This is a genomic window from Neoaquamicrobium sediminum (genome assembly GCF_040970315.1).
In the GTDB taxonomy this organism is placed as follows: Bacteria; Pseudomonadota; Alphaproteobacteria; order Rhizobiales; family Rhizobiaceae; genus Aerobium; species Aerobium sediminum.
Map to the genome: position 1 here is coordinate 1 of NZ_JAZHFV010000002.1, position 57671 is coordinate 57671.

The 57671-nt window shown below is 62.6% G+C and carries 50 protein-coding genes and 1 tRNA gene (1 of these 51 running past the window's edge); 38 read left to right on the top strand and 13 right to left on the bottom strand.

Annotated elements, in window-relative coordinates; genetic code table 11:
• Together dctP (V1479_RS05315) and ilvD are read right to left on the bottom strand one after the other, a co-directional pair.
• A partial coding sequence (gene dctP, locus V1479_RS05315; protein WP_368802006.1) for a TRAP transporter substrate-binding protein DctP occupies positions 1 to 409 on the bottom strand: 409 nt, incomplete at its 3' end.
• Between the two features lie 34 nt (positions 410 to 443).
• Positions 444 to 2117 carry a dihydroxy-acid dehydratase gene (ilvD, locus tag V1479_RS05320; RefSeq protein WP_368802007.1) on the bottom strand — a complete coding sequence of 558 codons (1674 nt, stop codon included), beginning with the start codon at positions 2115 to 2117 and terminating at the stop codon, positions 444 to 446.
• 115 nt (positions 2118 to 2232) lie between these two features.
• Between ilvD and V1479_RS05325 the strand changes: the two genes are divergently transcribed.
• The 3 genes from V1479_RS05325 to V1479_RS05335 all read left to right on the top strand — a co-directional run bounded on the left by V1479_RS05325 (position 2233) and on the right by V1479_RS05335 (position 5118).
• Positions 2233 to 3171: a LysR family transcriptional regulator gene (locus V1479_RS05325; protein ID WP_368802008.1), complete on the top strand. Its 939-nt coding sequence runs from the start codon at positions 2233 to 2235 to the stop codon at positions 3169 to 3171.
• Positions 3172 to 3200: 29 nt separating this feature from the next.
• Positions 3201 to 3812, top strand: a complete 612-nt coding sequence (locus tag V1479_RS05330; protein WP_368802009.1) for a TetR/AcrR family transcriptional regulator — start codon at positions 3201 to 3203, stop codon at positions 3810 to 3812.
• Between the two features lie 85 nt (positions 3813 to 3897).
• On the top strand, positions 3898 to 5118 hold the full coding sequence (locus V1479_RS05335; RefSeq protein ID WP_368802010.1) for an MFS transporter: 1221 nt from the start codon (positions 3898 to 3900) through the stop codon (positions 5116 to 5118).
• 12 nt (positions 5119 to 5130) lie between these two features.
• On the opposite strand, the gene V1479_RS05340 is transcribed toward V1479_RS05335, so the two are convergent.
• From V1479_RS05340 to V1479_RS05350, 3 genes are read right to left on the bottom strand one after another with little or no spacing between them, the layout of a single operon-like run.
• Positions 5131 to 5757 (bottom strand): SCO family protein, encoded by a 627-nt coding sequence (locus V1479_RS05340; RefSeq protein WP_368802011.1) that lies wholly within the window; start codon positions 5755 to 5757, stop codon positions 5131 to 5133.
• Positions 5754 to 6245, bottom strand: a complete 492-nt coding sequence (locus tag V1479_RS05345; RefSeq protein WP_368802012.1) for a copper chaperone PCu(A)C — start codon at positions 6243 to 6245, stop codon at positions 5754 to 5756. The genes V1479_RS05340 and V1479_RS05345 overlap by 4 nt, the downstream gene beginning before the upstream one ends.
• A gap of 58 nt (positions 6246 to 6303) precedes the next feature.
• The gene (locus V1479_RS05350) at positions 6304 to 8589 is read right to left on the bottom strand and encodes a heavy metal translocating P-type ATPase (protein WP_368802013.1); all 2286 of its coding nucleotides are present in this window, start codon (positions 8587 to 8589) and stop codon (positions 6304 to 6306) included.
• 168 nt (positions 8590 to 8757) lie between these two features.
• Between V1479_RS05350 and V1479_RS05355 the strand changes: the two genes are divergently transcribed.
• Both V1479_RS05355 and V1479_RS05360 read left to right on the top strand, forming a co-directional pair.
• Positions 8758 to 9738, top strand: coding sequence for an endonuclease/exonuclease/phosphatase family protein (locus V1479_RS05355; RefSeq protein WP_368802014.1), 981 nt, complete (start codon positions 8758 to 8760; stop codon positions 9736 to 9738).
• Between the two features lie 58 nt (positions 9739 to 9796).
• Positions 9797 to 10294, top strand: a complete 498-nt coding sequence (locus V1479_RS05360) for a hypothetical protein (protein WP_368802015.1) — start codon at positions 9797 to 9799, stop codon at positions 10292 to 10294.
• A gap of 2 nt (positions 10295 to 10296) precedes the next feature.
• Here the strand turns inward: V1479_RS05360 and V1479_RS05365 are convergent, their stop codons facing one another.
• Entirely contained in the window at positions 10297 to 11643 is a 1347-nt protein-coding gene (locus tag V1479_RS05365) for an Nramp family divalent metal transporter (RefSeq protein WP_368802016.1), read from the bottom strand.
• Between the two features lie 139 nt (positions 11644 to 11782).
• Positions 11783 to 12199 (bottom strand): MerR family transcriptional regulator, encoded by a 417-nt coding sequence (locus V1479_RS05370; protein ID WP_368802017.1) that lies wholly within the window; start codon positions 12197 to 12199, stop codon positions 11783 to 11785.
• Between the two features lie 210 nt (positions 12200 to 12409).
• On the opposite strand from V1479_RS05370, the gene V1479_RS05375 reads away from it, so the two are divergent.
• From V1479_RS05375 to V1479_RS05390, 4 genes are all read left to right on the top strand, one after another.
• Positions 12410 to 13066, top strand: a complete 657-nt coding sequence (locus tag V1479_RS05375) for a transglutaminase-like cysteine peptidase (protein WP_368802018.1) — start codon at positions 12410 to 12412, stop codon at positions 13064 to 13066.
• Positions 13067 to 13423: 357 nt separating this feature from the next.
• A complete protein-coding gene (locus V1479_RS05380; protein ID WP_173187566.1) occupies positions 13424 to 14431 on the top strand; it encodes a L,D-transpeptidase family protein in 1008 nt (335 codons plus the stop codon).
• Positions 14432 to 14870: 439 nt separating this feature from the next.
• Positions 14871 to 15581, top strand: coding sequence for a L,D-transpeptidase (locus V1479_RS05385; protein WP_368802822.1), 711 nt, complete (start codon positions 14871 to 14873; stop codon positions 15579 to 15581).
• A gap of 123 nt (positions 15582 to 15704) precedes the next feature.
• On the top strand, positions 15705 to 16778 hold the full coding sequence (locus V1479_RS05390) for a flavin-containing monooxygenase (RefSeq protein ID WP_368802019.1): 1074 nt from the start codon (positions 15705 to 15707) through the stop codon (positions 16776 to 16778).
• 38 nt (positions 16779 to 16816) lie between these two features.
• Here V1479_RS05390 and V1479_RS05395 read toward each other — a convergent pair whose 3' ends face one another.
• The gene (locus tag V1479_RS05395; protein WP_368802020.1) at positions 16817 to 18541 is read right to left on the bottom strand and encodes a M28 family peptidase; all 1725 of its coding nucleotides are present in this window, start codon (positions 18539 to 18541) and stop codon (positions 16817 to 16819) included.
• A 149-nt stretch (positions 18542 to 18690) separates the two neighbouring features.
• On the bottom strand, positions 18691 to 19503 hold the full coding sequence (locus V1479_RS05400; RefSeq protein ID WP_368802021.1) for an IclR family transcriptional regulator: 813 nt from the start codon (positions 19501 to 19503) through the stop codon (positions 18691 to 18693).
• Between the two features lie 120 nt (positions 19504 to 19623).
• Between V1479_RS05400 and V1479_RS05405 the strand changes: the two genes are divergently transcribed.
• From V1479_RS05405 to V1479_RS05465, 13 genes are all read left to right on the top strand, one after another.
• Positions 19624 to 20379, top strand: coding sequence for an aspartate/glutamate racemase family protein (locus V1479_RS05405; protein ID WP_368802022.1), 756 nt, complete (start codon positions 19624 to 19626; stop codon positions 20377 to 20379).
• A gap of 49 nt (positions 20380 to 20428) precedes the next feature.
• Complete coding sequence (locus V1479_RS05410) at positions 20429 to 22084, top strand: ABC transporter substrate-binding protein (protein ID WP_368802023.1); 1656 nt, start codon at positions 20429 to 20431, stop codon at positions 22082 to 22084.
• A gap of 92 nt (positions 22085 to 22176) precedes the next feature.
• Complete coding sequence (locus tag V1479_RS05415) at positions 22177 to 23154, top strand: ABC transporter permease (RefSeq protein WP_173187552.1); 978 nt, start codon at positions 22177 to 22179, stop codon at positions 23152 to 23154.
• The gene (locus V1479_RS05420; protein ID WP_368802024.1) at positions 23147 to 24046 is read left to right on the top strand and encodes an ABC transporter permease; all 900 of its coding nucleotides are present in this window, start codon (positions 23147 to 23149) and stop codon (positions 24044 to 24046) included. The genes V1479_RS05415 and V1479_RS05420 overlap by 8 nt, the downstream gene beginning before the upstream one ends.
• The gene (locus V1479_RS05425) at positions 24043 to 25068 is read left to right on the top strand and encodes an ABC transporter ATP-binding protein (RefSeq protein WP_368802025.1); all 1026 of its coding nucleotides are present in this window, start codon (positions 24043 to 24045) and stop codon (positions 25066 to 25068) included. Before V1479_RS05420 ends, V1479_RS05425 begins: the two co-directional genes overlap by 4 nt.
• Complete coding sequence (locus tag V1479_RS05430; RefSeq protein WP_368802026.1) at positions 25065 to 26060, top strand: ABC transporter ATP-binding protein; 996 nt, start codon at positions 25065 to 25067, stop codon at positions 26058 to 26060. Before V1479_RS05425 ends, V1479_RS05430 begins: the two co-directional genes overlap by 4 nt.
• Positions 26060 to 27058 carry an NADPH:quinone reductase gene (locus V1479_RS05435; protein ID WP_368802027.1) on the top strand — a complete coding sequence of 333 codons (999 nt, stop codon included), beginning with the start codon at positions 26060 to 26062 and terminating at the stop codon, positions 27056 to 27058. The genes V1479_RS05430 and V1479_RS05435 overlap by 1 nt, the downstream gene beginning before the upstream one ends.
• 24 nt (positions 27059 to 27082) lie before the next feature.
• The gene (locus tag V1479_RS05440) at positions 27083 to 28918 is read left to right on the top strand and encodes a hydantoinase B/oxoprolinase family protein (protein ID WP_368802028.1); all 1836 of its coding nucleotides are present in this window, start codon (positions 27083 to 27085) and stop codon (positions 28916 to 28918) included.
• Positions 28905 to 30944 (top strand): hydantoinase/oxoprolinase family protein, encoded by a 2040-nt coding sequence (locus V1479_RS05445; protein ID WP_368802029.1) that lies wholly within the window; start codon positions 28905 to 28907, stop codon positions 30942 to 30944. Before V1479_RS05440 ends, V1479_RS05445 begins: the two co-directional genes overlap by 14 nt.
• Positions 30941 to 32305, top strand: a complete 1365-nt coding sequence (locus V1479_RS05450) for a M20/M25/M40 family metallo-hydrolase (protein ID WP_368802030.1) — start codon at positions 30941 to 30943, stop codon at positions 32303 to 32305. The genes V1479_RS05445 and V1479_RS05450 overlap by 4 nt, the downstream gene beginning before the upstream one ends.
• 297 nt (positions 32306 to 32602) lie before the next feature.
• Positions 32603 to 33652, top strand: coding sequence for a TRAP transporter substrate-binding protein DctP (gene dctP / locus V1479_RS05455; RefSeq protein WP_368802031.1), 1050 nt, complete (start codon positions 32603 to 32605; stop codon positions 33650 to 33652).
• Between the two features lie 62 nt (positions 33653 to 33714).
• Positions 33715 to 34227 carry a TRAP transporter small permease subunit gene (locus V1479_RS05460; RefSeq protein WP_173187538.1) on the top strand — a complete coding sequence of 171 codons (513 nt, stop codon included), beginning with the start codon at positions 33715 to 33717 and terminating at the stop codon, positions 34225 to 34227.
• Positions 34224 to 35540, top strand: a complete 1317-nt coding sequence (locus V1479_RS05465) for a TRAP transporter large permease (protein WP_368802032.1) — start codon at positions 34224 to 34226, stop codon at positions 35538 to 35540. The genes V1479_RS05460 and V1479_RS05465 overlap by 4 nt, the downstream gene beginning before the upstream one ends.
• Positions 35541 to 35553: 13 nt before the next feature.
• On the opposite strand, the gene V1479_RS05470 is transcribed toward V1479_RS05465, so the two are convergent.
• Positions 35554 to 36324 carry an IclR family transcriptional regulator gene (locus V1479_RS05470; protein WP_173187534.1) on the bottom strand — a complete coding sequence of 257 codons (771 nt, stop codon included), beginning with the start codon at positions 36322 to 36324 and terminating at the stop codon, positions 35554 to 35556.
• A 144-nt stretch (positions 36325 to 36468) separates the two neighbouring features.
• Here V1479_RS05470 and V1479_RS05475 point away from each other — a divergent pair, with 144 nt between their 5' ends.
• The 13 genes from V1479_RS05475 to V1479_RS05535 all read left to right on the top strand — a co-directional run bounded on the left by V1479_RS05475 (position 36469) and on the right by V1479_RS05535 (position 52975).
• Complete coding sequence (locus V1479_RS05475; protein WP_368802033.1) at positions 36469 to 38514, top strand: hydantoinase/oxoprolinase family protein; 2046 nt, start codon at positions 36469 to 36471, stop codon at positions 38512 to 38514.
• Between the two features lie 12 nt (positions 38515 to 38526).
• Positions 38527 to 40212: a hydantoinase B/oxoprolinase family protein gene (locus V1479_RS05480; protein WP_368802034.1), complete on the top strand. Its 1686-nt coding sequence runs from the start codon at positions 38527 to 38529 to the stop codon at positions 40210 to 40212.
• Positions 40209 to 41543 carry an aspartate aminotransferase family protein gene (locus tag V1479_RS05485; RefSeq protein WP_368802035.1) on the top strand — a complete coding sequence of 445 codons (1335 nt, stop codon included), beginning with the start codon at positions 40209 to 40211 and terminating at the stop codon, positions 41541 to 41543. Before V1479_RS05480 ends, V1479_RS05485 begins: the two co-directional genes overlap by 4 nt.
• Positions 41540 to 42832 carry an aspartate aminotransferase family protein gene (locus V1479_RS05490; protein ID WP_368802036.1) on the top strand — a complete coding sequence of 431 codons (1293 nt, stop codon included), beginning with the start codon at positions 41540 to 41542 and terminating at the stop codon, positions 42830 to 42832. Before V1479_RS05485 ends, V1479_RS05490 begins: the two co-directional genes overlap by 4 nt.
• Positions 42833 to 43247: 415 nt before the next feature.
• Positions 43248 to 44549, top strand: coding sequence for a tyrosine-type recombinase/integrase (locus tag V1479_RS05495; protein WP_368802037.1), 1302 nt, complete (start codon positions 43248 to 43250; stop codon positions 44547 to 44549).
• On the top strand, positions 44524 to 45288 hold the full coding sequence (locus V1479_RS05500; RefSeq protein WP_368802038.1) for a hypothetical protein: 765 nt from the start codon (positions 44524 to 44526) through the stop codon (positions 45286 to 45288). Before V1479_RS05495 ends, V1479_RS05500 begins: the two co-directional genes overlap by 26 nt.
• Before the next feature lie 51 nt (positions 45289 to 45339).
• On the top strand, positions 45340 to 45555 hold the full coding sequence (locus tag V1479_RS05505; RefSeq protein WP_368802039.1) for a helix-turn-helix transcriptional regulator: 216 nt from the start codon (positions 45340 to 45342) through the stop codon (positions 45553 to 45555).
• 11 nt (positions 45556 to 45566) lie between these two features.
• A complete protein-coding gene (locus V1479_RS05510; protein ID WP_368802040.1) occupies positions 45567 to 46043 on the top strand; it encodes a helix-turn-helix domain-containing protein in 477 nt (158 codons plus the stop codon).
• A 3-nt stretch (positions 46044 to 46046) separates the two neighbouring features.
• Entirely contained in the window at positions 46047 to 47159 is a 1113-nt protein-coding gene (locus tag V1479_RS05515) for a tyrosine-type recombinase/integrase (RefSeq protein WP_368802041.1), read from the top strand.
• Positions 47160 to 47188: 29 nt separating this feature from the next.
• Positions 47189 to 47716, top strand: coding sequence for a hypothetical protein (locus V1479_RS05520; protein ID WP_368802042.1), 528 nt, complete (start codon positions 47189 to 47191; stop codon positions 47714 to 47716).
• A 74-nt stretch (positions 47717 to 47790) separates the two neighbouring features.
• Complete coding sequence (locus tag V1479_RS05525) at positions 47791 to 49587, top strand: site-specific DNA-methyltransferase (protein WP_368802043.1); 1797 nt, start codon at positions 47791 to 47793, stop codon at positions 49585 to 49587.
• On the top strand, positions 49587 to 52187 hold the full coding sequence (locus V1479_RS05530; RefSeq protein WP_368802044.1) for a DEAD/DEAH box helicase: 2601 nt from the start codon (positions 49587 to 49589) through the stop codon (positions 52185 to 52187). The genes V1479_RS05525 and V1479_RS05530 overlap by 1 nt, the downstream gene beginning before the upstream one ends.
• Positions 52188 to 52198: 11 nt before the next feature.
• Positions 52199 to 52975, top strand: a complete 777-nt coding sequence (locus V1479_RS05535) for an RES family NAD+ phosphorylase (protein WP_368802045.1) — start codon at positions 52199 to 52201, stop codon at positions 52973 to 52975.
• Positions 52976 to 53095: 120 nt separating this feature from the next.
• On the opposite strand, the gene V1479_RS05540 is transcribed toward V1479_RS05535, so the two are convergent.
• From V1479_RS05540 to V1479_RS05550, 3 genes are all read right to left on the bottom strand, one after another.
• Positions 53096 to 53172: transfer RNA gene (locus V1479_RS05540), tRNA-Arg, on the bottom strand.
• Between the two features lie 121 nt (positions 53173 to 53293).
• Positions 53294 to 54781 carry a sensor histidine kinase gene (locus V1479_RS05545; RefSeq protein WP_368802046.1) on the bottom strand — a complete coding sequence of 496 codons (1488 nt, stop codon included), beginning with the start codon at positions 54779 to 54781 and terminating at the stop codon, positions 53294 to 53296.
• Positions 54782 to 54798: 17 nt separating this feature from the next.
• Positions 54799 to 56229 carry a dihydrolipoyl dehydrogenase family protein gene (locus tag V1479_RS05550; RefSeq protein WP_368802047.1) on the bottom strand — a complete coding sequence of 477 codons (1431 nt, stop codon included), beginning with the start codon at positions 56227 to 56229 and terminating at the stop codon, positions 54799 to 54801.
• A 304-nt stretch (positions 56230 to 56533) separates the two neighbouring features.
• Here V1479_RS05550 and rpmH point away from each other — a divergent pair, with 304 nt between their 5' ends.
• The 3 genes in view from rpmH to yidC are tightly spaced (at most 56 nt apart) and all read left to right on the top strand, a layout consistent with a single transcriptional unit that may run on beyond the window.
• Positions 56534 to 56668, top strand: coding sequence for a 50S ribosomal protein L34 (rpmH, locus tag V1479_RS05555; protein WP_011579721.1), 135 nt, complete (start codon positions 56534 to 56536; stop codon positions 56666 to 56668).
• A 56-nt stretch (positions 56669 to 56724) separates the two neighbouring features.
• The gene (rnpA, locus tag V1479_RS05560; protein WP_421928671.1) at positions 56725 to 57036 is read left to right on the top strand and encodes a ribonuclease P protein component; all 312 of its coding nucleotides are present in this window, start codon (positions 56725 to 56727) and stop codon (positions 57034 to 57036) included.
• Between the two features lie 9 nt (positions 57037 to 57045).
• Positions 57046 to 57671, top strand: the beginning of a protein-coding gene (yidC, locus tag V1479_RS05565) for a membrane protein insertase YidC (RefSeq protein WP_368802048.1). Its footprint extends 1210 nt past the window's final position; the window shows 626 of its 1836 coding nt (coding positions 1-626); its start codon is at positions 57046 to 57048; its stop codon lies off the right edge, out of view.

The following is a 57671-nucleotide window of genomic DNA, read 5'->3' on the forward strand; positions in this document are numbered from 1 at the left end:
CGTCGAACTTGGCCAGGATTTCCTGGCCGATCGGGCCGTCGAGCACGGCGCGGGCGTGGGCAAGGTCACGGAACAGGAACGGGATGTCGAAGACGCCGGTCTCCGGCACGAAGTTCGACAGCGTGCCGGACGAGACGATGGTCGCCTCGACGGTGCCGAGCTGCACGCCCTCGATGACCTCGCGCTCGCCGCCGAGACCGGAGGAGGGGAAGTGGCGGAACACGTAGCGGCCGTCGGTCTCGGCCTCGACGACTTCCTGCCACTTCTCGGCAGCCACGCCGTAATGCGACGTCGTCGCCAGAGCGTAGCCGAGCTTTACCTCCTGCTGCGCGTAGGCGGAGACCGACAAGGCCAAGGTCGTTGCAGCGGCGACTACCGCGCCGGCGATGTGTTTAACGTAGTGGTTCATGTTTCTTCCTCCCTGTTGAAGATTGTGACGCCACCTAGCCTGTGACGGCTCCCTTGCTGGCGGGGCTGGCGAGCGCTGCGAATTTGGCGAGTACGCCACGCGTGTAGCGGGGCTTCGGCTGGGTCCAGTTGCGCCGTCTGCGCTCAATCTCGTCGTCATCGACGTCGAGCTGGATCAGGCGCGAGGGTGCGTCGATGGTAATCATGTCACCTTCCTCGACCAGCGCAATTGTGCCGCCCTCGAAGGCTTCCGGCGTGACGTGGCCGACGAGCAGTCCCCACGATCCGCCAGAAAACCGCCCGTCGGTGATGAGGCCGACCTTGTCGCCGAGCCCGCGCCCCACGATGGCTGACGTCGGCGCCAGCATTTCAGGCATGCCCGGCCCGCCCTTGGGGCCGAGATAGCGCAGCACCAGCACGTCGCCGGGACGGATCGCATCCGACAGGATGGCGTGCATGGCGCTCTCCTCATCCTCGAACACGCGTGCCGGCCCGGTAATCGATGTCGATTTCAACCCGGTGATCTTCGCGACAGCGCCGTCTTCGGCGAGATTGCCGCGCAGGATCGCCAGATGGCCCTCCTTGTAGAGTGCATTCTCGACGGGACGCACAACGTCCTGATCGGCAGGGGGGCTGGCCGGCACCTGCGCCAGCTCTTCAGCGATGGTCCTGCCGGTAATGGTCAGGCAGTCGCCGTTGAGCATCCCGGCTTCGAGCAACAGCTTCAGCACCTGCGGCACGCCGCCCTGCCGGTGCAGGTCGACGGCCATGTATTGACCCGATGGCTTCAGGTCGCAGATGACCGGCACCTTGCGCCGCATCCGTTCGAAGTCCTCCAGCGTCCATTCGACTTCAGCCGCATGGCAGATGGCGAGGTAGTGGAGGACGGCATTGGTGGAGCCGCCAGTCGCCATGACCAGCGCGATGGCGTTTTCGACGCTCTGCCTGGTGATGATGTCGCGCGGCTTTATCCCCTTCTTCACCGCCTCGACGAGCACGCGCGCCGACTCCGCCGTGGACTCCAGCTTTTCGCCGTCGACGTTCGCCATGGTCGAAGACCCCAGCAGCGACATGCCGAGGGCCTCGAAGGAGGAACTCATCGTGTTGGCCGTGTACATGCCGCCGCAGGCGCCGGTGGTGGGGCAGGCATTGTGTTCTATGCCTTCGAAATCCTCCCGGCTCATCGTGCCGGCATTGAATGCTCCGACGGCCTCGAATGCGGAGATGACGGAAAGGTCCTGCCCCTTCCAGCGGCCGGGCTTGATCGTGCCGCCATAAACGTAGATCGCCGGAACGTTTGCCCTCGCGATACCCATCATTCCGCCGGGCTTGTTCTTGTCGCAGCCGCCGATGACCAGCACCCCGTCCATCCACTGGCCCTGCACGGTGGTTTCAACGCAATCCGCTATGACCTCGCGGGAGACCAGAGAATATTTCATGCCTTCCGTGCCCATGGACATGCCGTCGGAAATCGTGGGCACACCGAACATCTGGGCATTCGCGCCCGCCGCCTTGATCGCCGCAGCGGCGGCGTCGGCCAGCGGTTGGAGACCCGCATTGCAGGGGGTGATGGTGGAGTGACCGTTGGCAATGCCGATCATCGGCTTGTCGAAATCGTCGCTGGTGTAGCCGAGGGCGCGAAACATGGCGCGATTGGGTGCGCGCTCATTGCCCTGCGAGATCGTTTTCGATCGCTCGTTATGTGGCACTGGCTGACTCCTCCGGCTGGCTTAGGCAGAGCCAAGCATAAACCCGAGCGAATTAATCCAGGAAATCTATTTATTATATGGTATTAGGTCGACAGAAATATTAGTGAGGTGCAACATGGAACTGCGCCAGCTTCGTCATTTCGTCGCCGTTGCGGAAGAACTGCATTTCGGCCGCGCCGCCGAACGGCTGGGCATCACCCAACCACCGCTCAGCCAGAGTATCCAGGCGCTCGAAGCCGAACTCGGCCTATCGCTGTTTTTTCGGACCAAGCGGAGTGTGCGGCTGAGCCCCGTGGGGCAGGAATGGCTGCCCTATGCGCGGCGGATCCTCGACGAGGCCGCGGTGCTGCCGGACCTCGCGCGCCGTCTGTCGCGTGGCGAAGTCGGCACGGTGCGTTTGGCGTTTGTCAGCTTCGTTAGCTACAGCTTCCTGCCGCCGCTGGTACGTCGCTTCAAGCAGTCATTCCCGGAGGTGGAACTGGTGATGAGCGAGGCGACGAGCGATGTGCAGATCGAGGCGCTTCTCGGCGGCGAGCTGGATGCCGGATTGATTATCCCTCCGCCAAACCGCGCAGTGCCCGTCCCGCTTCGCTATGTGCCTGTCGTGTCCGAGGAGCTTGTGGTCGCGGTGCCGTCAGCGTGGATCGAGGCCGGGCAGATTGCGCCTGTCGGCGGAGCGGTATCGTTCGACCATCTGCGCGACAAGCCGCTCATCCTCTTTCCAAGGCAGGGTGCGCCCGCGCTTCACGATGTTGTCACCCGCTATTACGCGGATCAGGGCGCGCGTCCGTTCATCGCGCAACATGCGATGCAGATGCAGACGATCGTCAACCTGGTCGCGGAAGGCATGGGGATCGCCTTCGTGCCGGGCTGCATGCGCAGTCTCGCGCCGCCGGGGGTCACATATCTGAAGCTCGGCGGAACGGCTCCGGTGACGGAGGTGGGCGTGGCCTGGAGACCCGACAGCGCGTCGGAAGCACTCAGGCAACTGGTCGATATGGCAACGAGCGCTCGGGAAGGCCCGTTGCGGAATGATGCCGCTCGAGCAAACTGATTGCGCCAGCCAGAGAGGGGATAGCGCCAATGTCGGAAACCACGCGATCCAGGATCGTCGATGCCGCGGAAACCCTTTTCTATGCGCATGGCCTGCGCAGCGTCAGTGTCGACGCGGTCGCGGCGCAGGCCGGCGTGACCAAGCGGACGCTATATTATCACTTCGAAAGCAAGGATGCGTTGATCGCCGCCTATCTGGAGGCGCGCGAAAAGTCGACGCGCAGCCGGTATCGCGATTGGCTGGGTGATGACGACCGGCCGTTGCCCGACAGGATCGGGCGTATGTTTGTGGCGCTGGCTTCGCATGCGGCGCAGCCGAAGTGGCGCGGCTGCGGGTTTACCCGCGCGGCCGTCGAACTGGCTGGACAGCCGGGCCATCCGGCCGTGTTGATGGCGGCGGACCACAAGCGGCGTTTCGAGGCGTGGCTGGCCGAAGAATTGCGGAGCAGCGGCGCCGGGGACCCGGAAACGCTTGCACAGCAGGTCATGCTGCTGCTCGAAGGCGCTATCGCCCTGATGCTCGTCCACCGCGACGTGACATACGCGCGGGTGGCCGGCGAGGCTGCCGCCACGCTTGTTTCCAGCCGGATTGCCAACCGGCTCGGCTCAGGCCGGAACGTGGAGGTTCGCGCCGTCGGCTGAAACCAATCGGCATGTATACCGACTAGTGAGTTTCGCCTTTCCGGTGCGGGCTTATCGTCGGGGGAACTCGTCGAGGAGGATTCCCGTGCCGCAGCCGATTGCCAGACAATGGACGCCAGCCCTGATCGTATGCCTTGTGGCCGCCGGCACCATCCTTTCGCTTTCGATGGGGCTGCGGCAGAGCCTGGGCCTGTTCATGGAGCCGATGGTGCGCGCGACCGGCATAACGGTGGCAACGTTCGGCTTTGCTATGGCGCTTCAAAACCTTGCCTGGGGTATCGGGCAGCCGTTTATGGGCGCCGTGTGCGACCGCTTCGGCGGGCGTCTGGTCGTCGTGATCGCTGCCGCGCTGTATTGCGCCGGCCTCTACATGACCGCCTCGGGCGGGCATCTCGGTCTCTACATTGGCGGTGGGCTGCTGATCGGCCTGGCGGTGGCGGCAACCTCGCACGGCGTGCTGGTCGGTATCGTTTCACGCCTTGCAGCACCTGCCGTGCGTGCAACGGCGGTTTCGATCCTGGCGGCCGTCGGTTCGCTTGGCACCTTCGTCGTTGCACCTGCCGCGCAGGTAATGATCGACGCCTGGTCCTGGCAGGGCGCGCTCGGCGGTCTCGCCTTGCTGGCAGCGTCGATGGCGGCTGGGGCGTTGCTGTTTCGGCGAGGGGGTGTCGATCCGGTCGCTTCAAGTCCGGCGCACCGCGTCGATGCACGCAGTGCGATTGCCGAGGCCCTCGCCAACCGCACATTCGTCATCACGACCTTTGCCTTCTTCGCCTGTGGTTTCCAGTTGATATTCATCGCGACGCATTTGCCGAACTTCATCGCCATATGCGGCCTGCCGCCTTCCGTCGGCGCCGAGGCGATTGCGCTCATCGGCATATGCAATGCAGTGGGAACGCTGGTTGCAGGCTATCTGTGCCAGCGCTGGGGCAACCGGAACGTGCTGGCGCTGATCTACCTGTTGCGGACCGCGTCGGTTGCCATCTTCTTCGCGCTGCCCGTCAGCGTCGAGACGACGCTGGTCTTTGCAGCGGCCATGGGCTTCCTGTGGCTGAGTGTCGTTCCTCCGGTCAGCGGCCTCATCAACGGATTGTTCGGCCCGGCGAATTTCGGCGCCCTGTTCGGTGTCATGTTCATGAGCCACCAGGTCGGCGCTTTCCTCGGCGCCTGGCTTGGCGGCCTGAGCTACCAGTGGAGCGGCAGCTATTCGATTGGCTGGGTGTCCCTGATCGTTGTCGGCGTTCTGGCGGCAATGCTGCAACTGACCGCCTCAGACGACAAGGCACGTAGCCTGCGCCAGCAGTGAACGAAGTCGCTGTTAGCCTTGTCCGGTGTTCGCCATCCGGGCGAGCCGCCGCAGCTTCTCCAGTTTCGTTTCGCGCGGCTCGTGCATGTCCATCATGCCAGTGAATCCGCCGTCGGGCCGCATGAGGAAGACACCGGCTGTGTGGTCCATCGTGTATCCGCCCGTCTCGAGCGGCACCTTTTTCGCGTAGGCGGAAAAGGACTTCAGCGTGTTCTCTGTTTCCGTCGCCGACCCACGAAGCGCGGTTATGCGGCTGTCGAACGACGTCATGTAGCTCGAAAGCGCGGCCGGCGTATCCCGGTCCGGATCGACGGTGACGAATAGGACCTCGACGCTGTCTGCGTCCGGACCGAGGTCGGCCATCAGGTCCGTGAGTTCGAAGAGCGTCGTGGGACAGATGTCCGGGCAATAGGTGAAGCCGAAAAACACGATGTACGGGCGACCGGCAAGCGACTGGTTGTCGATGCGTTCGCCTGCGGGCGTCAGAAGCGAGAACGGGCCGCCGACCTTTGCCGTTCCGCTGGCTATTGTCTGCCGGCCAACCTGGCTTTCGGGAAACTGCGTCGAGATCAGCAGAAAGCCACCAAGCATGAAGACAGCCGCCCACACGGCCAGCCGGAATAGCCGGAGGCCCTTCATGGCTTGTGACCTGCATGCTCGCCATCCCCTGTTGCTCCGCCCAGGGCTGTGCGCTGGATCACGAACTCGATGTCGATCGTTCCCGACCGCGCGAACTCGAGCGTTGCCTTGAAGCTGTCTCCTTCGATCAGTTGCCGGTCCGGGCCTATGAGCATCAGATGCATGCCTCCGGGTGCAAGCTCGATGGTTGCGCCGGGCGCAATCTCAGCGCCGTCGGGAAGGGCGCGCATGCGCGCGACACCGTCGTCCATCGTCATCTGGTGGATTTCGATTCGCGACGCGATCGGTGTGGAGCCGCCAAGCAGCCTGTCAGGTTCCGATCCTGTGTTTGTGACTGTCAGATAGGCCCCCGCTACCGGGGCGGACGCCGCCGTAACCCGCGCCCAGGGGTGGTCGATCACGACAGCGCCGGAAGAAAATTCATGCGCTGACGCGGCTGTGGAACAGAGCGTCCCGGCCAGCAGGACGACTTTGAATGGCAATGACAAGAAACGGCTCCCTTGATGAACGGTTTTTCGAATGCGGCAATTGGCGAACGAGCCTCGATCAACTTGCCGAGATGCCTTTCCAGCCAAGCAGGCGCATGGCGTTCGCCGTGACAAGCACCGTGGCGCCCGTGTCGGCCAGAATGGCGGGCCACAACCCGGTCACTCCGAGAACCGTCGTCACCAGGAAAACGGCTTTGAGGCCGAGCGAGATGGTTATGTTCTGGAAGATGTTGCGCATCGTCAGGCGCGATAGCGTGACCATGTTGGCGACATCGATGACACGACCATGCAGAACCGCAGCGTCCGCGGTCTCGAGCGCCACGTCGGTTCCGCCGCCCATGGCGATTCCGATGTCGGCTGCCGCAAGCGCGGGAGCGTCGTTGATGCCGTCTCCAACCTTGGCGACAAACCTGCCTGCCTTGCGCAGTTCGCCGACGATCTTCTGCTTGTCCTGCGGCATCAGTTCCGCCCGGGCTTCCATGCCCAGAGCGCTTGCGATTGCCTTCGCCGTGCGCCGGTTGTCGCCGGTGAGCATGATCGTTTCAGCACCGAGATCGCGCAGCGCAGCGATGCCCGCCTTGGCATCCTCGCGCGGCTCGTCGCGCATCGCGATGAGGCCGGCGACGGTGTCTGCGACAAGCAGGACAGAGACCGTCTTGCCCTCGTCGTTCAGTGCGGCGATGCGCGCTGACAGTGTCTCGTCGAGCACGACCTTTTCGGACGCCGCGCGCGGGGAGGCCAGAAATAGCTTCACACCGTCGACAGTGCCCACGACTCCCTTGCCGCCTACGGCACCGGCATCCGATGCCGCTGTCACGGCCACCTTCTCGTCGTCGGCCTTTGCCAGTATGGCGGTTGCCAGCGGATGGCTCGATCCCGCTTCAAGGGCGGCTGCCAGCCGCAGAACCTCGTGCTTCGTGCGGTCGATCGCGAGTATGTCGGTAACCTTGGGCTTACCTTCCGTGAGCGTTCCGGTCTTGTCGAATGCCACGCTGTCGACCTTGCCGAGATTCTCCAGAATGGCCCCGCCCTTCATAAGCAGACCACGCCGGGCGCCGGCCGAAAGGGCAGCGGCAATTGCCGCCGGCGTTGAAATCACGAGGGCGCAAGGGCAGCCGATCAAAAGTGCGGCGAGCCCGCGATAGATCCATGTCTCCCAGTCTGCGCCGGTAAGCAGCGGCGGCAGGATGGCGATCAGTGCCGCCACGACCATCACGCCAGGCGTGTAATATTTTGCGAACCGGTCAATGAAGCGCTCGGTCGGTGCCTTGGTCTCCTGTGCTTCCTCGACGAGCGCGATAATGCGGGAGATGGTGTTGTCGGCGGCGGCAGCAGTGACCCGAACCCGCAACACGCCTTCCTGATTTATGGTGCCTGCAAAGACGACGTCGCCGGGCTCCTTGCGCTTTGGCACGGATTCGCCGGTGATCGGCGCTTCGTCGACCGCGCTTTCGCCACTGACCACTACGCCGTCCGCAGGGATCCTGTCGCCCGGCCGTGTGAGCACGACCATATCGACCCCGAGGCTTTCCGCCGCCACCGTTTCCGTTGCGCCGTCGCGCTCGACAAGCGCGGTCTTCGGCATCAACGTTGCAAGTGCGCGTATCGAGGCGCGGGCGCGGCCCGTCGCGATCCCCTCGAGCAATTCGCCGACGAGGAAGAGCACCACGACGACGGCTGCCTCTTCCGCCGCATCGATGACAACCGCACCCACCGCTGCGATCGTCATCAACGTCTCAATGGTGAACGGGCTGCCGTTCGTGGCCCCGGCAAGCGCGCGGCGCGCAATGGGAATCAGTCCGATGGCCATGGCGATGATGAAACCCCATGGCTGCGTCTGCGGGAAAAGCTTGGCGGCCACGAAAGCTATGGCAAGCGCTGCGCCGCAGGCGATGGTCAGCCGCGCCTTCGATGTCGCCCACCAAGAGCCGTCCTGCGGGGCGTGGTCGTGTCCGTGCAGACCCTCCAGCCCGTCAGACTTTTCAGCGCGCGAGCTGTTCCTGGACGAACCCGAATGGCTGGTCGGTTCGCCCGTTCCATGTCGGGCGCCATGCTCGTGCGCGTGGTCGCCGGTGCAGCCCTGCGCTGCCTTGGCCTTTGCGTCCGCCGGGCTCTGCGCGTTCCCCGCAGGGACTGTCTTGTAGCCCAGCCCGCTTACCTTCCGCGATACCGCGGCGACATCGAGGCTGTCGTCGTGCTCGACAGTCATGGTGCCGGCGACAACCGAGACTTTGACATCGGCAACGGACGGCATGCGGCGTACCGCGGTATCGATTTTCGCCGCGCAACTCGCGCAATCCATGCCTTCGACCCTGAAGCGGGTCTGGCGGCTCGAAACGGTCATTGTAGACACTCCTGACTCACAGGAGTGTCGGTATAAGACCTCTAGTGGCTAGAGAGACAAGGGGTGGCGCAGGAAATCTTAACCTGCGCCGTGCGTCAGATTGACTTCTTGGCGCGGTGCGTGCCTCTGCGTCACTTTAGAAATGGGTGTTATATGAGGGGGCGGCATTTGGGTGCTTTTGGGAAATACGCCCGCATTGTGCGGCTGCTGGTTGTGCTGACGGTGGCGACGCAAGTCGTCTTCGCCGCGGCGGCTCTCGTGTCCCTGTTCCTTTCACGCCATGTGTGGGCTGCGGACATGGCCAACTTCCTGCGCCCGCACCTGTTCCTTGCTGGCGCGGGCCTTTTCGTGTTCGGCTTTGCCCTGCCGTCCCGATGGGCCAGGACATGCGGCGTTCTCGCGCTCGTTGCCGCCGCCGTTCCCTTTTTTCTCCTGCCGGCTCCCGCGCGATCGACGCCCGGAACGGCGATCTCCGTGGTGAGCGCCAACATCTATGTCGACAACCCGGACCCCTCGGATTTTCTTGCGATACCGGAAGTCGCCAGCGCCGACATCGTGGTTCTGCAGGAGATGACGCCGTTGTGGCAGGATGCGCTGGTGGCCAGCGGCCTGTGGCCCCACGAGAGCAGCCGCGACCTCGACGCCAACACGGATATGAAGCTGTTCAGCCGGTTTCCCATCTTGGACGAGAGGACGGTTTCGCCACAAAGCACGGATACCGGCGGGCGCTTCGCGGTCCGTTATGAAGTGCTCGTTGGCGACCGAACGGTGGTTGTCTACGCAGTGCACCCGCAGACGCCAAGAACCCCGCCGATGTGGCGCGAGCGCAGCGCCTATCTCCGCGACCTTGCCGAGGCTCTCAAATCCGAACCGCCGGAGACACCGGTTATCGTGGCGGGCGACTGGAATACACCGTCCTGGTCTCCCTTCTTCCAGGACCTGCTGTCGTCGACCGGCTACCGCACGACCGAGTCGCGCTGGTGGCCGGCCCCGACACGCTTCAGCACCAGATACGGATCGGTGACGCAGTTAGGCACGCCGATCGATCGCATTATCGTCTCGCCGTCGGTCGGCCTCGAAGATCTGTCGATGGGCCCTACATTTGGATCGAACCATCTTCCGGTCATCGCGAGGCTGAGCATTCCGTAGTGCGTTCAAGCGGCCGGGTTCACGGGCCGCTCGGCCTACAGGCGGGGAGACAAGACGCATGCGATTGACATCACTTTTTCGTGCGCCTGCGGTCGCGTTGATGCTCTGCACAGCGGCCACCGCCGCCGAGCCGCCGGTTGGAGTTTTCCTGTTTTATCCGCAAGAGGGCGGTGCGCCGACATCCGCCGATTGCGAGGCACTGGTCCGCGAGGTGAAGCCGTCCGTCGAGAAGGCCGAGGCCTGGCGCTGGGGCCGCGCACCAATGGGCGCCGACCTGGAATTCTATCTGTTCCTCGACCGGGACAGGATGGAGCCGACCTACGCGGCGGAGGGAGACTACGATTCCGGTACGGTCCGGTGGGGCGAGACGCGGGGCGGCGAGACGGGTTTCGACCTGGTTCCCGACGATCATCCGGAAGTCACGATCAAAGGTTCGGTGCAGACGCGGCCGGGCAGCCCGGTTGTCGCCGTCACGCTGCGCGGCGTCCCTTCGTCGGAGGGCAAGCAGGACCGGACGTCGTATTTCTGCCGTTTCGAGGATGAGATGCGGGCCTGATCCTAAGCGCGTTCCGACAGGAAATCCGCGATCAACTTGATGTTGAGCGCCGCGATGATGAACGCGATTGCGAATGCGAACGCGGCCAGCCCGCGCGGAGCGACGAGTGCGCCCATCTTGCGTTTGTCCGCCGTGAACATCACCAGTGGAAAGACTGCGAAGGACAGTTGCAGGCTCAGGACAACCTGGGTGAGGATCAACAGACGCGCCGTGCCGCTTTCGCCATACCAGATGGTGACGGCCGCCGCCGGAACGATGGCGATCGCCCGGGTCACCAGCCTGCGCAGCCACGGCGGCAGCCTGATGTCGAGAAAGCCTTCCATCACGATCTGGCCCGCAAGCGTCGCCGTCACGGTCGAATTGATGCCGGAACACAATAGCGCAACGCCGAAGAGCGTCGGTGCGATCGCGGCGCCGAGCAGCGGCGCCAGCAGGCTGTGCGCCTCGCCCAGCTCGGCGATTTCCGTTCGTCCGGTGGCATTGAATGTCGCGGCGGCGAGGATCAGGATCGCTGCATTGATACAGAGCGCGAACATCAGCGCGACCGTCGAGTCGATGGTGGCGAACTTCAACGCCTCCCGCTTCTCGGTCAGGCTGTCGCCGTAGTTGCGGGTCTGGATGATACCGGAGTGCAGATAGAGGTTGTGCGGCATCACCGTGGCGCCGAGGATGCCGAGCGCGAGATAGAGCATTTCAGGATTGCTTACGATCTCCGTCGTCGGCGCAAAGCCTCTTATGACGTCACCCCAGTCGGGATCGGCCAGCACGATCTGCAGCGCGAAGCAGACGGCGATGATGCCGAGCAGGGCAATCACCAACGCTTCCACCCACCGAAAACCGAGCTTCTGGAGGTAGAGGATCAGGAAGACATCCAGCGCGGTGATGATCACGCCGATTTCCAGCGGAATGCCGAAAAGCAGGTTGAGCCCGATGGCCGTTCCAATCACCTCGGCGATGTCGGTGGCGATGATCGCGATCTCCGCAAGAAACCATAAAACGCGCGATACCCACACCGGGTAGGCGTCCCTGCATGCCTGGGCGAGATCGCGGCCGGATGCGATCGCCAGCCGCGAGCAAAGCGACTGCAGGACGATCGCCATGATGTTGGAGATCAGGGCGACCACGAGAAGCGTGTAGCCGAACCTTGAGCCTCCGGCGATCGACGTCGCCCAGTTGCCAGGGTCCATATAGCCCACGGCAACGAGATAGCCCGGCCCGAAGAAAGCCGCTGCCCTTCGCCAGGACGATCCGCCGGCACGCACCGGAACCGACCGGTGAACGTCCGACATCGAAGGCACTTTGGGTCTGCTGCTCCAGCCTCCGGGAGGGTCTGGCGTTGGATCGGTCATGGACGCGCAATCATATGCAGTTGCAATTCATTTGCAAATAAAGCCGGTTCTGCATATTTTGCAAGGGCGTTCCTTCCGCGCGGCAGTGTCCGCGCAGGATTGCTGCATAGAGAGGCTGGAGGCCTGCTTCTCGCCTGGGCTACTGATGCTCGCTTTCGCACATCTCGTGGTTGGCGAGCGACTGCAGGACGTAGCAGTCCTTGATATGGTCACCATGACAGCAGGTGGCGATACGCCCCAGTTCTGTTTCCAGCGTCTGCAGCCTGGCGATTTTCTCGCGCACGCTCTGGAGCTGGCGAACAGCAATCTGGTCGGCATCGGCGCAGGGGCGTTCCGGATGGGCGCTCAGCTCCAGAAGCTCCCTGATGGCCTCGATCGTGAAACCGAGATCACGGGCGTGCTTTATGAACGAAAGACGGTCCCTGTCGCGGAGCCCGTAGCGACGCTGGTTCCCCTCCGACCGTTCGGCAGCCGCCATCAGTCCCATCTGCTCGTAGTAGCGGATGGTGGGAATCTTGACGCCCGTCTGGCGGGAGAGGGTTCCGATCGTCAGCATAAAATCCTCCAGTCTCTAGAGATATTAGCCACAACGAAGCGGTTTGTAACTGGCCTTTCGCCGCATTGGAACAAACCATGTTGGTCAACGAAAACTTGCTGCGACGCATGCAATTTTCAGAGAAGTTGTATCTAATTCAAGCATCTGATTTTTCAGCGTTTTCAGGCGGATTGGGTATCTCTTCCCTAAGGACAACGGGGAGACGACCAGATGATACGCCTGATGCTCGGCACCTTCGTGCTCATGATGTCGTGCGTTGCTGCTTCGGCCAATGCCTTTCATTTCAATCCCACCCAACCGACCAATGCGCGCAACATGCTGACCTTTGGCGCAACGAGCATGCCCGTCGGCTATTACAACTACTGCCGCAACTATGCCGAGCGCTGCGCTCGGGCACCGGAAGGGCCGTCGGTCCAGCTCACCAAGCCGCGCTGGCGCGAGATTGTCACGGTCAATGCCGAGGTGAACCAAGCTGTCGCACCGCTGACCGACATGGAGATTTTCGGGGTCGAGGAACGTTGGGAATATCCGACTACGGTCGGAGACTGCGAGGATTACGCGCTGATGAAGCGCAAGCGGCTGAACGAGATGGGGTATCCCCTCGGAGCCCTTCTGCTCACCGTTGCGCGCGACGCCAGTGGCGGAGGTCATGCGGTCCTGACCGTTGTGACGGATCTCGGCGACTTCATTCTCGACAACGTCGAGCAGAAGGTGCTGCCCTGGCAGGAAACGGAAATCTATTACCTCAAGCGCCAATCGCAGGATGACATGAATCTTTGGGTCAGTCTCGTTGACGAGACCGCACCTCTCGCCTTTTCGGGCGGGAAAAGCGCTCCTTCGACCGCGGCCGCGAGGGAGAAGAGATAGAGCGCAGCCTCGGCGAAGAGCATCTCCGTTGCATTATGCCCAAGCGCTAGACAGACAAGCCGCAACACCACTGAAAGTGTGAGGTAGGTGGCCGCTCCTGCGGCGATGAAAGTTCCCAGGCGCAACAACATTTCGTCGGGTGGGTCGCACTGTTTCGGTCGGCACACCCTTTCACCATGGCCTCGCACGCGCCAGTCAAGCGTGTTTGATCCGTCCGTTACCAACGCCGTTACCGACGCGGACATCTCGCACCATGCTCGCTCGCGAAGTTGTGGGCGGAAACATCATCTTAACTATGATAAGCGGACAATCGTGTCTTGGCCGAGCCGTACGAGTCCGTCGAAGAAGCGATAGTTGATGATGCCGACAGCACTGAGAATTGCAGGGATTGCAGCACTGGCGTTTTTGCTGAGCGCCTGTGTTTCCACCGTTCTCGACGTTGACAGCAAGGCGACGCAGCCCATTCCCGCCGCTCTTAAGGCCGAGATGTCGCGCAAGTCGATGTCGCCTTCTGCGCCCATTTTGGTCAGGATATTCAAGCAGGAAAGCGAGCTGGAAATCTGGAAGCGAGGCCGAAATGGCACGTTCGCGCTTCTGAAGACCTATCCGATGTGCCGTTGGTCGGGAAAGCTCGGCCCCAAGAAGCAGACTGGAGACAGGCAGGCGCCCGAAGGCTTCTACCATGTCTCGGCAGGCATGCTGAACCCCAAGTCCCAATATTACCTCTCGTTCAACCTGGGCTACCCGAACAGGCTTGAATCGGCGCTTGGCTACACTGGCGAGGCCCTGATGGTGCACGGCGCCTGCTCGTCGTCCGGCTGCTACGCACTGACGGACGAAGGCGTTGCGGAGATCTATGCTGTCGCGCGTGAGGCGCTGCGCGGTGGGCAGGGATCGTTTCAGGTTCAGGCATTCCCCTTCCGCATGACGCCCGAAAACATGGCGAAGAATCGCAACGACCCGAACTTCGCATTCTGGTCCGATCTCAAGCAGGGATACGATATTTTCGAGGTGACCCGCCGCCAGCCGAAGGTTTCCCATTGCGGTGGCCGTTACGTCTTCGACAGGGAGTTTGAGGGCGGCGAACCGACGAATGCGCTTGCTGCCTGCCCGCCGTCGCTTGACGCATCATCGCCGCTGGTTGCCGCCAAGACACAGGCCGACCGTGTCGCGATGGAGAAGCTGACGGTAACGGGCACGGCGCTTTCCGCCCACGCCTACGTCGACGGCGGCATGCACCCTACTTTCCGCAAGCTCCTGGAGCGGAGCGGCGAAGCCGCGTTGGCAAAGCGAACCTCGCTCACATCCGTGCCGATCAGCCGCCCTGCTGCAGCGCTTGCCGATCCTCACTCACCCGGGAAATAGGGTTTTATGATCAAGGCGCTGGCTCTCCTCCTGCTGGTGTGTTTGGCCAGCCTGCACATCGCGGTGCAGCCGGCGACGGCCGGCTTCGAGCCGCCTGAAGCAGCATACCTCTCTGTTGACGCGGAAGACGGCGACGGCACGTCCTCGTCTTTGCCGGGCAAACCGACCGACTGTCACGATGGGTGCGTCTGGCTTGTCGCTGTGCAGAAACCAATGGAACACGCAACGGCCCGCGCACTTGTGACGGCGCGCCCATGCAGCGGTTTCGGAGCCTTCGCCGCCATACTTGGCCCTCCACCCCGATAGGTTTGCCCGGCGAAAAGATCGACCATCGCATCAGGCGGGAAACCAACCCGCGAGACAGGGGTTGATGGTCGTAGATCGCTTTAGCCATCGCTTGAAATTCGAGCGGCCCGATGAACTTATCGTGAGTGAAACAGTGAACAGTTCAGATAATCGAGCATATCCGTCCCGCCGGCGCGTGTTGGGCCTAGCCGGCGCGGCAGCCGCAGGCTTGGTCTTGCCTGCATGCACCACGACGGAAGATATACCGGTCAGGCCCGTGCCCACCGGGCCTCGCGTCGACCCAGCCTATCTTTCCATGTACGGCCCCATGCCGCAGGAAGACTTTCCGATTCCCGCGGTCGATTTGAGCAAGGTGCCCGACCGCTTCTATCGCCAGCTCGTCGACGACCCGACCGGTGAGCGTCCCGGAACGGTGGTCGTGGATACGCGATCCTTCTTTCTCTATCTCGTGCTGCCGGGCGGCCAGGCCATGCGCTACGGCGTCGGCCTGGGTCGGCAAGGCTTCGAATGGTCCGGCGACGGCGTGATACAGTGGAAGCGTCGCTGGCCGACATGGACCCCGCCCGCGGAAATGATCGCCCGCCAGCCAGAGCTCGAAAAGTACAGCGCCGAGAATGGCGGCCAGCCGCCCGGTCTGACCAACCCGCTGGGTGCCAGAGCCCTCTATATCTTCCAGGGCGGTCAGGACACGCTTTACCGTCTTCACGGCACGCCTGAATACTGGACCATTGGCAAGGCTGTCTCGAGCGGCTGCGTGCGCCTGATGAACCAGGACATCATCGACCTCTACGACCGCGTCGCCACCCCGTCGCCGATCGTCGTCCGGGGCGGTGTCGGGGTTTGATGCTGCTGGAAAGAAAGCGCTTGCATCTCTAGCCGCTAGAGCTTGCAACCTCATGTCTTCCATATGGGATAGGCAAGGAGGCGGCGTAAGTTCGATGGTGGTCGGGTTTCACACGGTCGGCTGATGCAACGTTTCGTCCTTGTCATCGGTGCGGGGCAGGCGGGCCTCGCAGCCGGATATCATCTCGCCCGGGCGGGCGCATCTTTCCTCATCGTAGACGGCGCAAGCCGCGTCGGCGATAGTTGGCGGGCACGGTACGACTCGCTCACCCTCTTCACCCCGCGCCAGTTCAGCGCGCTGCCGGGGCTCAATCTCGACGGCAACCGCGAGCTTTATCCGGGGCGTGACGAGTTTGCCGGCTATCTGGAGCGGTACGCCTCGCATTTCGAGTTTCCGATCCGCCTGAACACGCGCGTCGTTCGTCTCTGCAAAGACGACGGCGTGTTCAACGCCACGCTCGATGATGGATCCGAAATTCGGGCCAGCGAGGTGATAGTGGCGACTGGCGGGTTTCAGCAGGCACTGACGCCTGCGGTGGCCGGCCAGTTCGGAAGCGGGGTGCTTCAGCTTACGACGCAGACCTACCGCAATCCGCATCAGTTGCCCGAAGGGCCGGTGCTTATCGTTGGTGACGGCGCCAGCGGTCGTGACATCGCCGCCGAGGCAGCGCAAAGTCAGTCCACCATCCTGTCGACAGGCAAGCCCCGCAGGCTCTTTCCGGAGCGCGCGTTCGGCAAATCCGTGTGGTGGTGGCTGAACGTATCCGGCGTGCTTCGGGCGCCTGCAGAAAGCTGGATTGGCAACAAGTTGAAGCAGTCGGATGCGTTTCCGGACAGGAGCAGAAGCTTCAGTGCTCTTGCCGGTCTTGGCATACGGATCGCGCCGCGTTTGTCCGGTGCCTCCGGTAGCGAAGCCAGGCTTGCCGACGGAACTTCGGCCGCGATACGCACGGTTATCTGGGCGGTGGGCTACCGGGACGACAATCGGTGGATCGACATACCCGGAGCGATGGCTGCCGATGGGAGCGTTCTTCAGCGCGGCGGCATCTCGCCGGCGCCGGGCATGTTCTTCGTCGGCAGGCCATGGCAGCGCAATCGAGCGTCCGCGCTGGTCATGGGAGCGGGGCCTGATGCCAGCCATGTCGTTGCCAGCCTGTTGCATGAACGAAAACGGCCGCGGGCTCGGTCGAGCGGCTGAGTTGGGGGAGGCGCCGTGTGGCGCCTCCCCTGTTCGGCTTAGGCAGTCAGGATCGCGATATGCCGCCTCGCCTGCCGTAACGCCGAGATGAGCTGGTTCTGGCCACGCACCAGTTGCGTTTTTGCGAACCCAAGTGTGTCCGCGTGGCTGTCGAGCTCAGCCGCGATCGCGATCGAAGGCAGCGCCGGGATGGTCAGCGCCGGGTCATGATGGAAGCGCGGAACGCGGGTGAAGTTGATCGGCACGAGGATGCGGGCCAGATCCTGGATGACCTGGTTTGCAACCTTGGGCGCGATCTTTCCGGCTTCGACACCGGCGTAGAAATCCTCCAGTGCGCTGCTCAGTTCGGCGACGGCCTTCTTGGAGGCGGACAGGTCGAAACGGTCCCCGGCCTCGGCCTGATAGTCATCGATCGTCTCGGTGAACTCCTTCGTCGTTGCGCGCCAGTCGAACGGCAGGATGGTGGCGTTGGCGTTGCGCAGCACGGCAAGCAGATAGACCTTGATGTCGCGCAGCAGGATGTCCTTGTCGGCGATCTCAAGCGTATCGTTTTCCGTATGCCAGGCGATGTTGCCGCCGCAGCCGCCGACCGTGTAGTAGCCCTTCTCCTCACGCAGAACGTCGGGCATCGTCGACGACAGCATCAGGTAGCTGGAAATGCCGATATTGTTGAAGGAGTAGTCGCCGGCGCGGTGCGGGCGTTCGCCTTCGATGGCTTTGCCCGCGACTTCCTCGATAACTTCGGCAAGGAAGGTTTCGGTTTCGCTCATCCGGCACAGATTGATGAATTCGCTGGCCCAGCGGCAGCCGGGGCTGTCGCAGTTGACTTGCGCCACAGCGTTCTCTTCCAGATCGAGCGCGAACGCATCCGAGAACCAGGTTGAGCCGGCATAGCGGCCTGTCGAATGACCCGGCCACCAGCAGATGCGGACGGAGCGCTTCAGCTTGCCCCGGTTCGCCCAGAGCACGCGCGCGATTTCCAGCATGGTCGCGTCGCCGGTAGCGTTGTCGCCGACGCCCACGTCCCAGCTATCGAGATGGCCATGCAGGAAGACGTATTTTTCGGGCTCTTCGGTGCCGGGGATGAAGACCTCGGGCAATTTGGAGGTGAACCAGCCTTCCTCCATTTCGGTGAAGAGCGTGACTTTGCCGCCCTTTTCGGCGATCTCGATCAGCGCCTCGCCATCGGGCTGGTTGACGGCGACCGCCGCGATCTTCGGCTTGCGCGGCAGGTCGTCCAGATCGGGCGTGCCCCAGATCGTGGTGCAGATGCCCCAGTGGACATCGACCCCGGGGTTGATGCCGATCACGCCGATGGCGCCGATCTCCTCGAACTGCGAGACGAGGCCGGGGCTCGCGAAGCCTTCCGAAATCACGATCTTGCCGCGCACGCGGTTCGCCAGCTCTTCGGTCGTGTCGACCTTTTGTTCGAACATGTCGGTGATCATGGCGTTGTGGCGGGCGCCCACATAGACCAGCTCGCCCGAAATGCCCTTGCGCGCGTCGACGCTGTACGCCGGGGGCTTGGCGCGGAAGGACTTGCCCTCGGCTTCCACGCGTGCCGCGCCCGGAAGGCTGAGATAGAGGCTCGGCTCGTGCACCGTCACTTCGACACCGTGCTTGCGAAGGCGCTGCACCACCTCGTCCATGCCGCGGTTCACGTCCGTGGGATGTTCGCGCTTGAATGTCGAGAAGCTCTCCACCAGCGCCCATGGTTCATCGACGGTCGCGGCTGACAGAATTTCGGTCTCGATCTGGTTCATGGAAGGAAGGCTCCCCGTTTGTTTTATTCAATGAAACATTGTTTCACAACGAGTTTACGCTACCAGAGCTCAGGTGCGCGGTAAAGCCGGTCGCGTGAATGGCTCACCCGGCCTTGCCTGCATAATGGTCGTGGAGAGGGAAACGGGCCCTAGGCGATCAGCGGCGTGCCGATCTGGGCGGGGTCACCGGGATGGAGCGAGAGCTTCGAAGAAATCTCGGCCGCTGCCTCGCGCGCGGCCTGGATGTAGTGTTCGCGGCGCTCTTCGTCGAAGCGCACCATCGCGCCCGCGACGGAAATCGACGCGATGACATCGTCATGTGGTCCCATGATTGGCGCGGCGACGGAAAACGCGCCTTCGTCGAGGTCGTTGAGCGCGATGTTGAAGCCGTTTGCGCGGATTCGGTCGAGCAACTGGCGCAGCTTGTCGCGATCGGTAATCGTGTAGGGCGTGAAGGCTTCCAGCGGCCCGGACAGCACGGCGTCGATGACGCTCTGGTCGGCAAACGCGAGCAGGCACAACGATCCGCCGCCGGCATGGAGGGGACCGTTGCGGCCGGCCTGCGCGAAGAGGCGGATGGAGTGGTGTCCCGCGCGTGTTGCAAGCACCAGCGAGCGTGACCCCTCCCGCACGACCAGGTTGATGTTCTCCGAGGTCCTGTCGCGCAGCGCATCCATCACGGGCCGCGCCGCAAACAGAAGGCTGCCGTCGCGTCCGACACGTTCGCCGAGAACGCCCACCCGGTAGCCGAGCGAATAGACGGCCAGCTCCGGGTCGCGGAAGACGAAGCCGCGCTCCTCAAGCGTCTGCAGCAGCCGGAAGACGATCGACTTGGTCAGGCCAAGGGACTTCGAAAGCGCAGTGACACCCTGGCCCGGCTTCTCGCCGAGGGCTTCCAGCACGAGAAGCGCGCGGTCTACCGCTGCGATCCGGTAATCCCGATCCTGCCCCTCTTTTGTCATGGTGTCCTCCCGGATCGATTATCGCGTCAGCCGATGGGCTGTTGCAATATCGGAAAATTGTGATTTAGTGAGCGTAATAAGAAACGTAGTTTCATCTAATGAAACATGAGGGGTGAGTCAATGCGGATCGCTTACGTCGTACCAGGGCCGATGTCGAAGACGTCGATGGGGGCCAAGGAGATGCGTCGCCGTGAGGAGCTTCTGAACTCTTGGGCGTTTCCGGGCACGGAGGTCTCGGTGGTCGATGTGCCCAGTGGTCCCGCCTCGATCGAGTCCGCCTACGAAGAGGCGATGTGCGTGCCCGCCACGATCGAGCTGATCATGAAGTGCGAGCGTGACGGCTTCGATGGTGCCATCATCGGCTGTTTCGGCGATCCCGGCCTGGAGGCCGCGCGCGAGATGGTGACGATGCCGGTTGTAGGGCCTTGCGAAAGTTCCATGCTGCTTGCCGCCGGGCTCGGCCACAAATTCTCGATCCTCACCATCTTCGACAGCATGGCTGCCGGCCAGGAGTTGCTTGCCTATAGGGCCGGCGTCAAGGCCAAGCTCGCCTCGGTGCGCGCAACCGGCATACCCGTGCTCGACCTGATGAAGGACCCCGAGGCGACAAAATCCCGCCTGATCGATGTCGCCAAGGTGTGCGTCGAGCAGGACCGTGCGGATGCTTTGCTTTTCGGCTGTATGACGATGTCGTTCCTGGACATGGCGGATGAGATCTCGGCCGCCGTGGGAGCCCCCGCCGTCAATGCTGGCAAGGCCGCGCTCAAGCACGTGGAAACACTTGTATCGATGGGTCTGTCCCATTCGAAGACCGCTTTCCCAACGCCCGCCAAGATGAAGGCTGGGCAGTCCGTGGAGACCCTGCGCGTTGCATGAGCAGCGCGCCAACAAGAGCAAAACGACACCCATCCAGAGGAGAACTAGCATGAGGTCCAGCTTCAAGGCGGTCGGCTTGGCTGCCATTCTCGCGGCTTCGGCCGCGATGCCGGCTCTTGCCGGCGACCAGATACGCACGATCGATGTCTTCACCCGCCCGCAGGCGGCCCAGCCTCAGGAATTCCAGTCGGTCCAGCTCATCGCGCAGGAATGGCGCAAGCTCGGCCTCGACGTGAATGTTCGGGTGATGCCCTGGGAGCAGATGTCCGACATCGTCTGGTACCAGCGCGATGCCTGGGACGTGACAGCCTGGCAGATGGTGGGCCGTCCGGAGCGCTCCGACCCGGACGAGATCATCTACAACCTCTTCCATTCTTCCACGGCCGAAAAAGGCTACAACTTCATCGGCTATATCAATCCGGCCTATGATGAAGTGGCGACAGCGCAGCGCGTCGAGATCGACGAGGAAGCGCGCAAGGAGCTGATCTACAAGGCGCAGGAAATTCTGGCTGCCGACCAGCCCAATATGATGCTCGTTCATCCGCGGCAGAACTTCGCATTCGACAACACGGTCTGGAACAAGGACTCCGTCGTCGAGCAGAGCGGCATCGGCATCCGCAACACCTGGACCTTTATGTCGCTGGAGCCGTTGGGCGAGCAGAAGGACATCATCCTCAATTCGGGTGACAACGTTCAGGCGATCAATCCGCTCTACATCTCGGGTGGCGTCGATAGCTGGGTGTTCGAGCTGGTCTACGACCGTATCGCCCGCGTCGGCCCGGACGGCCTGCCGAAGCCGTGGGCGGCTGAAAGCTATGAATGGCGCGACGACAAGACCATCGAGGTCAAGCTTCGCGAGGGCATGAAATGGCATGACGGCGAGCCGCTGACCGCCGAGGACGTCAAGTTCTCCTTCGAGACCGCGGTCTCCGGTGAAGCGCCGATGTACGCGCCGTTTGCGTCCAACATCGAGACGATCGAGGTGGTCGACGACCTCAACCTCGTGTTCACGCTGAAGCAGCCGGCTGCATCCTTCATCACCTCCAGCCTTGCCAAGATCAACCTGATTCCCAAGCATGTCTGGGAGCCGGTCATCGAGGACCTGAAGACTAAGGAAGAGAACGCCGAGAGCTATCAGGAGCAGACACCGATCGGCTCCGGTCCGTTCAAGTTCGAGCGCTGGCTGACCAATGAGGAAATCGTCCTCTCCGCCAACAAGGACCACTTCAATGCGCCGAAGGCCGATCGCTGGATCCTGCGCATCGTCCCCAACGTCGAGGCGGCGCTCGGCATGCTGCGCTCAGGCGAGATCAACTTCATGGGTGAGTTTTCCGGCGATCCGCAGGTGCTGCTCCAGGCGGCAGAGCAGGACGGTGATCTCGAGGTCGTCTCCACGGTGGAGATGGGCTTCCGCTACGTGGCGTTCAACAACCGCCGCGCGCCGTTCGACGATCCCGCATTCCGCAAGGCTCTCTCTCAGGCTGTCGACCGCCGTCTGATCGTGGGTGCTGCCTTCCGCGGATTTGCGGAACCGTCCAATTCCGTCATCTCTCCGGCGCTTAAGTTCTGGTACGATGCGGCCGTGATGGACGGGTTCGAGACCGGGACCGATGTCGCGGCGCGGATGCTCGAAGAGGCGGGCTATACGCTCGAAGGCGGACGCCTGCACTATCCGGGCGACAAGACCGAAGAGCTCGCGAAGTAACTGATCCTGGGCGGCGCGCCGGCATTTGTCTGCGTGCCGCCATCGATTTGGCGGTACCGCTCGGTTTCCTGCGCCGACGTTGGAGTTCTCCCATGCCTCACCTGAAGGCGGCGCTCAGCCGTACGCTTCAGCTTCTGCTTGTTCTCTGGGCCGTGGTGACGATCCTGTTCCTGATGTTCAGGCTCATGCCGGGCAACCCGATGGCGGCCTACATCGATCCCACTTTTACCGTCGAGCAGCAGCAGGCGCTGATGGCGCAGTTCGGTTTGGACAAGCCGCTGTGGGAGCAATACTTCATCTATGTCGGCAATCTTTTGCAGGGTGAGCTTGGCCAGAGCTTTCGGTACCGCGAGCCCGTCGCCGACCGCATCCTGGCGCTCCTGCCCAACACGCTGATCCTGACCTTCACCTCGCTTATCATCGCCTATGTGTTCGGCATTCTTGCCGGCGCCTATCTCGCCTGGAAGCGTGGCGGCGTCGTGGAAAATGCGGCAATCCCGCTGGTGCTGACGACGCGGGCCATGCCCGAGTTCTGGCTGGGCATGGTGCTGCTTGCGATCTTCTCCTTCAATCTCGGCTGGTTCCCCGCCGGAGGCACGCGCCCGGCCGGCGCGAACTACGACAGTTTGTGGGCGCTTTACACCTCGCGCGATTTCCTGACCTACCTGGCCCTGCCGGCGCTGACGCTGGCGATCTACAGCCAGGGCCTGCCGCTGCTTCTCATGCGTTCCAACATGCTGGACGTGATGAAGGAAGACTTCGTCACCATGGCGCGCATCAAGGGCCTGTCGAACTGGACCGTCGTTGTGCGCCACGCAGCGCGCAACGCGCTACTGCCGGTCATGACCTCTTTTGCGATCGCGGTGGGCTACCAGCTCCAGGGCAATGTCGTGGTCGAGTCGGTGTTCTCGTGGCCCGGCCTCGGGCGCGAACTCGTCAACGCGGTTTCGGCTTCCGACTATCCGCTGGCGCAGGGCGCGTTCCTGATGATTGCCGTGGTGGTCATCGTCATGAACCTGATCGCCGATCTTCTCTATGCCTTGCTCGATCCGAGGATCAGCCATGCTTGATGCCGCGGTGGAAAAAAAGCCGAGCCTGATCGGACGCATGTTCCGCAGCCTGCGTTTGCCGCTGAACGACCCGTTTGCCGTTCTAGGACTGCTGATCTACGCGGTATTCGTACTGACCGCGATTTTCGCCGACCAGATAGCGCCGTACGATCCGACAGAGATTCTCTATACGCCGGATTACAATCTCGCCGCCGACCTGCGGCCTGGCGAGGACGGCTACATACTCGGCACCACCAGCCTTGGCCGCGACATCTTCTCCCAGATCGTCCACGGCTCGCGCTCGGCCCTGCTGATCGGCATCACGGCGGCCTTCATGGTGGCGCTGATCGGCTCCATCGTCGGGCTGGTGTCGGGCTATTTTCGCGGCTGGGTCGACATGATCCTCATGCGCCTCGCCGACATCGCCTTCGGCATTCCGTTCCTGCCCTTCGTCATCGTGCTGGCGGCGTTCCTGGAGCCATCGATCTGGAACGTCGTGATCGCCATGGCGCTGGTTCTGTGGCGCGACACGGCACGTGTCATCCGCAGCCAGGTGCTGACCTTGCGCTCTCGCGGCTATGTCGACGCCGCGCGCGTCGCCGGCTCTTCCGACATGAAGATCATCCTGCGCCACATCGCGCCGAACATCCTGCCGCTGTCGTTTCTCTACGGTTCGATCGCGATCGGATGGGCCATCCTCACGGAAGCCTCGATCTCCTTCCTCGGCTTCGGAGATCCGCAGTCGATAAGCTGGGGCTACATGCTGCAGGACGCCTTCGCCAGCCAGGCATTGGCCAAGCAGGCCTACTACTGGTTCGTGCCGCCCGGCATCTGCATCATCCTCGTCGTTTCCGCCGGCTTCTTCATCACGCGCGGCTACGAAAACATCCTCTTTCCCAAGCTTGGCCGATGACTGAACCGCTGCTTTCCGTCCGCGACCTCAAGGTCAGCTATAAAGTCGGCTCCGGCAGGATCGATGCCGTCGATGGTGCGAGCTTCGATGTGCCCCGCGGCTCGATTGTCGGGCTCGTCGGAGAGTCCGGCTGCGGCAAGACGACGGTCGCGCGGGCGCTGACGCGCGTCATTGCCGACAATGCGGCTATCACTGGCGGCCAGATGATGTTCGGCGGGCGGGACCTCGTGACGCTTCCCGAGCGCGAGATGAACGCCCTGCGCTGGCGCGACATCGCATTCGTCCCGCAAAGCGCGATGAACTCTCTCGATCCGGTCTACACCGTTGAGTACCAGCTCAACGAGGTGCTGCGGCGGCGTGGCGGGCTCGGCCGCCGGGATGCGCGCAGGCGCTGCGAGGAACTGTTCGAGCTGGTCGGCATCGACCGTGGGCGTCTGTCGGACTACCCGCACCAGTTTTCCGGCGGGATGCGCCAGCGCGTGGCGATCGCCCTGGCGCTGGCGCTCAATCCCAAGCTTGTCATCGCCGACGAGCCGGTGACGGCACTCGACGTGATCGTCCAGCGCCAGATCCTCGATCAGCTTCGCGAACTGCAGGCCGCGCTCGGCATCTCGGTCATTCTCGTCACGCACGACATCTCGGTGGTCGCCTATATCTGCGACCGCACCGTCGTCATGTATGCCGGGAAGGTCGTCGAATCCGGAACCATGCAGGCGACGCTGACCGAGCCGTCCCATCCCTACACGATGGGGCTGCGCAACGCTTTTCCCGACCTTCAGGGTGCCGCGTCCGGGGTGCTGACCCCGATCGAGGGCGCACCACCCAACCTGGCTTTTCCGCCGCCGGGCTGCCGCTTCGCGCCGCGATGCCCCTTCGTCCTCGACACATGTCGAACCGTGCAGCCACCCCTCGAGGGTATTGCCGCCGACCACGCCGTGGCCTGCCATCGGGCCGGAGAAGCGGCCGCGCTGCGAGAAAAGGCGGCGCGCATCGAAACCTGGATGGGGAGGGCGGTCGCATGACAATGCAGACTTCCGCACCACTCATCAGCATCGAGGATGCCCGCCTTCACTACAAGGTCGGCGGCGCGCTGTCGGCGCTGCGCGGCAACCCGCCAGTGGTCAAGGCCGTGGACGGAGTAACCTTCACCATACGCCGTGGCGAGAGCGTCGGGCTTCTGGGAGAATCCGGCTGTGGCAAGACCTCGATGGGGCGCCTGCTGCTCAAGCTGGAAGAAGCGACCGGCGGCGCGATCCGCTTCGACGGCGAGAAGATCGCCGACCTCAGGGGGCAGGCGCTCAAGCGTTACCGCTCGCGCGCGCAGTTCATCTTCCAGAACCCGTTCGACGCGATCAACCCACGCTTCACAATCCGTCAGACCCTGTCCGAGCCCCTGGAGAATGCAGGCGTCCCCTCGGCCGAACGCGAGGCGCGCATCGTCTCCGTTCTGGAACTCGTTCGCCTGCCCGAACCACGCCAGTATCTCGACCGTTATCCGCACCAGCTTTCGGGCGGACAGTTGCAGCGTGTGGTCATGGCGCGCGCGCTCATCCTCGAACCCGATTTCGTCGTTGCCGATGAGCCGGTGTCGATGCTCGACGTGTCGGTGCGGGCCGGCGTGCTTAATGTCTTTCGCGACGTGCGCGATCGCCTCGGCCTGACCGCCATCTACATCAGCCATGACCTCGCCCTCGTGCGCTACGTGTGCGAGCGCACCATCGTCATGTATCTCGGCAAGGTGATGGAGGATGGCCCGACCGAGGACATCGTCCACGAACCGCTGCACCCCTACACCAAGGCGCTGGTTGCGGCGGTTCCCGTGCCGGACCCGAACCAGAGCCACGATGCGTTGCCGATCGGCCGTGGCGCGCCTGACCCACGCAATCCACCCTCTGGTTGCGTCTTCCGCGACCGTTGTCCGCACGCTTTTGACCGCTGCGGCCGGGAAGTGCCCGAGCTGAGGCAGACCGGGACGCGGCAGGTCGCGTGCCACCTCTTCGAAGGGGCCGATTGATGCGCTGTGCCTTTTATACCCGGACCGGTCCCGCTGCAGACGTGCTCGTCATCGGCGAAAGGCCGGACCCGGTTGCAGGACCGGGCGAGGTATTGGTGCGCGTTCGCGCGTCCGGCATCAATCCGGCAGACGTGAAACGACGCGCCGGATGGAACGGCATGGCGATGCAGCATCCACTCGTCATTCCACATTGCGACGGGGCTGGCGAGATTGTTGCGGTGGGTGACCGGGTCGATCCGTCACGCGTGGGTGAACGCGTCTGGATGTGGAACGCGCAGGGTGGATATGGCACGGCTGGTCGCGCTTTCGGCACGGCGGCCGAACTGATCGCACTGCCTGCCGAGCAGGCGGTACAGCTTCCTGACGCTATGTCTTTCGAGGCGGGAGCGTGTCTGGGCGTGCCGGCGATGACCGCGTATCGCGCTGTCTTCGCCGACGGAACGGTGGAAGGCCAGACGGTTCTGGTTGCCGGAGCTGCGGGGGCTGTCGGTCATTGCGCGGTGCAGATGGCCAAAGCGGGTGGGGCCAGGGTCATCGGCACCGTTTCGAACCCTGCGGCCGCCGAGCACGCGCGCGCTGGCGGCGCCGACGAAATCATCGACCGCCGGCAGGAGGATGTCGCAGCCCACGTCCTCGATCTTACCGTCGGCAAGGGCGTGGATCGTGTGATCGAAGTCGACTTCGGAGCCAATCACGCAGTCGACATTGCCGCGCTCAAGGTAAACGGCACGATCGCGTCCTATTCCTCGACCAGCGACCCAAAGCCCGTTTTCGACTACTACGCTTTTGCCAACAAGGGCGCCAACCTGCGTGTGATCCAGGGGTTTGCGATCCCGAAGGCCGAGCGCCTCGAAGGTGAGCTTCGTATTGCCGAGCTTGCCGCCCAGGGCGATTTGCGCGTGGCCATCGCCAGAACCTTCCCCCTCGAGGACATCGCCGACGCCCACCGCGCCGTCGAGGCCGGCGGAAATCTGGGAAACATCGTCGTCACTTTGTGAACCGCATCAACAGGAAACCATTCGATGCATCAGACAACCACGGCCGCAAAACTGGCCGACCGGCCAGAGAGGGAAGAGCGCGCGTGCGATCCCATTTCTCTGGAGATCATCCGCGGCGCTATTGCCGCCGCGCAATCGGAAATGGAGGCGTTGCTGGAGCGCACCGCCATCTCCGCCTTCATTCGCGAGAAGAAGGATTTCTACACCGCGCTCTTCGATGCCGACGGCATCATGGCGGTGGGGTCGATGGTCCCGATCTTCGGCGATATGACTAGCCCTGTATTCGAGAAATTCCCGGCCGACGAGATGAAGCCGGGCGACCTGTACTGGTACAATGACTGCTATGGTTCGCGGGGCGCGGTCTCGCACTCCAACGACCAGGTCTTGCTGGCGCCCGTCTTCAAGGACGGCCGCCGCTGCGCATTCGTGATGAGCTGGGCCCACTTCGCCGACATCGGCGGCCTGCGGCCGGGTTCGATCAGCCCGGATGCGACCGAGATCTACCAGGAAGGCATCATCATCCCCGTCACCAAGCTCGCCGATGAGGGCAAGGTCAACGAGGCGACGTTGTCGATCTTCCACCGCAACTCGCGCTTTCCCGAGCAGAGCAACGGCGACATGCGCGCGCTGATGGCGAGCGTCGATCTCGGTGTGAAGCGCATGGGCGAGATTGTCGACCGCTTTGGCGCCGATGTCGTCGAGGATGCCTTCTCCCAGTTGCTGGAACGCACGCGCCGCCTCGTGCGTGACCGCCTCGCAGACACCTTCGACTACGGCACCCACTCCTTCACCGATGCCATCGATGGTGACGGGCACGGCAACGGCCCCTTCAAGATCCGCTTCTCCCTCACGCGCGAGAAGGGCGCGGACGGAGAAGACCGCTTCCTTTTCGACGCCAGCGAGAGCGACGACCAGGCCCCCGGCCCGGTCAACTACCTGATGAACCGGGGCGTTCCGGGCATGGCGCTCGGGCTCTATTATCTCGGCGGCGACCCGTCCCAGGTCTGCAATGCCGGCGGGCCGAACGCACTGGATGAAGTCCGTCTGCGCGAGGGTTCGCTGCTGCTGCCGCGTTTCCCGGCACCGCTCGGCATGCGCGGCCTGACTACCATGCGGGTGATCTCGGCAATCAACGGCCTGCTCAACGTGGCGAATGGCGGAGCGCCTGCCGCCAATTCCGCCTATGTGATCTCCATCATGCGCGGCAATTTCCGCGATGAGGCCGGCGATCTGCAGCGCTTCCTGTTGGCTGACGGCATCGGCGTCGGTTATGGCGCGAGGCCCGAGGCCGACGGCATCGACGCGGTATATTTCGTTGCCCAGGAGAACTATCCCGTCGAGTTTCTCGAGCTGGGCTATCCCGTTCGCCTGCGCACCTACGGCGTCATGCAGGATTCCGGCGGCGCGGGTGCGTATCGCGGCGGCTGCGGCATCGTCCGCGAATATGAGGTGCTGGCCGAGGACGCCGTGCTCGCCGTCCGCATCGACAGCGTGAAGAACCCGCCCTGGGGCATCGAAGGTGGCATGTCGGGCGGCGTGGGCCGCGCGGTCGTCAATCCGGGAACGGACAGGGAGCGGCCACTTGCGCCGCTGTCGGACGGCAACCGTCTCGTGCGGGGCGACATCCTGCGCATCGAGACCGGCGGTGGTGGCGGCTACGGCCATCCGTACGACCGGCCGCTCGCCAAGGTGCTCGAAGACGTGCTCGGTGGATATGTCAGCGTCGACGCGGCCCGCGCGCTTTACGGCGTCGAGATCGTAGAAGGCCGTATCGACGAGGTCGCCACCAGGCGCTTGCGCTCCGAGCGCCCCGCCACCCGCCGTTTCCATCGCAAGGACTATGTCGATGCACTCGACTGAACAGGCACTTTCCATCGCCGTCGACATTGGCGGCACCTTCACCGACATTTCGCTGCTCGACCGTTCCAGCGGACAGGTCTGGCGCGCCAAGACGCCCAGCGTGCCTTCCGATCCTTCGGAAGCCTTCCTGAACGGCATCCGGCTCGCGCTTGCCGACGCGGGAGCGCCCGCATCGAAGCTGCAGCAGGTGCTGCACGGCACCACCGTCGCCACCAACATGATCCTCGAGGACAAGGGCGCGCGCACCGCGCTCGTGACCACGCGCGGCTTCAGGCATGTGCTGGCGATCGGTCGGCAGGATATTCCCCGCAAGGCCAATCTCTACACATGGGTGAAGCCGGAGCGACCGGTGCCCGCGTCGCGCATCATCGAGATCGACGAGCGGATCGCGCCGGGCGGCGGCGTGGAGCGCGCGCTCGATGAGGCGAGCGTCGAGCGCGCCGCCGAGGCCATCGCCTCGATGGATGTGGAAGCTGTCGCGGTCTGCCTCCTGCACGCCTTCGCCAATCCGGCGCACGAGCGCCGCGCCGCCGAAATCCTGCGGCAACGGCTGCCGCATCTGGCGGTGACGACCTCGGTCGACGTGCTGCGGGTCGTGCGCGAGTACGAACGCTCGCTGACGACGGTGCTCAACGCCACGGTGATGCCGGGCGTGACCACCTATGTGGGCCGGCTCGAGCAGCGGCTGGAGGACGAGGCGGTCTCCGCGCCACTTCTCCTCATGCAGTCGAATGGCGGCGTTGCCGGCGCACCCGCAATCCGCCAGGCACCGGCGCTGACCGCACTTTCCGGGCCGGCGGCCGGTGTCGTCGGCGCCCGCGCGATCGCGGCTGCCTGCGGCATCGACGATCTCATCACGGTCGACATCGGTGGCACCAGCGCCGACATCTGCCTGATCAAGGGCGGGCACATCGGCCTGACCCAGAACGGCAAGGTGGGCGAATGGCCGCTGCCGCTGCCCATGGTCGACATGGTGACAATCGGTGCCGGCGGCGGGTCGATTGCGGCCGTCGAGGATGGAGCGCTTTCGGTCGGCCCTCGCAGCGCGGGCGCACGGCCAGGCCCTGCCGCCTATGGTCATGGCGGCCAGCAGGCAACGGTGACGGACGCCCACGTCGTGCTCGGCCATCTGCCGTCGAAACTGCTCGGCGGACGCATGGCGCTCGATGTCGAGGCCGCGCGCAGGGTAGTTGCGGAAAGTGTCGCCAGCCCGCTGGGGCTCGACATCGAGGAGGCCGCGCGCGGCATCCTCGCGATTGTCGACAACCATATGGTCGGCGCCGTGCGGGTCGTCTCGGTGGAGCGCGGCCACGATCCGCGCCAGTTCACGCTTGTGCCGTTCGGTGGCGCGGGTCCGCTGCACGGCTGTGCGCTGGCCGAGCTGCTCGGCATCTCGCGCATCATGATTGCGCCGGCACCGGGCGTTCTGTGTGCCGACGGGCTTCTCGCCGCCGATCTCAAGGCGGAGTTCAGCCGTACCCTGCCGCGCGCGGGCGCGATCGACACAACCATGGCGAACGCCGTCTTCGGCGAACTGGAAGCGCAGGCGCTGGACTGGTTCGAGCAGGAAGGCGTCGCCGACGAGAAGCGCCGCGTGCAGCGCGTCGCGCTTCTCCGCTACCACGGGCAGGGGGGCGAGATTGCCATCCGTTGGGTGGACGGCGTCGAGGCCTTGGAAGCCGCGTTTGCCGACGAGCATCGCGCGCTTTACGGCTTCACGCTTGACGCTGCCATCGAACTGGTGACCTTGCGTGTCGAGGCTTCAGGGCTGACCGCCGCCGCTCCGATCGGTATCATCGAGGATGGAGACAAGGTGGAGGCCTATGACGAGGCGACCGTGCATCTGTCCTCCGGCGAAGCGAGGGTTCCGCTTGTCGACCGCGCAGGGCTCGGGGCCGGTGCCACCTTCAGCGGCCCGATGATCCTGACCCAGCTCGATACCACCACATTTGTCGCGCCGGGCTGGACGGGGCACGTCCACGAGACCGGCGCACTCATCCTGTCGCGGGAGGGAGCAGCCCGATGACCACCATCGACAGCCGTCTTGAGTCGATCTTCGCGCATATCGCGCAGAACCGCGACAGCTTCGTCGAGCGGGTGATGGACTATGTCCGCCACCCTTCGATAAGCGCCCACAATCTGGGCATTCGCGAAGTGGCGACAATGCTCGTCGACCATCTCGCCGGGCTCGGCTTCGACGCGGAGGCCGTGCCGACGGCGAACCATCCGATGGTGCTCGGCAAGCGCATGGTCTCACCGGACAAGCCGACCGTGCTTCTCTACGGGCATTACGACGTCCAGCCGCCGGACCCACTGGAATTGTGGGAAAGCCCGCCCTTCGAGCCGACCATCCGCAACGGTCGCATCTATGCGCGCGGCATCGGTGACAACAAGGGCCAGCATTTCGCCCAGCTCTTGGCGATCGAATCTCACCTGGCCGTTCACGGCGAGCTGCCCTGCAACGTGATCTTCCTGCTCGAGGGCGAGGAGGAGATCGGCAGCCCGCACATCGCCGATTTCGTTCGAGAACATGCCGACCGGCTCAACGCCGACCTCGTGGTGACGTCGGACGGCCCGCTTCACGAAAGCGGCGCACCGGTGGTGACGTTCGGCGTGCGTGGAGTCGCGGCATTCGAGCTTCGCGTTCGCACGGCCTCGCGAGACGTGCACTCTGGTAATTTTGGAGGCGTCGTGCCGAACGCCATCTGGAAGCTGGTTTATCTGCTTGCGACCATGAAAAGCCCCACCGGCGAGATCACCATCAATGGCCTCACCGAGCCCGTCATTCCGGCAACGAACTATGAGCGGGATGCCGTCGCCCGCCTGCCGCTCGACCTCGACGCATTGAAGGCTGACCTTGGCCTCAGTGAACTCGATCAGCCGCACGACCGCGGCTATTACGACCGGCTGATGTTCCACCCGACGCTGACCATCAACGGCCTGCATGGCGGTTATGGCGGGCCGGGGATGAAGACCGTCCTGCCGTGCGAGGCATTCGCGAAATGCGACATCCGCCTCGTCGAACCCCTGACGCCTGAATACGTGTTCGAGAAGGTGGCTGCGCATGTGAAGGAGCATGCCCCCGACGTGGAATTCGTTCCGCTCAACGGCATGCTGCCGTCGAAGACCCCGATGGATTCGCGCTACGCCGAGCCGATCCGGCGCGCCGTGGTAGCGGCGCGCGGGGTGGAGCCGCTGATGTACCCCACGGTCGGCGGCAGCCTGCCGGACTACGTCTTCACCAAGATCCTCAACAAGCCGGCCTTTGTCATTCCCTACGCCAATGCCGACGAGGCGAACCACGCGCCCAACGAGAACTTGGAGATTGTGCGCTTCGTCGACGGTATCCGGACAGGAGCAGCGCTCCTGCACGAACTCGGCGGCTAGGGCCGAGACGCTGGCGCAGGGGCGCTGTTCGCCAGCCGATCTTTCAAGATATTGCGGGTGCCGGTGACGGTGGCACCCGACTGCCGGCCTGCCGAAAGTCAGCCGCCGTCTGGCGTTGCGTGCGTTGTGCGCGGCACCTGATCGCCTTGGCCACCAGTTCCAATCCCTGCAATTCCGAGATAGCAGAGCGCACCCTGAGCGTCGGTTTCACAACTTGACGACAGGGGCGAAATGCGCGAGAGTTTCATAAAACAAGATGAAATCTCATTATATGAAACTCTTGAAGGGGAAAACTTGATGTTTGCACGTTTCAGACACCATCTGCGCGCGGTCGTGATGCTCGGGGCCGGTCTTCTTGGCGTATCCGCGGCTTCCGCCCAGGATGCCGTACACTGGCGCATTCAGAGCAACCTCAATGCCGGCGAGCCGGGATACGTGGCGCTCCAGGAGAAGTTCGCGGACCTCGCGACGGAGATGTCAGGCGGACGCATCACGTTTGAAATCTATCCGGTCGGCGCGCTGTTTCCGATCGCCGACGGCCTGGAGGCCGTGGGCGCGGGCGTCACCGAAATGGCCGTTCTGACCGGTGGATACTACGCCGGCAAGCTCGGCCCGATCGCCAGCATCGAGAGCGGCGTGCCTGGCTCGCTGCGCACACCGCTGGAGCGGTTCAACTTCTTCTACAAGCGCGGCTTCCTCGACATTGCACGCGAGGCCTACCAGCCGCACGGCGTGTTCTATCTCGGGCCGCAGCTTTCGCCGGCCTGGGACATCATGTCGACGAAGCCAATCACGTCGCAGGCCGACTTCAACGGCCTGAAGATCCGTGCTTTCGGTCTCGAAGCTGAGTGGTACGAGAAGATGGGCGCCTCGCCGGTCTTTCTGAGCGGCGGCGAAATCTATACGGCGCTGGCTACGGGTGTGCTCGACGCGGCACGCTGGGCAAGCCCTGCCGGCAACATGAACAACTCGTTCCACGAAGTCGCCAAATATTATGTTCAGCCATCGCCAATGCCGGTGCCGAACAACTTCTTTGCGGTCAACAGCCAGGCATGGGATGCGTTGCCCGACGATCTGAAGGCGATCCTTCAGGAAGCTGCCGTCGCGTCCTCGCTTGACTACATTCTCATCAGCATGAACAACGACGCCAAGGCCATGCAGGAAATGCAGGCTGCCGGCGTGGAGATTTCCACCATCCCGGAAGCCGAGTGGCTGGCGATGGAGGCGGAGGCCCGCACGCTTTGGCAGGCCTATGCGGAAGAGAATGAACTGGCCGCTCGTGGCGTGGAGCTTCTCAACGAGTTCCTCCGCGATCTGGGGCGCCTCGACAGCGCAGCCGCCGAATAGGCACGGCTTGCAGCGCGGCCCTGACGAACCCCGTCAGGGCCGCTTTTTCATGACGAGGGACGATGCTGAACACCATCATCAATCTTCTCGAGCGTCTGATCACCGGCATTGGCCGTGTCGTCGCGCTCTTCGTTCTGGCGATCATCGCCATCATGATCTACGAGATGTTTTCGCGCGCCGTGCTTGGCCGTTCCGTGCGCTGGGCCGGCGATGCAAGCACATGGCTCCTCGTCGCGTTCATCTTCCTGGGTGGCCCATGGGCCATGGCGAAGGGCAACTTCGTGCGGGTCGATGCAGTCTACGAACATTTTTCGCCGCTTGCGAAGGCCATCGTCGACACCGTGGTCTCCACGGCCCTCTTCGCGCTCTTCATCTGGGTGCTGTTGTCCTTCGGTTATGACTTCGCCCTGAAGTCCTTTGCCATGGGCGAGCGTTCTGCAACGGGCGGCTGGGGCGGGCCGGTGTGGCTGCCCAAGGCAATGCTGCCCATCGGCGCTGCGCTGTTGGTGCTGGCGTGGATCCTGAACCTCCTGCGTGGCTGGCGCGACGCGCTTTACGGTCAAGAGGCCGCATGATGATGGCCGACCCCGTACTCACGACGAGCCTGCTTTTCGGCTTCATGCTGCTTTTCCTCATGCTGGGCGTTCCGATCGCTATCGCGCTCGGCGGCATCTCCATCGGCATGATCTACTTCTTCTGGAGCCCGATGGCTCTGAACATGGTGCCTATCCGCGCCTTCTCGACCGCCTCAAGTTTCGAATACGTCGCGATTCCGCTCTTCATCTTCATGGCGGCCATGCTGCAGCGCGCAAGCATCGCGGAAGACCTTTACAACACGATGCAGAAGTTCTTCGGCGGGTTGCGGGGCGGCCTGGCCGTCGGCACGATTGTCATCTGCACCCTGTTTGCCGCGATGGCGGGCATCAGCGGCGCCGCGACCATCTCGATGGGCATGATCGCCATTCCCGCCATGCTGGCCCGCGGCTACGGCAAGGACATCGCACTCGGCTCGATCGCCGCCGGTGGCTCGCTGGGCATCCTGATCCCGCCGAGTGTGACGATGATCGTATACGGCATCGTCGCAAACACCTCGATCGGCAAGCTGTACGCCGGGGGCCTTCTGCCCGGCCTGCTGATTTCAGCACTTTTCATCGCCTACCTCCTCATCCGCGGCTGGCTCCAGCCGGAAATCAGCGGTGGTCGCGAGATGACGCGATATTCGTTGCGGGAGAAACTCGTCAGCCTCAAAGGCCTCGTGCTGCCTGTGCTGCTCATCGTCGGCGTCATGGGTTCCATCCTGACCGGCATCGCCAGCGTGTCGGAGGCCAGTGCAATCGGCGCTGCCGGATCGATCCTGGCGGCGGCGGTGCTCGGGCGTCTCGATTGGTCGGTGCTGCGGCAGGCCTGCGAGGAGACGCTGCAGCTTAGCTGCATGATCTTCTGGATCATCATTGGCGCGACGGCGCTGTCGACCTTCTATACCGCGATGGGCGCATCCCGCTTGATCGAGGGTCTCGTGCTGGACCTGGAGGTGAACCGATGGCTCATTCTCGTCGGCATGCTGTCGATCCTGTTCATCATGGGCATGATGCTCGATACCGTGGGCATCATCATGATCACCGCGCCGATCTTCGTGCCGATCATCACCGCGCTCGGCTTCGATCCGGTCTGGTTCGGCATTCTCTTCATCATCATGATGGAGATCGGCTTCCTGACGCCGCCCTTCGGTTACAACCTCTTCTATCTGCGAGGGGTCGCCCCGCCGGAAGTGCGCATGACCGATATCTACCGGTCGGTCGTTCCGTTCATCGCGTTGATGCTGGTTGCGGTTGCCATATGCATGGTCTTCCCGCAGATTATCCTCGTGCTGCCGAACGCGATGTTCTGAACCGGCCGCCCCATCAGTCGGCACGCAGCGTGGAGACCATCGTACTCAACCTCTGCGCCGCTGCCTTCATGGGCTCCAGCCAGAACTCGGCAGGCTGCTTGCGCAATCGCGTCACCGGGCCGGTAATGCCGATGGCATAGACCACGCCGACGTTGTCGACGGGAACCGGACAGGCATATGCCATGATGTTCTCGTCGATCTCGCGGTCACAGATCGCGTAGCCGGTCTGTCTGACCTTCTCGAACTCGGCGAGCACTTCGTCTCGGGAGGTGTGCGTAAACGGCGTCAGTCGCTCAAGCGGTTCCGTCAGATATGCGTCGAGCATGGAACTGTCCTGATAGGCAAGAATCGCCTTGGCCGAGGCTGCGGCGTGCGCCGGCAGGTGGTCGCCCGGAAGGACATGCAGCCGATGCCCCTGATCGGGTGCCGACCGCGCGATTGAAAGAACCCCCGTACGGTCGAGACGCACGACGTAAGCCGTTTCGCCGAACCGCGCGGCAAGGTCGTCGACGACGAGTTGGGCGAACGCGCTGGCCTTGTCACGATCGACGCCGAGGTGAAGCATGCGCCACATGCGCGCGCCGATCCGGAACGTCTTGTACCATGTGTCGTCGCTGGCAAGGATGCCGAGATCGACCAGCGTGCGCACCAGGCGATGCGCCGTCGGCTTCGGCAGTCCTGTCAGCTGAGCGATGTCGGTAAGCGTCAGTCCGTCGTGGGAAGCCGCGACGATTTCGACAATCTGGAAATAGCGCTCGATCGGCCCCGATCCGTTGGTCGCCACTCAAACCTCCTGCCTGTTCGCCACGTTCCAATGCACTGCGAAGCACACAACTACAAGCCGACACCGGCTTGACAAAGTCGCGGCTCGTCGATTGAATATCATTTATTGAAACTATATTCCATAAAATGAGATTTAGAGGGCTGGATGAGCGTTAGCGTTGGTGTCGATGTGGGCGGCACATTCACGGACTTCCTGATGCTGGACTCGGCCACCGGCCGATTCGCAACGGCCAAGGTGCCGACCACGGTCGACGACCGGTCCAGGGGCTTCCTTCAAGGCATCGACGAACTCGGCGTACCCGCCGATGCCATCGACTGGCTCGTGCACGGCACCACGGCCGGCACCAATGCGGTCCTGGAGCGAAAGGGTGCACGCGCCGGCCTCATAACGACACGCGGATTCCGCGACGTCCTCGAGCTTGGGCGCCGCACCCGTCCGAACGCATACGGCCTGTCCGGCAATTTCAAGCCTCTTATCGAGCGCAGGCTGCGCCTGGAGGCGACCGAGCGGATGGATGCTCAGGGCCGTGTCGTCACGCCATTGAGCGAAAGCGACGTGCGTGCCGCTGTGCAGCAGCTCATCGATGAGGGTGCGGAATCGCTCGTCATCCATTTCCTCCATTCCTATGTGAACGACGAACATGAAGCCGCTGCAGTGCGAATCGCGCGAGAGATGTGGCCGAACGAGCACGTGATCGCCGGCCACGAGATCGTGCGCGAGATGCGCGAGTTCGAGCGAGGCAGCACGGCCGCGATCCACGCGTCCATCAGTCCTATCGTCAGCCAATACATCCAGCGTGTCGCGAGCAGCCTCAAGGACAAGGGGTTCCGAAACGAACTGCTCGTCATGCAGGCGAATGGCGGCATGATGTCTTCCGCCCTCGTCGCCAGCCATGCCGCGCACACCGTCATGTCAGGCCCTGCGGGAGGCGTCCTCGCGTCCGCAGAAATCGCGAAAGCGGCCGGCTTCGCCAACATCATCACTGGCGACATGGGCGGCACCAGCTTCGACGTGGCGCTCGTTGTCGACGGCAAGCCGGTCATCACTGCTGAGAAGGATCTCGCCTATGCGGTGCCGATCCGCATTCCGATGATCGACATGCACACCGTCGGCGCCGGCGGCGGCAGCCTCGCGCACATCGACAAGGCCGGCATGCTGCGTGTGGGACCTGAAAGCGCCGGTTCGTTCCCCGGACCCATCGGCTATGACCGTGGCGGCGAGCGCGTGACGATCACCGACGCGAACTTCTTCCTGGGCCGGCTCAACCCGGGCTCCGTGACGGGCTCCAACAAGCCGGCACCGATTGCGCGCATCGAAGCGGCGCTTTCGGAACAGATCGGCAAGCCGCTCGGGCTTGACGCGACCGCCGCGGCTTCGGCGATCATCGACGTGGCGATCGCCGAACTCGCTGGTGCCATCCGTCTCATTTCGATCGAGAAGGGCCATGATCCGCGCGATTTCGCGCTGATGCCATTCGGGGGCGCAGGGCCGTTGCACGCTATCGCTATCGCCCGCGAGCTTGGCATACCGCGTGTTCTCGTTCCGCGCTTCCCGGGGCTGACCTCGGCACTCGGATGCGTGCTTGCCGATGTGCGGCACGATTTCGTGCAGACGGTCAACCTGCCGATGCGCGGCATCGATGGCAATGCCGTCGTGGCGATCATGCGCCAGCAGGCCGCCGATGGGCGCGCGCTTCTGGCCGAGGAGAGCGTCGATGTCGGCCAGGTCGACGTGGTCCACGAGTTCGATCTGTTGTTCAAGGGGCAGTCGCATGTGCTGCGGGTCGAGATGAAGGGGGAGGCGTTCGACGCCGATGCCGTGCTCGACGAATTCGTCAGGGCCTACAAGCAGCGCTTCGACCTTGAACTGCCGGAGATGGTGCCGGTTCTCGCAAATGTCCGCACGACGGTGATCGGGCAGCGTGAAAAAGTCGACCTCTCGATATTCCGTCCCTCCGAGGGGACGCTAGCGTCAGCCGAAACGGGCACGCGCGATGTCTACTTCGACGGCGAATGGCGAAAGGCCCGCATCTACGATCGCGATTCCCTGCCGCTGGGCGCGGCCATCGAAGGCCCGGCCATCGTCGAGCAGTCCGACTCCACGCTGGTGCTAGATCCGGGCACCACTTCCCGCGTCGACGAATACGGCAACATCGTCGTCGCCATCGACCAGACCCCGGCCGCGAACTGAACAGGAAACAGCATGCTGAACCACCAGCAGGCCGCAAAGCTCGGCCAGTCCATCGATCCCGTCACCCTCACCGTCATCGAAAAGGGCCTGCAACAGGTCTGCTCGGAGATGGATCTGGTGCACGAAAAGACATCGTTTTCGCCCGTCATCTCGGAGGCATTCGACCGCTCGAACGGCATTTACGGACTGGGCGACGGCCGCATGATCGCACAGGGAGAACTCGGCCTGCCGATCTTCCTCGGCGTGATGCAGGAAACGACCCGATGCGTCATCGAGGCGCGCGACGATCTTGAGGACGGCGACGTCATTCTCGTCAACGACCCCTATCTTGGCGGCACCCATCTGATGGACGTGAAGATGGTGCGTCCCTTCTACTACCGTGGCAAGCTGTGGTGCTATCTGTCCAACACAGGCCACTGGCCGGACACGGGCGGCATGGTGCCCGGCGGCTTCAACAGCACCGCCACGGAAATCCATCAGGAAGGTCTGCGAATCCCGCCGGTCAAGCTGGTCCGGCGCGGCAGGATGGAGGACGATCTGGTGCAGATGGTCCTCGCCAATATCCGCGTTGCCGAAGAACGGATCGGCGACATCAAAGCCCAGATTGCAGCGCTGACGGCCGGCGCGCGCCGCCTCACCGCACTGCTCGACCGCTACGGTCAGGATGTCGTCGAGGCAGCGATTGCCGAGCTCGAGCGCCGCTCCGAGCGCATGATGCGCGCGCATATCGACACCATCCCGGATGGCACCTATGAAGCGAGCGCTTTCATGGACAGCGACGGCGTCGTCAATGAGCCGCTCGAGATCGCGGTCTCCGTCAAGGTGGATGGAAGCGACATCGAGTTTGATTTCTCCCGGTCGAGCCCGCCGTGCCAAGGGCCCCTGAACTCTGTCTGGGCGACGACGCTTTCGGCAGTCTACGTCGCGCTCAAACACATATTCCCCGACGTGCCGATGAATGCCGGCTGCTTCGAGCCCATCGTCGTTCACAAGCCGCTCGGCACCTTCATCCATGCCGAATACCCGCGTCCCGTTGCAGGCTGCGCCGCCGAGGTGTCGCAGCGCGTCATGGAGGCGGTGTTCCTGGCACTTGCCAAGGCGATCCCCGACCGGCTTTTTGCTGCGCCGGCTGGTACCAGCGGCAATCTCAGCCTTGGCGGACATGACCCGGAAACGGGCGAGAACTACATCATGTACTATTTCTCCGGCGGCGGTTACGGCGGCTGGTGGAACGGCGACGGTCTCACCAACGGCTGCTCGACCATCGGCATCTCCAAAAGCCAGCCCGTCGAGATCCTCGAGCAGCGCTATCCGCTGCTTTTCGAAAGCTATGCCCTGCGCGAGGGGTCGGGCGGCGCCGGCCGTTTCCGCGGCGGCTTTGGCGTCAGCTACAAGCTGCGGCTGTTGCGGGGCCACGGCAAGGCATCGTTCCTTATGGAACACGGACGTTTCGGCCCTCCCGGCATACTCGGTGGCGAGGCGGGTGCGCCGAACCGCATCTCGATTTCCCAGAAGGGAAGGGCGATCGAGCCGGAACACATCTCGAAGGGCGAGGATTTCGTGCTTGGCCCCGGAGACACCATCGAGGTGAACACGCCGGGCGGCGGAGGCTATGGCCTTCAGGCGGAAAGGGACTCCGAGGCCAATGCCGACGACCGCCTCCAGGCCTATTACCCTGATCATGCGGGGGCTGCATGAGCGCCATCCTGCACCGCAAGACGGACACGGTTCCGCCGGCCGTCGCGCAGGCGGACGGATTGTGGGTTACGGACAGCGATGGCCGCCGCTATCTCGACGCGGTATCGGGCGGTGCGGCTGTCTCGGCCATTGGTCATCGTGAGGAGCGGGTACGCGATGCGATCCTGCGCCAGTTCGATGCCGTCTCCTATGCCCACGGCTCGTTCTTCACGAGTGAGCCCGCGGAGGAGCTTGCCGCCTATCTGGTCGGGAAGGCGCCTGCGGGGCTGTCGAAGGTTGTCTTCTGTTCGGGTGGTTCGGAAGCGGTCGAAACGGCTCTGAAGCTTGCCCGCCAGTATTGGGTCGAGCGCGGCGAACCCGGCCGTGGCAAGATCATCGCGCGCCGCCAGAGCTATCACGGGGCAACGCTGGGAGCTCTTTCCGTCGGCGGAAACCTGCCGCGCCGAGCGCTCTACGAGCCGCTGCTGTTCGAGGCCGAGCTGATCGCGCCATGCTACGCCTATCGCGAGCGACGCGAAGACGAGACCGAACGGGACTACGGGTTGCGCGCCGCGGCCGAGCTTGAGGACGCGATCCTGCGTCTCGGCCCCGAGACGGTTGCGGCCTTCATCGCCGAGCCGGTCGTTGGCGCGACGCTCGGTTGCGCGCCGGCCGTCGACGGTTATCTGAGCGAGGTGCGTGCGATCTGCGACCGCTACGGCGTTCTTCTGATCCTCGACGAGATCATGTGCGGCAGCGGGCGAACCGGCTACCGGTTCGCCTTCGAGGAGGACGGCGTCGTCCCCGACATCGTGACTGTCGCGAAGGGGCTGGGCGGCGGCTTCGTGCCGATGGGTGCCACGCTGGTCCATGACAGGATCGCAGACGCCATCGCTGCCGGTTCGGGGGCTCTCGCGCATGGCTTCACCTATATGGGCCACTCGCTCGCCTGCGCGGCCGCCCTGGCTGTCCAGCGCGCCGTTGATGAAGATGGGCTGGTTGCGGCAGCCGCGGCGAGCGGTACAGCGCTGAGGCGCATGCTCGAAGCGTCGCTGGGTCAGCACCGGCATGTCGGCGACATTCGCGGGCGCGGGCTGTTTATCGGGATAGAACTCGTTGCGGATCGCGAGACCAAAGCGCCCTTCGACCCGGCCGCGAAGCTGCATGCCGTGGTGAAGGCATCGGCCATGGAGAACGGCCTGATGATCTACCCCTCGGGTGGCACGATAGACGGACGGGCCGGCGACCACATTCTCCTCGCGCCGGCGCTCAACGCACGCGAGGACGAACTTGCCGAGATCGTGGCCCGCCTTGGCAGGTCGCTCGACAATGCACTGGAGACGCTGAAATGAAGGCTGCCGGTAGACTGGACGACCTGCGTGAGGCGTATGTCCGCAAGCACCCGGAAAGCTGCGCGCGGCACGAGCGCGCACAGGCATGGATGCCCGGCGGAAATACGCGCAGCGTCCTGCATTTCGATCCGTTCCCGCTCGTCATCGCGTCGGGCAGGGCGGACATGCTTACCGATGTCGACGGCTACGAATATATCGATTGCGCCGGGGAATTCTCGGCGGGTCTCTATGGCCACAGCGACCCGGTCATCGTGGCTGCTCTGCACGAAGTGCTGGACAACGGGCTCGTCCTTTCGGGTCCGAACACCGCCGAGAGCGAACTGGCCGAACTGTTGTGCCAGCGCTTTCCTTCGCTGGAGCGGCTGAGATTCTGCAATTCCGGTACCGAGGCCAATCTCTTTGCGCTGCTGACGGCGATCAACGCAACGGGCCGCAAGCGTGTCCTCGTTTTCGAGGATGCCTATCATGGCGGCGTTCTCACCTTCGCGGGCGGCGGCAGCCCGATGAACGTGCCGTTTGATTTCGTCACGGCGCCTTTCAACGACATCGAATCCACACGCGCCAGCGTGAAACGGCATGAAGACGACCTTGCCGCCATTCTGGTCGAGCCGCTGCTGGGCGCGGCCGGCAACATCCCGGCCGAAGCGGCGTTTCTGGCGATGCTGCGCGAGGAGGCGACCCGCTGCGGCGCGGTGCTCATCTTTGATGAGGTGAAGACTTCGCGCCTCGGGCGCGCCGGCCTGCAAGGCCACTACGGTGTCATGCCCGACATGACGACCCTCGGCAAATATCTCGGCGCGGGCCTGTCCTTTGGCGCGTTCGGCGGTTCGAAGGCCCTGATGGACCGTTTCGATCCGCGCCTGCCGGGCGCGCTCAAGCATGCAGGCACCTTCAACAACAACATCATGTCGATGAGAGGAGGGCTTGCGGGCCTGCGCTCGAGCTTCACACCCGACGCCGCCGATGCGTTCCTTCAGCGCACCGAGGCTTTCCGCGCGACGGTGAATGCACGGCTGTCGCAGGCCGGCCTCAATGTGTGCCTCAGCGGCATCGGGTCGATACTCAGCCTCCATATCGGCGCGCAGCCGCCCATGAAGGTTGCCCAGATACACCCGCAAACGATGCTGCTGAGGCAACTCGTTCACCTGAAATGCCTGGAACGCGGCCTCCTGCTGACACCGCGCGGCGACATCTTCCTGTCATTGCCGATGAACGAGGCCCGTCTTGGCGAGATCGCGGAAATCCTGGTGAGTGCCGTAATCCAGGAAAGCCCTGCCTTGGCGATTTGAGGTGCACCCTCGGCTTGGTCGTCGGTCGATGTAGCAGGACGGCATGGCCGGAAACCAGTCTGCACGCCGCAACGAGCGTCCCAGCGCCGGCGAGCGCTCCAGCTCTACGCGCCCCGGCCGCCTGCACACGGCACCCTGACCGGTGTCTCCGCACCAATTTTGGGTGCGGTCTCATAATTCGACGGCTTTAGTTAGAAAAGTGGCGCGCCCGAAAGGATTCGAACCTCTGACCCCCAGATTCGTAGTCTCAGAAATAAGGCCAGATGGCGTTTCCGGGCGTTGCAGTGCGTTTCCCTATACCATTGAGAAACATACATTTTTATGCTAGCGTCTTTCCTGTCGTTGCCGCAGGTTTCCATGCTGGGTGGCGACCCGGTGGCGACCCAACGGGATTTGGCAGGAAAGGGCGGGGTGAATGGAAAAGATCAAACTGACCAAAACCGTGGTGGCCAAAGCGGTGGCGAAGCCGTCACGGTATAGCCTGTTTGATACACAGGTGCCGGGGTTCGGTTTGCGGGTTTTTCCTACGGGCGCGATGTCTTGGATTTTCGAGTACCGGCCCGGCGAGGGCGGAAGGCGCGTTGCCAAGAAGCGGATTACTATCGGCAAGGTGGATGATTTCACGCCGGAAGTGGCACGCAAAATTGCCGATGGCTATCGCGCGATGGTGCGAACCGGGCACGATCCGCAAGGGGAGAAGGCACGCCAGCGAAAGGCACTAACAGTTTCCGAACTCGCCACAGCGTTTCTGTCCGATCATGTCGATGCCAAGCGCAAGGCCAGCACGAAGGCGCATTATGAAGACGTCCTCAATCGCCTGGTGGTGCCCAAGTTGGGCCAACTCAAAGCAAAGGATGTCACGCGCGCCGATATTGCGCGACTGCATCTGGCGAGCCGGAAGACACCATTTCAGGCCAATCGCATTTTGGCCATTGTCGGCTCGATGTATGGGTTCGGAGCCAAGCACGGGCTTGTGCCTGACGATTTGAACCCTGCCCGTGGTGTTGAACGCTACAAGGAAGAAGGTCGGGAAAGGTATTTGTCTGGGGAAGAACTGGAGCGGCTTGGTGCAGCCATTCGGGAAGCTGAAACCACGGGCATTCCCTGGAAAATCAACCCGGCCAAAAAGACCAAGCATGTACCCAAGGAGCGTCAGGCAACCGTCATTGGCGAACATGCGGCAGCGGCGCTGCGGCTCTTGATCTTTACGGGCGCGCGTGTTGGCGAAATCCTGACCCTAAAATGGGAACATGTGGATTTCGAACGCGGGCTTCTGCGCTTACCCGACTCCAAGACCGGGCAAAAGACGATCATTCTGAATGCGCCCGCCATGGGCGTCCTCACCCACCTGACCCGGGCTGGCGTTTACGTCATTGCGGGCGACAGTGTCGGCAAGCCGGATGAAAAACCCCGATCCGATCTCAAGCGCCCGTGGTCGATGGTCCGTCGCCATGCCAAGCTCGACAGGGTAAGGCTGCATGATTTACGCCACAATTTTGCAGCCTTCGGGGCTGGCGGAGGGCTTGGCCTGCCCATAATTGGCAAGTTGCTTGGCCATTCCCAGCCGCAAACCACCGCGCGCTATGCGCATCTGGACAATGATCCTTTGCGTCGAGCGACGGATTCGATTGGCGCAACTCTCGCAAATGCTATGGGCGAGAAGCGCGAATCGGGCCAAGTTATCTCACTAGATGGACACGCCGCACCAAATCGATGATCGTCGCCAGTTTGGTACATTAGAAGGATCGGGCTGGACGCCTGAAACGCTTGAGTATTGGCGCAATCCAGCGACGGAAAATTATGTGGCTCTTCGCCGCGCCAACCCTGATGCGGAAATAGAAGTTCGTACCAATGGCGGCATAGACCAACTTTTTGCCGTTGAGGATGAGCTAAAAAGCTACGAAATTGATCCCGACCTTTTTGTTAGCGTTTTCGATGCCAACCAGGAAGCGATAAGTTATTTTGCGCTTTTCTTCATGGAGAAGATAGCAGAGGCAAAGGCGTTGCGAGCTGCCGGTGAGACACATCTGGTCCGTCGAGGATTAGTGGTTCCAGATAAACTCATTGATTGGTTTATTCGATGCGCGCTGGACGCGGCAAGCTTCTACGGGACGCTTGAAATCAATCGTGACTTGATCGTTCTTATCAAAGAGCGGCTGGGTGGTCCTGTCGTCGAGTATGAAAATAGGACCCGCACCAAAGAGCAGAAGCTAAATGCATCATGGATTGGCGGTCAGATGTTGGCCCGAGGCCAAGTGCCTTCGATCCGGGCAGTTGCTCAACTTATGAATGTTGCGCCTAGCACGGTAATGCGCTGGTTCAAGGACGGAGAATTTGAGGCCGTGTGCGAAAAGTGGCGTGCACACTTCAACGCGGATGGAAGCTCCCGGCCGCTGGAAATGAACGCAACAAAGCCGTTGCAACCAAATGAACGTGCGCAACGGCAAGACGGCTGACAGTTTTCGCCTTACCCCCGGGCTTTTCCGGTAGTTGCACAAGGCGATACAATGTCTTCTCAGACCACCCCCCCACAGCGGCCCAAACTGCGCACCCGCCAAGCCGCCGCCTATACAGGATTGGCCAAATCCACCCTTGAGAAACTGCGCTGCAATGGCGGTGGCGCACCCTACATTCGGATTGGCCGCATTGTTCTGTACGATCCCGACGATCTCGATACTTGGCTTGCCGCCCACAAGCGGCGCACCACTGCTAGCGATTGCTAGGCAGTCGCCACATGCGCAGGGCGAAGCCGAACTGGCGCGCCGTCAAACGGCATCGAAGCTACACCGTCGATGAGGCGGCGCGCGCGACAGGGGCTTGCAAGGGGACCGTGCGACGCTGGCTGAAGAGTGGCCTGCCCGCGATCACCGACCAACGGCCGGCATTGATCCTTGGCGAAGAACTGATCGCATTCCTGGATCGACGCAAGCGTGACCGACAGAAATGCCAGCCGCACGAGTGCTTTTGCTTTTCCTGTCGCCGACCGCGCGCGCCGGCTTTCAACGCGGCCGAATTCATCCCCATGTCGGCGTCTAGCGGCAATCTGAGAGCACTCTGCGAGGAATGTCTAACCGTCATGCACAAGCGCGTCGCGGTGGCAAAAATCGACCCGCTTAGGGCGATCCTCGACGTCACGATCATGCAGGACGACCAACACCTAAGAGAGATGCCGAATCCCTGTCTGCATGTTCACTTGGGAAAGAAGGGCTGATCCATGCGCAAGCATCATCCGAAAAACGAGCGTATCAAGCGCCGTTATCTCGCCTATCTGGAAGAGGCCAAGCGCCTGTCGTCCGCAAGCGTCGACCAGGCGGCGGCGGCAATCGCGCAGTTCGAGGCCACGACCAAATGGAAGGATTTCGCACGCTTCCACATCGAGCAGGCGCGCGCCTTCAAGCGCGAACTCGGCGAACAGACCAACGCGGCGACCGGGCGGCCGCTGGCGAAAGCCACGATCCATTCGCGGCTGATGGCGTTGAAGGCGTTCTTCCAGTGGCTGGCGAGCCAGCCAGGCTATCGGCGCATCGGCTACAGCGACGCCGACTATTTCAATCCTTCGGCCAATGACAGCCGGATCGCCACGGCGAGGCGGGAAAGGTCGGCCCCGAGCATCGACCAGGTGCGGCATGTCCTGAATTCGATCTCCATCGAGAGCGACATCGACCGCCGCGACCGCGCGCTGATCGCCTTCGCGCTGCTTTCAGGCGCGCGCGACGACGCCATCGCGTCGCTGGCGCTTCGCCATGTCGACACCGACCGACGCACCGTGTTTCAGGATGCGCGCAGCGTGCGCACCAAGAACCGCAAGACCTTCACGTCATGGTACTTCCCGGTCGGCGACGACATGGAGGCGATCGTCTCCGACTGGATCGCACATCTGAAGGGCAATCTCCTGTTCGGGCCGGATGATCCGCTGTTTCCGGCGACCCGCGTTGCGCCCGACGCAGACGGTCATTTCGGCCCGGCTGGCGTCGACCGCATATTCTGGAAATCCGCCGACGCGATCCGCCGCATCTTCCGTCAGCGCTTCGAGGCGGCGGGACTTGCCTATTTCAACCCGCATTCGTTGCGCACGACGCTGGCGCGGCTTGGCGAAGCGGTCTGCCGGTCGCCTGAGGAATTCAAGGCCTGGAGCCAGAACCTCGGCCACGAACAGGTGCTGACAACCTTCACCAGCTATGGCGCGGTAGCAGGCCACCGGCAGGCTCAAATATTCGAAGCGCTGCGCAACGGCTCAAAGCGACCAGTAGGTGAAAGAGAACCCGATCTCACCACTATCGCAAACATCCTCCGCCAGATTCACGATAATACTCTCCAGAGACGCTGATCCTATCCTATGCTATTTTTGATGCCGGGATGATCGAGGCTCTGGGGACGACACTCATGCTTGCTGAATTGGTTGATGAATTCCTTTCCGGCCCGCTCGAACTTTGGTGCTGCGAGATCGAAAAGCCAGAAGCAGACTCGTTGATCGGAGCAATCCAGATTGCGACGCTGTCTATTGATCACCGTGGGAGACGTCATCCGCATCAATGGCGCATTCCGCTTTCAGTCTTGGAACGGCTGCGCGATGCACTGATTGGCCGTGCCGAAGAAATCAGGACCAAGACAAGTTTCTCCAGCCTGCATGCACTCGTGGTCGCGGAATGCCTTGGCATCCGGGGTGCTGGCGAATTGCTGGCTTACGATGTGGCGTTCCGCATAGGCCTGTATCTCGGCTTTGAGCCGCAGAAAGTCTATCTGCATGCCGGCACACGGACTGGAGCGCGGCGTTTGGGGCTCAATGGGGCTGCAGTAAGCTTGTCGGAGCTGCCACGCGAATTGCAGCGCTTGCAGCCGTGCCAAGTCGAGAACTTTCTTTGCCTTTACGCCAACAAGCTATGATCGACCGGGTTGCGCTCTGGACCTAGCTTCGATCCTATGCTGCGAACTCAAGTGATTTGCGAGGACAGGGCAGCGTGACGGAACTCAGCTTCAAGGGCAAGGAATTCGTCTATAACCATCACCTTGCCGTGCCCTTCCGGCCACTGGAAATGCACCCTGAAAAGGGGATCGGGCAAGCCCGGCTCGACGGCAATCTGATTGTGCAGGGCGATAATTTGCACGCGCTCAAATCGCTATTGCCGATGTATGCGGGCAAGGTGGACTGCATCTTTATCGACCCGCCCTACAATACCGGCAATGAGGGCTGGGCCTATAACGACAACGTCAATTCGCCGATGATCAAGGAATGGCTCAACGCCAACCCCATCGGGATCGAAGACGGGCTACGGCACGACAAATGGTGCGCGATGATGTGGCCACGGCTGCGGCTGTTGCATGAATTACTGGCGGACGACGGAAGCATCTGGATCACGCTTGATGACAACGAAGCGCAACGCGGGAGACTGCTTCTCGATGAGATATTCGGCTCTCAAAACTTTGTTGCCAATTTTGTGTGGCAGTCGAAAGATACACCCGGTAACAATAGCTCTGGCGTGGCAGAAACCCATAATCACCTCATCTTTTATCGGAAGTCCGATAGCTTTTCTCCGAACTTGCTGGATCGAACAGATGACCAGATCGCAAACTACACCAATCCCGATAAGGATCGGCGCGGCGTCTGGTTGGGATCGCCCCTGACGCGGGCAGAGCATCGAGATCGCGACTTCTACGCTATCCCAAACAAGGCGGGACGCATGGTGTTTCCCCCCAAAGGAAGCTCGTGGCGAAGGCCACCTTCCACTATGAGGTGGCTGGCAGAGGATGATCGGATTTGGTGGGGTGTTTCCGGTGACGCTGATTTTCCGCTCGAAAAGAAGTTTCTGGTTGAAACAAAGGACGGCGTGGTCAATCAAACGTGGTGGCCGTACGAGTTTGCAGGTAGCACTCGCAACGCAGGTGCCCAGCTAAAGGCAATTTTCGATGGCGAAAAGCCATTTGAAACGCCAAAGCCTGTGCAACTCATTCAACGGGTAATCGAACTCGCTACTCGTCCCAATGCGATTTTTCTTGACTCCTTTGCCGGTTCCGGCACCACCGCCCATGCGGTGCTCGACGCCAACAGGCGCGATGGGGGAAGCCGCAAATTCATTCTCGTCGAGATGGAGGATTATGCCGAGCGGCTGACCGCCGAGCGGGTGCGGCGCGTGATCAACGGTTATGAATTTTCCGGCACGCAACGCACCGAACTGTTGCGCGAAAAGCTTAACTGGCGGGCAATCGAAAAGGCCGATGGTCTGGTGGAGAAAGTGCAGGGGATCGAGAACCTGCACGGGCACGAATTCGACAAGATCAAAAAGGAAGTCAAAGACGGTGAGTTGATCGTCACCGGGGAAAAATCGGTCAAGGACAAGACCGAAGGCTTAGGTGGCGAATTTACTTATTGCACGTTGGGCGCGCCGGTTGAACTCGACAGGATTCTCACCGGGGAGACCCTGCCAACATATGAGGCGCTGGGGGCGGTGCTGTTCCACATGGCCACCAATCGCGCCTTCGATCCCAAGGGCATGGATGAAGCCGCCAGCTATCTTGGCGAGACCGAAGGTGACTATCTGTGGCTAATCTACAAGCCTAAACTCGACTGGCTCAAATCGCCTGAAGCTGCCCTGACACTCGACAGGGCCAGAGGGTTTGCCGATGCCAAACCCAAGGGCAAGAAGCATCTTGTCTTTGCCCCGGCACGCTATGTGAGCCAGAAGCTTCTGAACGAAGAGAATATCCCGGTCGAATTCGTGCCCCTGCCTTATGCGCTCTACCGGATCGAGCGGGCATAATGTCGGGCTTGCGCGAACTCGACTATCAGGACCGGGTGCTCACGACGTTCGATGCGTTTCTCGATGCGCTGGGCGAAGAAAAGGTCAAGGCCGACAAGGTGGCCGAACTGGCACGCCAGCAACCCGATCTCGATCTGGCGATACCCGACTTTCCGGCCAGGGCATGGGAGAAGCTGAAGGCTGACAGCAAGCTGCCCCAGAGTCGCGCGGACATTCCCTATTCATCACGCCGAAGCGGATCGGGCCAGCCGGTGCCCAATGCAGTGCTCAAGGTGCCGACAGGCGGCGGCAAGACGTTTCTCGCGGTCAATGCGGTCTCGCGCATCCTTGGGCGCTATATCAATCGCAACACCGGCTTTGTGCTCTGGATCGTGCCCAACGAGGCGATCTACACGCAGACGCTCAAGCGCCTCAAGGACCGGCAGGACCCCTACCGGCAGGCGCTGGACCGCGCGGCGGTCGGGCGTGTCAGGATCATGGAAAAGTCCGACCCGCTGAATGCGCGGGACGTCGAGGGCCAGCTTTGCGTCATGCTGTTGATGCTGCAATCGGCCAACAGGCAGACCAAGGAAACCCTGAAGATGTTTCAGGACCGGGGGGACGTGCACGGCTTCATGCCACCCGAAGGCGACCAAAGTGCCCATGCCGAACTGATCGGCCAGGTTTCCAATCTCGACGCCTACAACGACATTTTCCCGATGGTGAAGGATTCGCTTGGCAATGCCTTGCGGATCATCCGGCCAATCGTGGTTCTCGACGAGGGGCACAAGGCCATTTCACAACTGGCCCACGACACGCTTTATGGGTTCAACCCGCTTTTCGTGCTGGAACTGACAGCGACCCCTCAGGACGTGAAGGGCAAGGATGACGCTCCGGCGCGGCACGCCAACGTGCTGGTGGAAATCACCGGCATCGAACTGGACCGCGAGGGCATGATCAAGATGCCCCTCAATCTCGACGCGCGGCAGGGCACCGACTGGAAGGCCACGCTCAATGTGGCGGTGGACCGGCTCAACGCGCTCGATGATGAGGCCAGAAAGCTCCGCGCCAATACCGGGCGCTATATCCGACCGATCATGCTTGTGCAGGTGGAGCGCACCGGCGCCGATCAGCGCGATGGCGACCATATCCATGCGCTCGACGTCAAGGATCGGCTGTTGGCGCTGGGCTTCGATGAAGCGGAAATCGCGATCAAGACGGCAGAAGTCAACGACCTCAGCCAGCCCGAAAATCAGGACCTTCTGTCGCCAACCAACAAGGTGCGCGCGATCATCACCAAGCAAGCCTTGCAGGAGGGCTGGGATTGCCCATTCGCATATGTGCTTTGCGCCCTGGCGGCCAGTACCGGCAAAAGCGCCCTGACTCAGCTTGTCGGGCGCATATTGCGCCAGCCGCATGCCACAAAGACCGAGGTCGATCCGCTCGACGAATGCCATGTGATTACCCACCACGCGGCCACCGGCGATGTGGTCGCGACTATCAAGAAGGGTCTGGAAGGCGACGGGCTGGGGGATCTGGTACTGAAAGTCGCTGATGGTGGCCAGGATGGGCCACCGCCGGGCACGGCGCGCAGGATCGAACGGCGCAAGGATTTTGCAAGCACCCGGATTTATCTGCCCCGCGTGCTTCGGATTGAGGGGGCGGTGGTGCGCCCGCTCGACTATGAAACTGACATTCTGGCGGCAATCGACTGGCGCGGCTTCGATGCTGCAGGCATTGCCGACACGATCCCGGAAAATGCTCAGCCGGTCGCCAACCAGCTCCAGCGCATATCCCTGACGGAAACCAAAGAACATTTCGCGCAACAGACGGTTTCCGTTCTGGCCGATGGCATTGCATTCGATCCGTCCTATGCGGTGCGCAACATTTCCGACATCGTGCCCAACCCATTTGTGGGGCGGGAGATCGTCGAAAGCGTCTTGGCCAGATTGGGCGCACGGGGTTTCGATGCCGACAGGATCGGGCAGCTTGGCACCCTGATCATCGAGGAACTTCGCAAGGGTCTGGACAAAGAACGCGCTGCCCGCGCCGAAACGCTGTTCAGGCAACAGGTGGCCAACGGCGTAATTCAGTTTCGGCTAAGGCTCGATGGCCGCAACTGGCAGATGCCCTTTGCGGTGGAAACCAGCGAACCGGAAGGAGCAAGGACGCTGGCGGGCAAGGATGGCGGGCCGCTTGAGAAAAGCCTCTTCTCGCCAGTTTATGAAAACGAACTCAACAAGGACGAACGCGCCGTGGCCGTGCATCTTGATGCCGAAGAGGCGCTAGCCTGGTGGCATCGTAACGCGGCGCGCGCGCATTACGGATTGCAGGGCTGGCGGCGCGCCATGATCTATCCCGACTTCATCTTCGCGGTGAAACGCGAAGGCGCTGGCGCGCGGATCACCGTCTTGGAAACCAAGGGCAACCAGCTCGACAATCTCGACACCGCCTACAAGCGCGACGTGCTCAACGTGCTATCGGAAAACTTCGCCTGGGACGCCACCGCCCCGGCTGGCACACTGGAGCTTGTGCAGGACAATGGCGAAACGGTCGAATGCACGCTGATCCTGATGAGTGAATGGAAGACCAAGCTTCCGGGGCATTTGCAGGCGACTTAGCGGAATCCACAATGACAGAATTCGACACTTGGAGGGCATATTCGAATTTCGAGCGTGAAGTGACTCGGGATCGCCGCTTCATCCGATCCGACACAGCCGAACGGTTTCTGAACTCCGTCCGAATTTCATGCAAATCTCGCCATTCGCGGATTTCGAATCGACGCAGGCTTTGGCGTGCGCAGCAAGGTCACGGCTGGCGCTATGAAGAGCAGATCAATGACTACTTGCCCGCAGCTTTTCCCAAGGATCGGATGCTACCTTTGACCGATCGCGCTATGGAAGGTCGTGCCAACCCACGCGGAATTCCGGTGGTATATCTTTGTACCAACAAGGATGCCGCAATGAGCGAAACGCGTCCGTGGCTTGGTTCTTATGTATCGCTTGGTCTGTTCCAAACGACCCGCGACCTCCGGCTAGTAGACTGCACGCGTGACCACCAGAGCCACACGGCATTATTCATTGAGGAGCCACCCGCCGACCAGCGTGATGCTGCGGTTTGGGCTCAGATTGATAGAGCATTCACCAAGCCGGTCACCCGGAGTGATGACACCGACACTTATGTGGCGACGCAAATCTTGGCGGAATTGTTTAAGCACGAAGGCTTCGACGGCATATTGTATGGGAGCGCGTTTGGAGAGCGATCCACCAATGTCGCGTTATTCTCTCGCGACAGCGTCGAGCTGTTAATGTGTGAGCTTCACGAAGTTACTGGCGTGAAGCTCAATTTTCGCGAGCGAGACAATCCCTATTTCGTACGTTCGGTTAAATCGCGAGCGACCAAGAAATAGAACTGTCCAATTGGCCCAAATTTAATAGTCGGTGGCGACCCGGTGGCGACCCGGCAAAAAAGCAATGCGGCACACTGAAGGCGCGCATTCTATAACCAAATGATTTCATTGAAAGAAAAGTGGCGCGCCCGAAAGGATTCGAACCTCTGACCCCCAGATTCGTAGTCTGGTGCTCTATCCAGCTGAGCTACGGGCGCGCAATGGGCCGGGAGACCGGCCAAACCGCAACGACAATTGATCGCCGCGTTTCGTGCGGCGTTCCTAGCCACTCATCGCGAGAATTGCAAGCGGCCCGTCGCAAAACTTTCATCGGATTGTTCAGGCCGGCCGTCGCAGCGCATCGCGCGCTGCGTCGAGGTCGACAGGCTGGTCGGGAATGGTGATCGAAAAGACGGTACGGCCGCCGCGGCTCTCCATCAGTTCAAGTGTGCCGCCATGGGCGCGCACCAGCTCATGGGCGATCGCCAGGCCAAGCCCTGTGCCGCCGCTGCGCGCCGAACCACGAAACGCGGTAAACAGGTGTTCGCGGGCCTTGGGCGGAAGGCCGGGACCGGTATCCTCGACGAGTATCCGGCATATCGTGCCGGTCCGGTCCGCATGAACCGAAAGGCGCCGCACCAGCGTTCCTTCCTGCTCGCCGGACATCGCCTGAATGGCATTGCGCGACAGGTTCGAAAGAACCCGGAAGAGCTGCTCGGAATCGGCGTCGATCTCGAAATCAGGCTCAACCGCGTTGACGAATTCGATTCCGGCGTCCGGATCGATGCCGAGCAGTTCGTTGACTTCGTCGACCAGTTGCCGCAGCCGCAGCCGCCTGCGGGCCGGCGGCGCTTCCTGTGTGCGGCCATATGAGAGCACGCCGTTGGAATAGGAGACCGCCCGGTCCAGCGCGCGCACCAGCCTTGGTGCGACACGCTGCGCGGTCGGGTCCATCACCTTCGCCAGCCTGTCCGACATCAACTGCGCGGCAGCGAGCATGTTGCGCATGTCATGGTTGATCTTGGAAACGGCGAGACCCAGATCGGCCAGATGCTTCTGCTCACCGAGCGTGCGCTGGAGCTGGCTCTGCATGGCGGCGAGTTCTCGCTCGGCAACGCCGATTTCATCCTCGCGGGCGTCCGGCCGGATGATCCGGGCGGGATCGTCCGGAGCCTCGGCGAACTCCAGCATCGAGCGCGTCATGGTGCGGATCGGGCGGATCATGATGCGGTTGATGGCATAGAAGACCAGCATGGCCGTGCTCAGCGACAGGACCAGCGAAAGAAGGGCGACGTTGCGCGCATAGACAAGAAGAGCGTTGCGAAGCTGGGTATCTCCGATCAGGAGTTCGAACTCGGTGTCGCTGTCGCCCACCGGCCCGAACACGCGCAGAACGCGGTTGCCGCCGAACAGGGCAGTGTAGATCGCCTCCTGCATGGCCATCAGCGGAGGCGTGTTGGCGAGGTCGACATGCACATCCACCTGCGGCGGCATCGCCGTCACCACCAGAAGCTGGGACGCACCCTCGGCACGCACAGCCACAGCCTTGGCGCCGAGCGCGATCAGCACGTCATCCTGCACCTCGCGGGACAGGCTTTCGGGATCGCTCTCCATCAATACGATGCCCACGGCAGCAGCCGTGGCTAGGCGCTCCTCAAGCCAGCGCAGCCGGAAATTCGCGATGGACGGCAGAAAGATAAGCACCTCCGCCAGCAGAACGAACAGGATCGTCAGCAGCAGCAGCTTGGTCGAAAGACCGCGTGACAGCGGCACCTGCTGTCCGGCGCGGCTCTGTTCCGTCTGGTCCGTTTCGCCGTTGAGCGGCAAACCAATCTCCCTATCGCCTAGCCGGAGCCGCGCAGCATGCCTGTCAACCGTTGCATGATCGACGCACGGCGCTTACCCGCAAAATACGCCGAGGCCGCCCGTTTGCCAATTTCCCCGAATGACGGGTAGGCGGGCAGATAGGATGACATGTCGTCTGCTGTAAGGCCTCTGGCCAAGGCCAGCGTCCAGACGCCGATCAGTTCATTTGCCTCGGACCCGACCATTGTCACGCCCAGTATGCGTCCGGGCTCGTCGCAGATGATCTTGACGAAGCCAACGGTGCTGCCTTCGGGCTGTGCCCGGTCATTGTCTGCATAGGCGGAGCGCAGGACGCGGATCGACTTGTGCTGGCGGCGTGCCACGGTCTCGGTGAGGCCGACGCTGGCCAATGCTGGTTCCGTGGCGATCACGCGCGGCAGGAGCAGTTCGTTTGCCTGCGCCGTGCCTTTGCCAAGGATGGCATCCAGCACGATTTCGCCCTGGCGGGCGGCCGCATGGATCGACTGTTGTCCTCCCGTCACGTCGCCGATCGCGTAAACCTTGCGGTTCGTCGTGCGCATCCGGTCGGAGACCTTGATGCCGTTCTCGTCGAAGCCGATGCCGGCCATTTTGAGGTCGAGTTCCGCGGTCGCGGGACGGGTATCCGGAAGTATGAGAAGCTGCGTGCCGTCAACGATTTCTTCGCCTCCGGTCTCGCTCCCAACGTAAAGGCGCACGCCGCTTCGGCCTTTTCGCTCGATCCGGGTGGCGGTGGCGCTTTCGCGCATGTCGAGGCCCTCGGCCCGCAGCTCACGCAACAGGATCGATGCTGCCTCCGGATCCTGCAGGGCAAGCGAGACTGGTGTGCCGACGACTGTGACCTGAGATCCGAGCCTGGTGAATGCCTGTGCCAGTTCAAGCGTGGCATGGCCTCCGCCGGTGATCAGCAGGCGGGCAGGGCGCCGCGTCAGGGCGAAGATTGTCTCGACCGTCAGGCAGCCAACCTCGTCGAGGCCGGCGATCGGTGGCATTTCCGGTTGTGCCCCGGTGGCCACGACAAAATGCCGCGCCCTGATTTCGAACGCGCCGGCCTCGACTGTCCGCCGGTCCTTGAAGCGCGCGTGAGCCGAAACGATACGTACGCCCAAGGCACCAAGCCGCTCGTCGGACATGTCCGGGGCGGTTGCAGCAGCTGCGTGGCGTACATGGCGCATCACATGGCGGAAATCGATCTCCGCTTCGCCCGCCGTGACACCGAAATGCGGCGCACGCCGTATCGCATGCGCATGAGCCGCGGCCGTACAAAACGCGCGGACGGCTACGATTGGATGGCCGATATGGGCCTGTGCGCCGGCGCTGCCCACGAGTACGACTGTTGCACCGGCTGCGACAGCCTTCGTGGCGATCGCACGGCCGGCTGCTCCCGCGCCGATGACACAGATGTCGGGTTTGAGAATCTGGGTGGCCAAGGGGCTGGACCTGTCCTTTCGGGCATTATTCCGCATGCCCGCCTGATACGGCTGGCGGCATTTCGCGACCCCTGCGCGTTCTTACGATGGAGCGGCAGCTCGCTGCAAGTATCGGCAATGGACTAAGCTGCCGCCGGACGCCGGTGCGCATTATTGACACGATCCCGGCACATCCCTATAAGCCCGCTCACGCTCGGACCCAAGGTCCGGCGCAGCCTTGTGCTGTGCATGAACCGGTCGGGCGGACGCTCCTGCTCATACAGAGACAGATCCAAGAAGGGCCGCACCCCGCGGTATTAAACAAATGAAGCGCACCTACCAACCCTCGAAGCTTGTTCGCAAGCGCCGTCACGGTTTCCGTGCACGCATGGCCACCAAGGGCGGCCGTGGCGTGATTGCCGCCCGCCGCAACCGCGGCCGTAAGCGGCTGTCGGCCTGACGTGGCCGCAGGCCGGACAGTTGTCGAACCGGCCAACCGGCACATCACCCGGGCGCTTGAAGAAGCGCTCGGAATTTCTGGCTGTCCGGCGGGGCGAAAAGCGCCGCGGGCGGCTGTTCTTGCTTGAAGTTCTCGATCGCGCGGACGACGCGCCGCCCCGCTTCGGGCTGACGGTCACGAAGAAAGTCGGGAACGCTGCGGTGAGAAACCGCATCCGAAGACGGCTTAAAGAAGCCACGCGCGTGCATGCCGGTGGTGACATGTCGACCGGCAACGACTATGTGATCGTCGGGCGGCGCGAGGTGCTCGCAGTCCCCTTCGACGATCTCAAGCGAGAACTTTCCCGCAGGATACGCGGCGCGCGGTAAGGGAACCGTATGGAAAACAATCGTAACTTCTTCATCACGATCGCGCTTTCCGTGCTGATTCTGGTGCTTTGGCAGGTGTTCTATATGAACCCGCGCATCGAGGCGCAGCGTGAAGCAGCCCGCATCGAAGCCGAGCAGCAGGAACAGGCGCAACCGTCCGCGACACCGCAGCCGGGCCAGCAAACGGCCGCCGACAATGCCGACCTGCCGGGCGGCGAGGCGCCTTCGGGCGGTGTGCCGGGCGCCGGCGGTGGAGTGGCAGCGGGCTCCAGCCGCGCCGACGCGCTGGCTGCTTCGGGCCGTGTCGCCATCGATACGCCGCGCATCTCGGGTTCTCTCAGCCTGACCGGCGCGCGGATCGACGATCTGATCCTCAAGGACTATCGCACGACCGTCGAGCGCAACTCGCCCAACATCGAATTGCTCAATCCAGCGTCGATGGCCGACGGCTACTATGCCGAGGTCGGTTATATCGGCAACGAGTCCGTCGGTTCACTGCCAGGCCCTGACACTGTGTGGACGGTCGAGGGGCAGCCGACGCTGACGCCCGAGGCGCCTGTTACGCTGACCTATACCAACGACCGTGGGCTGACATTCGCACGCACCATCGCCGTCGATAGCAACTACCTGTTCAC

Bases quoted from the DNA above. Each gene is read 5' to 3' on its own strand.
- V1479_RS05325 (WP_368802008.1), top strand. From the start codon at position 2,233: ATGGAACTGCGCCAGCTTCGTCATTTCGTCGCCGTTGCGGAAGAACTG.
- V1479_RS05330 (WP_368802009.1), top strand. From the start codon at position 3,201: ATGTCGGAAACCACGCGATCCAGGATCGTCGATGCCGCGGAAACCCTT.
- V1479_RS05340 (WP_368802011.1), bottom strand. From the start codon at position 5,757: ATGAAGGGCCTCCGGCTATTCCGGCTGGCCGTGTGGGCGGCTGTCTTC.
- V1479_RS05350 (WP_368802013.1), bottom strand. From the start codon at position 8,589: ATGACCGTTTCGAGCCGCCAGACCCGCTTCAGGGTCGAAGGCATGGAT.
- V1479_RS05360 (WP_368802015.1), top strand. From the start codon at position 9,797: ATGCGATTGACATCACTTTTTCGTGCGCCTGCGGTCGCGTTGATGCTC.
- V1479_RS05365 (WP_368802016.1), bottom strand. From the start codon at position 11,643: ATGACCGATCCAACGCCAGACCCTCCCGGAGGCTGGAGCAGCAGACCC.
- V1479_RS05370 (WP_368802017.1), bottom strand. From the start codon at position 12,199: ATGCTGACGATCGGAACCCTCTCCCGCCAGACGGGCGTCAAGATTCCC.
- V1479_RS05375 (WP_368802018.1), top strand. From the start codon at position 12,410: ATGATACGCCTGATGCTCGGCACCTTCGTGCTCATGATGTCGTGCGTT.
- V1479_RS05380 (WP_173187566.1), top strand. From the start codon at position 13,424: ATGATGCCGACAGCACTGAGAATTGCAGGGATTGCAGCACTGGCGTTT.
- V1479_RS05390 (WP_368802019.1), top strand. From the start codon at position 15,705: ATGCAACGTTTCGTCCTTGTCATCGGTGCGGGGCAGGCGGGCCTCGCA.
- V1479_RS05395 (WP_368802020.1), bottom strand. From the start codon at position 18,541: ATGAACCAGATCGAGACCGAAATTCTGTCAGCCGCGACCGTCGATGAA.
- V1479_RS05400 (WP_368802021.1), bottom strand. From the start codon at position 19,503: ATGACAAAAGAGGGGCAGGATCGGGATTACCGGATCGCAGCGGTAGAC.
- V1479_RS05405 (WP_368802022.1), top strand. From the start codon at position 19,624: ATGCGGATCGCTTACGTCGTACCAGGGCCGATGTCGAAGACGTCGATG.
- V1479_RS05410 (WP_368802023.1), top strand. From the start codon at position 20,429: ATGAGGTCCAGCTTCAAGGCGGTCGGCTTGGCTGCCATTCTCGCGGCT.
- V1479_RS05415 (WP_173187552.1), top strand. From the start codon at position 22,177: ATGCCTCACCTGAAGGCGGCGCTCAGCCGTACGCTTCAGCTTCTGCTT.
- V1479_RS05420 (WP_368802024.1), top strand. From the start codon at position 23,147: ATGCTTGATGCCGCGGTGGAAAAAAAGCCGAGCCTGATCGGACGCATG.
- V1479_RS05425 (WP_368802025.1), top strand. From the start codon at position 24,043: ATGACTGAACCGCTGCTTTCCGTCCGCGACCTCAAGGTCAGCTATAAA.
- V1479_RS05430 (WP_368802026.1), top strand. From the start codon at position 25,065: ATGACAATGCAGACTTCCGCACCACTCATCAGCATCGAGGATGCCCGC.
- V1479_RS05435 (WP_368802027.1), top strand. From the start codon at position 26,060: ATGCGCTGTGCCTTTTATACCCGGACCGGTCCCGCTGCAGACGTGCTC.
- V1479_RS05440 (WP_368802028.1), top strand. From the start codon at position 27,083: ATGCATCAGACAACCACGGCCGCAAAACTGGCCGACCGGCCAGAGAGG.
- V1479_RS05445 (WP_368802029.1), top strand. From the start codon at position 28,905: ATGCACTCGACTGAACAGGCACTTTCCATCGCCGTCGACATTGGCGGC.
- V1479_RS05450 (WP_368802030.1), top strand. From the start codon at position 30,941: ATGACCACCATCGACAGCCGTCTTGAGTCGATCTTCGCGCATATCGCG.
- dctP (WP_368802031.1), top strand. From the start codon at position 32,603: ATGTTTGCACGTTTCAGACACCATCTGCGCGCGGTCGTGATGCTCGGG.
- V1479_RS05460 (WP_173187538.1), top strand. From the start codon at position 33,715: ATGCTGAACACCATCATCAATCTTCTCGAGCGTCTGATCACCGGCATT.
- V1479_RS05465 (WP_368802032.1), top strand. From the start codon at position 34,224: ATGATGATGGCCGACCCCGTACTCACGACGAGCCTGCTTTTCGGCTTC.
- V1479_RS05475 (WP_368802033.1), top strand. From the start codon at position 36,469: ATGAGCGTTAGCGTTGGTGTCGATGTGGGCGGCACATTCACGGACTTC.
- V1479_RS05480 (WP_368802034.1), top strand. From the start codon at position 38,527: ATGCTGAACCACCAGCAGGCCGCAAAGCTCGGCCAGTCCATCGATCCC.
- V1479_RS05485 (WP_368802035.1), top strand. From the start codon at position 40,209: ATGAGCGCCATCCTGCACCGCAAGACGGACACGGTTCCGCCGGCCGTC.
- V1479_RS05490 (WP_368802036.1), top strand. From the start codon at position 41,540: ATGAAGGCTGCCGGTAGACTGGACGACCTGCGTGAGGCGTATGTCCGC.
- V1479_RS05495 (WP_368802037.1), top strand. From the start codon at position 43,248: ATGGAAAAGATCAAACTGACCAAAACCGTGGTGGCCAAAGCGGTGGCG.
- V1479_RS05500 (WP_368802038.1), top strand. From the start codon at position 44,524: ATGGACACGCCGCACCAAATCGATGATCGTCGCCAGTTTGGTACATTA.
- V1479_RS05505 (WP_368802039.1), top strand. From the start codon at position 45,340: ATGTCTTCTCAGACCACCCCCCCACAGCGGCCCAAACTGCGCACCCGC.
- V1479_RS05510 (WP_368802040.1), top strand. From the start codon at position 45,567: ATGCGCAGGGCGAAGCCGAACTGGCGCGCCGTCAAACGGCATCGAAGC.
- V1479_RS05515 (WP_368802041.1), top strand. From the start codon at position 46,047: ATGCGCAAGCATCATCCGAAAAACGAGCGTATCAAGCGCCGTTATCTC.
- V1479_RS05520 (WP_368802042.1), top strand. From the start codon at position 47,189: ATGATCGAGGCTCTGGGGACGACACTCATGCTTGCTGAATTGGTTGAT.
- V1479_RS05530 (WP_368802044.1), top strand. From the start codon at position 49,587: ATGTCGGGCTTGCGCGAACTCGACTATCAGGACCGGGTGCTCACGACG.
- V1479_RS05535 (WP_368802045.1), top strand. From the start codon at position 52,199: ATGACAGAATTCGACACTTGGAGGGCATATTCGAATTTCGAGCGTGAA.
- rpmH (WP_011579721.1), top strand. From the start codon at position 56,534: ATGAAGCGCACCTACCAACCCTCGAAGCTTGTTCGCAAGCGCCGTCAC.